This is a genomic window from Bradyrhizobium sp. CCBAU 51627 (assembly GCF_028128765.1).
Lineage (GTDB): Bacteria > Pseudomonadota > Alphaproteobacteria > Rhizobiales > Xanthobacteraceae > Bradyrhizobium.
In genome coordinates this window covers 112,906-170,576 of sequence record NZ_LBJG01000024.1, presented here as the reverse complement: position 1 = coordinate 170,576, position 57,671 = coordinate 112,906, and the positions used below count along the sequence as shown (strand labels likewise).

General features: G+C 63.3%; 49 protein-coding genes and 1 pseudogene (2 of these 50 only partly in view). 32 read left to right on the top strand and 18 right to left on the bottom strand.

What is annotated here, in order from left to right:
* On the top strand, positions 1-738 hold the 3' portion of the coding sequence (locus XH88_RS15720; protein ID WP_271669208.1) for a hypothetical protein. Its footprint begins 336 nt before the window's first position; 738 of the gene's 1,074 nt are visible here — the last part of the coding sequence; its start codon lies beyond the left edge, outside the window; its stop codon occupies positions 736-738.
* Here XH88_RS15720 and XH88_RS15715 read toward each other — a convergent pair.
* Entirely contained in the window at positions 735-2,078 is a 1,344-nt protein-coding gene (locus XH88_RS15715; protein ID WP_271669207.1) for a cytochrome-c peroxidase, read from the bottom strand. The two genes, XH88_RS15720 and XH88_RS15715, sit on opposite strands and share 4 nt — an antisense overlap.
* Positions 2,079-2,095: 17 nt before the next feature.
* Positions 2,096-3,802: a phospholipase C gene (locus XH88_RS15710; RefSeq protein WP_271669206.1), complete on the bottom strand. Its 1,707-nt coding sequence runs from the start codon at positions 3,800-3,802 to the stop codon at positions 2,096-2,098.
* 588 nt (positions 3,803-4,390) lie between these two features.
* Here XH88_RS15710 and XH88_RS15705 point away from each other — a divergent pair.
* Both XH88_RS15705 and XH88_RS15700 read left to right on the top strand, forming a co-directional pair.
* Entirely contained in the window at positions 4,391-5,584 is a 1,194-nt protein-coding gene (locus XH88_RS15705; RefSeq protein ID WP_271669205.1) for an efflux RND transporter periplasmic adaptor subunit, read from the top strand.
* Positions 5,585-5,596: 12 nt separating this feature from the next.
* Positions 5,597-8,755, top strand: coding sequence for an efflux RND transporter permease subunit (locus XH88_RS15700; protein ID WP_271669204.1), 3,159 nt, complete (start codon positions 5,597-5,599; stop codon positions 8,753-8,755).
* A 62-nt stretch (positions 8,756-8,817) separates the two neighbouring features.
* Here XH88_RS15700 and XH88_RS15695 read toward each other — a convergent pair whose 3' ends face one another.
* A complete protein-coding gene (locus XH88_RS15695) occupies positions 8,818-11,082 on the bottom strand; it encodes a cation:proton antiporter domain-containing protein (protein WP_271670358.1) in 2,265 nt (754 codons plus the stop codon).
* Between the two features lie 254 nt (positions 11,083-11,336).
* Positions 11,337-13,097 carry a methyl-accepting chemotaxis protein gene (locus XH88_RS15690; protein ID WP_271669203.1) on the bottom strand — a complete coding sequence of 587 codons (1,761 nt, stop codon included), beginning with the start codon at positions 13,095-13,097 and terminating at the stop codon, positions 11,337-11,339.
* Between the two features lie 334 nt (positions 13,098-13,431).
* Here XH88_RS15690 and XH88_RS15685 point away from each other — a divergent pair, with 334 nt between their 5' ends.
* Positions 13,432-14,280, top strand: a complete 849-nt coding sequence (locus XH88_RS15685) for an SDR family NAD(P)-dependent oxidoreductase (protein ID WP_271669202.1) — start codon at positions 13,432-13,434, stop codon at positions 14,278-14,280.
* 143 nt (positions 14,281-14,423) lie between these two features.
* On the opposite strand, the gene XH88_RS15680 is transcribed toward XH88_RS15685, so the two are convergent.
* Positions 14,424-15,749 carry a dicarboxylate/amino acid:cation symporter gene (locus XH88_RS15680; RefSeq protein WP_271669201.1) on the bottom strand — a complete coding sequence of 442 codons (1,326 nt, stop codon included), beginning with the start codon at positions 15,747-15,749 and terminating at the stop codon, positions 14,424-14,426.
* A 95-nt stretch (positions 15,750-15,844) separates the two neighbouring features.
* Entirely contained in the window at positions 15,845-17,278 is a 1,434-nt protein-coding gene (aspA, locus tag XH88_RS15675) for an aspartate ammonia-lyase (protein ID WP_271669200.1), read from the bottom strand.
* A gap of 242 nt (positions 17,279-17,520) precedes the next feature.
* Between aspA and XH88_RS15670 the strand changes: the two genes are divergently transcribed.
* A complete protein-coding gene (locus XH88_RS15670) occupies positions 17,521-18,411 on the top strand; it encodes a LysR family transcriptional regulator (RefSeq protein WP_271670357.1) in 891 nt (296 codons plus the stop codon).
* Positions 18,412-18,490: 79 nt separating this feature from the next.
* On the top strand, positions 18,491-19,204 hold the full coding sequence (locus tag XH88_RS15665; RefSeq protein ID WP_271669199.1) for an aspartate/glutamate racemase family protein: 714 nt from the start codon (positions 18,491-18,493) through the stop codon (positions 19,202-19,204).
* 4 nt (positions 19,205-19,208) lie between these two features.
* On the opposite strand, the gene XH88_RS15660 is transcribed toward XH88_RS15665, so the two are convergent.
* Positions 19,209-20,381 (bottom strand): MFS transporter, encoded by a 1,173-nt coding sequence (locus XH88_RS15660; protein WP_271669198.1) that lies wholly within the window; start codon positions 20,379-20,381, stop codon positions 19,209-19,211.
* 60 nt (positions 20,382-20,441) lie between these two features.
* On the opposite strand from XH88_RS15660, the gene XH88_RS15655 reads away from it, so the two are divergent.
* Positions 20,442-21,293 carry an AraC family transcriptional regulator gene (locus XH88_RS15655; protein ID WP_271669197.1) on the top strand — a complete coding sequence of 284 codons (852 nt, stop codon included), beginning with the start codon at positions 20,442-20,444 and terminating at the stop codon, positions 21,291-21,293.
* Between the two features lie 173 nt (positions 21,294-21,466).
* Positions 21,467-22,819 (top strand): malonyl-CoA decarboxylase, encoded by a 1,353-nt coding sequence (locus XH88_RS15650; protein ID WP_271669196.1) that lies wholly within the window; start codon positions 21,467-21,469, stop codon positions 22,817-22,819.
* A 192-nt stretch (positions 22,820-23,011) separates the two neighbouring features.
* Here the strand turns inward: XH88_RS15650 and XH88_RS15645 are convergent, their stop codons facing one another.
* From XH88_RS15645 to XH88_RS15620, 6 genes are all read right to left on the bottom strand, one after another.
* Positions 23,012-23,299: a GIY-YIG nuclease family protein gene (locus XH88_RS15645; RefSeq protein WP_271669195.1), complete on the bottom strand. Its 288-nt coding sequence runs from the start codon at positions 23,297-23,299 to the stop codon at positions 23,012-23,014.
* Between the two features lie 203 nt (positions 23,300-23,502).
* A complete protein-coding gene (gene tarD / locus XH88_RS15640; RefSeq protein WP_271669194.1) occupies positions 23,503-24,672 on the bottom strand; it encodes a D(-)-tartrate dehydratase in 1,170 nt (389 codons plus the stop codon).
* 126 nt (positions 24,673-24,798) lie between these two features.
* Positions 24,799-25,041 carry a DUF3297 family protein gene (locus XH88_RS15635; protein WP_164937929.1) on the bottom strand — a complete coding sequence of 81 codons (243 nt, stop codon included), beginning with the start codon at positions 25,039-25,041 and terminating at the stop codon, positions 24,799-24,801.
* Positions 25,042-25,052: 11 nt separating this feature from the next.
* Positions 25,053-25,529: a glutathione peroxidase gene (locus XH88_RS15630; protein ID WP_271669193.1), complete on the bottom strand. Its 477-nt coding sequence runs from the start codon at positions 25,527-25,529 to the stop codon at positions 25,053-25,055.
* Between the two features lie 2 nt (positions 25,530-25,531).
* Complete coding sequence (locus tag XH88_RS15625; RefSeq protein WP_271669192.1) at positions 25,532-26,932, bottom strand: amidase family protein; 1,401 nt, start codon at positions 26,930-26,932, stop codon at positions 25,532-25,534.
* A gap of 110 nt (positions 26,933-27,042) precedes the next feature.
* Positions 27,043-27,300, bottom strand: a complete 258-nt coding sequence (locus XH88_RS15620; RefSeq protein WP_188106791.1) for a DUF6894 family protein — start codon at positions 27,298-27,300, stop codon at positions 27,043-27,045.
* 264 nt (positions 27,301-27,564) lie between these two features.
* On the opposite strand from XH88_RS15620, the gene pqqA reads away from it, so the two are divergent.
* The 12 genes and pseudogenes from pqqA (at position 27,565) to XH88_RS15560 (ending at position 40,398) form a co-directional block, all read left to right on the top strand.
* Positions 27,565-27,645 (top strand): pyrroloquinoline quinone precursor peptide PqqA, encoded by an 81-nt coding sequence (pqqA, locus tag XH88_RS15615; protein WP_007595659.1) that lies wholly within the window; start codon positions 27,565-27,567, stop codon positions 27,643-27,645.
* 129 nt (positions 27,646-27,774) lie between these two features.
* The gene (gene pqqB, locus XH88_RS15610; RefSeq protein ID WP_271669191.1) at positions 27,775-28,704 is read left to right on the top strand and encodes a pyrroloquinoline quinone biosynthesis protein PqqB; all 930 of its coding nucleotides are present in this window, start codon (positions 27,775-27,777) and stop codon (positions 28,702-28,704) included.
* Positions 28,701-29,480, top strand: a complete 780-nt coding sequence (gene pqqC / locus XH88_RS15605; RefSeq protein WP_271669190.1) for a pyrroloquinoline-quinone synthase PqqC — start codon at positions 28,701-28,703, stop codon at positions 29,478-29,480. Before pqqB ends, pqqC begins: the two co-directional genes overlap by 4 nt.
* A gap of 11 nt (positions 29,481-29,491) precedes the next feature.
* The gene (gene pqqD / locus XH88_RS15600) at positions 29,492-29,803 is read left to right on the top strand and encodes a pyrroloquinoline quinone biosynthesis peptide chaperone PqqD (protein ID WP_271669189.1); all 312 of its coding nucleotides are present in this window, start codon (positions 29,492-29,494) and stop codon (positions 29,801-29,803) included.
* On the top strand, positions 29,800-30,990 hold the full coding sequence (pqqE, locus tag XH88_RS15595; protein WP_271669188.1) for a pyrroloquinoline quinone biosynthesis protein PqqE: 1,191 nt from the start codon (positions 29,800-29,802) through the stop codon (positions 30,988-30,990). The genes pqqD and pqqE overlap by 4 nt, the downstream gene beginning before the upstream one ends.
* On the top strand, positions 30,980-31,966 hold the full coding sequence (gene pip, locus XH88_RS15590) for a prolyl aminopeptidase (protein ID WP_271669187.1): 987 nt from the start codon (positions 30,980-30,982) through the stop codon (positions 31,964-31,966). The genes pqqE and pip overlap by 11 nt, the downstream gene beginning before the upstream one ends.
* Before the next feature lie 108 nt (positions 31,967-32,074).
* Positions 32,075-32,257, top strand: a pseudogene (locus XH88_RS15585) (hypothetical protein); the annotation flags it as partial.
* A gap of 244 nt (positions 32,258-32,501) precedes the next feature.
* The gene (locus XH88_RS15580; protein WP_271669185.1) at positions 32,502-34,301 is read left to right on the top strand and encodes an FAD-dependent oxidoreductase; all 1,800 of its coding nucleotides are present in this window, start codon (positions 32,502-32,504) and stop codon (positions 34,299-34,301) included.
* Positions 34,271-36,118 carry a 2-oxoacid:acceptor oxidoreductase subunit alpha gene (locus tag XH88_RS15575; RefSeq protein WP_271669184.1) on the top strand — a complete coding sequence of 616 codons (1,848 nt, stop codon included), beginning with the start codon at positions 34,271-34,273 and terminating at the stop codon, positions 36,116-36,118. Before XH88_RS15580 ends, XH88_RS15575 begins: the two co-directional genes overlap by 31 nt.
* The gene (locus tag XH88_RS15570; RefSeq protein WP_271669183.1) at positions 36,115-37,170 is read left to right on the top strand and encodes a 2-oxoacid:ferredoxin oxidoreductase subunit beta; all 1,056 of its coding nucleotides are present in this window, start codon (positions 36,115-36,117) and stop codon (positions 37,168-37,170) included. Before XH88_RS15575 ends, XH88_RS15570 begins: the two co-directional genes overlap by 4 nt.
* A 522-nt stretch (positions 37,171-37,692) precedes the next feature.
* The gene (locus tag XH88_RS15565) at positions 37,693-39,609 is read left to right on the top strand and encodes an adenylate/guanylate cyclase domain-containing protein (RefSeq protein WP_271669182.1); all 1,917 of its coding nucleotides are present in this window, start codon (positions 37,693-37,695) and stop codon (positions 39,607-39,609) included.
* A 126-nt stretch (positions 39,610-39,735) separates the two neighbouring features.
* The gene (locus tag XH88_RS15560) at positions 39,736-40,398 is read left to right on the top strand and encodes a phytochelatin synthase family protein (protein ID WP_271669181.1); all 663 of its coding nucleotides are present in this window, start codon (positions 39,736-39,738) and stop codon (positions 40,396-40,398) included.
* 30 nt (positions 40,399-40,428) lie between these two features.
* Here XH88_RS15560 and XH88_RS15555 read toward each other — a convergent pair whose 3' ends face one another.
* Positions 40,429-41,013 (bottom strand): STM3941 family protein, encoded by a 585-nt coding sequence (locus XH88_RS15555; RefSeq protein WP_271669180.1) that lies wholly within the window; start codon positions 41,011-41,013, stop codon positions 40,429-40,431.
* Positions 41,014-41,222: 209 nt separating this feature from the next.
* On the opposite strand from XH88_RS15555, the gene XH88_RS15550 reads away from it, so the two are divergent.
* The 6 genes from XH88_RS15550 (at position 41,223) to XH88_RS15525 (ending at position 43,975) form a co-directional block, all read left to right on the top strand.
* A complete protein-coding gene (locus tag XH88_RS15550) occupies positions 41,223-41,843 on the top strand; it encodes a hypothetical protein (RefSeq protein WP_271669179.1) in 621 nt (206 codons plus the stop codon).
* A 42-nt stretch (positions 41,844-41,885) separates the two neighbouring features.
* Positions 41,886-42,335 carry a DsrE family protein gene (locus XH88_RS15545; RefSeq protein WP_271669178.1) on the top strand — a complete coding sequence of 150 codons (450 nt, stop codon included), beginning with the start codon at positions 41,886-41,888 and terminating at the stop codon, positions 42,333-42,335.
* A 199-nt stretch (positions 42,336-42,534) separates the two neighbouring features.
* Positions 42,535-42,858: an ArsR/SmtB family transcription factor gene (locus XH88_RS15540; RefSeq protein ID WP_271669177.1), complete on the top strand. Its 324-nt coding sequence runs from the start codon at positions 42,535-42,537 to the stop codon at positions 42,856-42,858.
* Positions 42,855-43,286: an SRPBCC family protein gene (locus XH88_RS15535; RefSeq protein WP_271669176.1), complete on the top strand. Its 432-nt coding sequence runs from the start codon at positions 42,855-42,857 to the stop codon at positions 43,284-43,286. Before XH88_RS15540 ends, XH88_RS15535 begins: the two co-directional genes overlap by 4 nt.
* A 45-nt stretch (positions 43,287-43,331) precedes the next feature.
* Positions 43,332-43,544: a hypothetical protein gene (locus XH88_RS15530; protein WP_271669175.1), complete on the top strand. Its 213-nt coding sequence runs from the start codon at positions 43,332-43,334 to the stop codon at positions 43,542-43,544.
* The gene (locus XH88_RS15525; RefSeq protein WP_271669174.1) at positions 43,541-43,975 is read left to right on the top strand and encodes a DUF1801 domain-containing protein; all 435 of its coding nucleotides are present in this window, start codon (positions 43,541-43,543) and stop codon (positions 43,973-43,975) included. The genes XH88_RS15530 and XH88_RS15525 overlap by 4 nt, the downstream gene beginning before the upstream one ends.
* Before the next feature lie 137 nt (positions 43,976-44,112).
* Here XH88_RS15525 and XH88_RS15520 read toward each other — a convergent pair whose 3' ends face one another.
* From XH88_RS15520 to XH88_RS15510, 3 genes are read right to left on the bottom strand one after another with little or no spacing between them, the layout of a single operon-like run.
* A complete protein-coding gene (locus XH88_RS15520; RefSeq protein ID WP_271669173.1) occupies positions 44,113-45,651 on the bottom strand; it encodes a SpoVR family protein in 1,539 nt (512 codons plus the stop codon).
* Positions 45,648-46,925, bottom strand: a complete 1,278-nt coding sequence (locus tag XH88_RS15515; RefSeq protein ID WP_271670356.1) for a YeaH/YhbH family protein — start codon at positions 46,923-46,925, stop codon at positions 45,648-45,650. Before XH88_RS15515 ends, XH88_RS15520 begins: the two co-directional genes overlap by 4 nt.
* 19 nt (positions 46,926-46,944) lie before the next feature.
* A complete protein-coding gene (locus XH88_RS15510) occupies positions 46,945-48,888 on the bottom strand; it encodes a PrkA family serine protein kinase (protein ID WP_271669172.1) in 1,944 nt (647 codons plus the stop codon).
* Between the two features lie 888 nt (positions 48,889-49,776).
* Here XH88_RS15510 and XH88_RS15505 point away from each other — a divergent pair.
* From XH88_RS15505 to XH88_RS15480, 6 genes are read left to right on the top strand one after another with little or no spacing between them, the layout of a single operon-like run.
* The gene (locus tag XH88_RS15505) at positions 49,777-52,626 is read left to right on the top strand and encodes a bifunctional transaldolase/phosoglucose isomerase (protein WP_271669171.1); all 2,850 of its coding nucleotides are present in this window, start codon (positions 49,777-49,779) and stop codon (positions 52,624-52,626) included.
* A gap of 13 nt (positions 52,627-52,639) precedes the next feature.
* Positions 52,640-53,638, top strand: coding sequence for a phosphogluconate dehydrogenase (NAD(+)-dependent, decarboxylating) (gene gnd / locus XH88_RS15500; protein ID WP_271669170.1), 999 nt, complete (start codon positions 52,640-52,642; stop codon positions 53,636-53,638).
* A 27-nt stretch (positions 53,639-53,665) separates the two neighbouring features.
* Positions 53,666-55,177 carry a glucose-6-phosphate dehydrogenase gene (zwf, locus tag XH88_RS15495; protein WP_271669169.1) on the top strand — a complete coding sequence of 504 codons (1,512 nt, stop codon included), beginning with the start codon at positions 53,666-53,668 and terminating at the stop codon, positions 55,175-55,177.
* The gene (gene pgl / locus XH88_RS15490) at positions 55,177-55,926 is read left to right on the top strand and encodes a 6-phosphogluconolactonase (RefSeq protein ID WP_271669168.1); all 750 of its coding nucleotides are present in this window, start codon (positions 55,177-55,179) and stop codon (positions 55,924-55,926) included. Before zwf ends, pgl begins: the two co-directional genes overlap by 1 nt.
* On the top strand, positions 55,913-56,455 hold the full coding sequence (locus XH88_RS15485; protein WP_271669167.1) for a gluconokinase: 543 nt from the start codon (positions 55,913-55,915) through the stop codon (positions 56,453-56,455). Before pgl ends, XH88_RS15485 begins: the two co-directional genes overlap by 14 nt.
* Positions 56,452-57,264, top strand: a complete 813-nt coding sequence (locus tag XH88_RS15480) for an HAD family hydrolase (protein WP_271669166.1) — start codon at positions 56,452-56,454, stop codon at positions 57,262-57,264. The genes XH88_RS15485 and XH88_RS15480 overlap by 4 nt, the downstream gene beginning before the upstream one ends.
* A 91-nt stretch (positions 57,265-57,355) precedes the next feature.
* On the opposite strand, the gene XH88_RS15475 is transcribed toward XH88_RS15480, so the two are convergent.
* Positions 57,356-57,671, bottom strand: partial view of a glycoside hydrolase family 15 protein gene (locus XH88_RS15475; protein WP_271669165.1) — the 3' portion only. The gene runs 1,484 nt beyond the window's last position; 316 of the gene's 1,800 nt are visible here — the last part of the coding sequence; its start codon lies beyond the right edge, outside the window; the stop codon is at positions 57,356-57,358.

The following is a 57,671-nucleotide window of genomic DNA, read 5'->3' as shown; positions in this document are numbered from 1 at the left end:
CCGCTGGTCGACGAATATGCCGACATCTTCGAGATCATGGAGGCGCCGCCCGCGAGCGCGCAGGATTCGGCAACGCCGTTCAGGGACGTCGTCGATCTCGGCGCCGCGATTGCGCGCGCGAAAGGCCTTGCGCCGACTGACGCTGCCGCCGCAGGCCGCATCAGCCTCGGGCTGTTCTACGCCGAGACCAACGGCAAGCAGAACGTCCGCAATGCGCGCTCGAACACCTATATGGGCAGTCTCCAGACCGGCCCCTCCGAGGACCGCAACGGCCAGCGCAAATGGGAGGCCATCAAGGGTACGATCGCGACGCTGGATCCCGCATTGAACGCCCGCGACGACAAGGAGGAGGCGCGGTCGCGCGGCACCGACCGCCGCTTCAATCACTGGACCAATGTGCGCGACGGGCTCATGAACGCGCACGCCGATCTGTTCCGCGAGATCCCCGCAATCGTGAAGACGCTGCCCGATCCAATCGAGCAGATGAAGTTGTTCGAGCTGATCCAGATCATCCCGACGCCGACGCGCGCCGCGCTGAGCTCGGGCGACCTCCTGAACTACCGCGTGTCCAATCCCACCATCATGAAGCACCTGCGCAACAACAGCATCTTCGCCTTCGGCAAGACTGACCGGGCCCGAAGCTCGGCCAGCTTCCGCGAAATCCTCGGCGCGATGTGGCTGTTCAAGCGCAAGTTCGACAAGGCGATGGTGAAGTATGCGGAGATCAAAGGGCGCTAGTTCTCCACCTGGTATCCGTCGGTCAGCGTCTTCAGGAACGCGATGATGTCGGCCCCGTCCTGCTCCGTCATCGCCGGCTTGTCGCCGGGGCGACGGTTGAAGGGCGGATCGATGACATCGACATTGCCGTGATATTTTTGCGGCAGGTCGTCGTACTTCCGCACCGTGCCGTCGGCCGCGCGCGGAAACACCTTCTCCGGATTGGTGTCGCGGAAATTGTAGAACTCGAGCACCTCTTCCAGGGTCTTGAACACGCCGTTGTGGAAGAAGGCGTGACGCGTCGCGGTATTGCGCAGCGTCGGCGTCAGGAACATGCCGCAATATTGCGTCTGCTCGGAGACGTCGGTGCGATGGGGACCGCAGATGCCGAGATCGAAATAGCCGGGATCCTTGTTGCCGGCGAGCGCGGCATTCCGTGGCGCGCCGAGCGCCTCATATTGGTGGTCGGTGAACATCGGCGGCAAGCCGTCGCGGGTCGGCGCCGAAGTATGACAGCCGGCGCAATTCGCCTTGTCGGGATCGTTGAACAATCGCAGGCCGCGCAATTCGCTCTCGGACAGCCGCGCCTTGCCCTCGAGCCAATAATCGTACTTGCTGGTGTAGGGATGGAAGCCCGGCTCCTCGACCTGATAGCGCGCGACGGCGAACATCGCCTCCGCGATCAGCAGCCGCTGATTCTTCAGCACGCCGGCGCCGAACAGCTCGACGAACCGCTCGGCATAGGGCGCGTGGCGCAGCTTCTCGACGACGATCTCCGCGCTGCCGCCGTCCATCTCGTTGGGATCGAGCAACGGAAACAGCGCCTGGTCCTGAAGCGTATCGGCTCGGCCGTCCCAGAACAGGCCGCCCTGCGGTACGATATTGGCCGAGGCCTTGGTGCCGCCCGCGGTCTTGGTCGCGCGCGCGGCCTGCTGGCCGAGCGCGGCCATCTGCGCGAGGTCGATGATGTTGTCGTCGTCGCCCTTGTCGGGGCCGATGCTGAAATTCGGCTGGCGCTCCAGATAGGTCAACGATGGCACCGCACGCGCGCCCTGCCGCGTCAGGTCGGCGCCGCCGAGCATGACCGGCCCGTCATTGGGCGGGCCATAGGCATGATCCGGGCTGTGGCAGGACGCGCAGGACAGCGCGCCGGATGACGACAACGACGCGTCGAAGAAGATCGCCTTGCCGAGCTGCGCCATCGCCGAGAGCGGCGCGGCCTGTGGACGGTAGAGTTGAACCGGGTTCGGGTTGACGCCCGATTGGGTCGCCTCGGCCAGTCCTCGCGTCTCGGCCGCAAAGACGGCGCCGGCCAGCGAGAGCAGGCCGGCGCCGAGGAGCCACAAGGTGCGGCTGGGCATAGGATGTCCTTGCCGGACTAGTGGTGATGGTGCTCGTCCGGCGGACTGACGATGACCGTGCCGGCGGTCGGATCGAGGAACAGCGCGTCGGTGCGGAAATCGTGACTGTGATCGTGCTCGAAGTCGAACAGGTCCATGATCGATCCCGAGGTCGCATCGAACGAGCCTGCACCGAGACGTTTGCCGCGCAGCCAGTTGTCCTCGATGAACCGGACCACGGAAGCCTGCGAGATGTAGGTGCTGCTCACGTGGTTGGTCTTGGCGTAGGGCGAGACCACGATGAAGGGAATCCGCGTGCCCGGACCGCAACGGCCGTTGACCGGCTTGCCGCCGAGGCCGTTTGGCGCCGGCTGCTTGGTCGGACCGAGGCCGCACAGGCCGGGACCGGTGACCTGATCGGCGGTCGGATCATACGAGGCGGACTTCGGCGCGATATATTGATGGTCGTACCAGCCGTCGGAATCGTCGTAGGTGATGATGACGGCAGTCTCGCGCCATTCCGGCTGCTTCTGCAGGAAGTTGAGCACCTCGACGGTGCCGGCCTGCTCGTCGAGCGGATCGGAGTATCCAGCGTGACCGTCCTGATAGGCCGACAGCTTGACGTAGGAGACAGCCGGGAAGTTGCCGGCCTTCACCGCCGCGTAGAAGTCTTCGAGATCGTAATTGTGGTTGGCCGGATCGACCTTGCCGTTGAAGTCGTGGGTATGGCCGATCGCGCGCACCGAGTTCGGCCGGGCATGAGTCGGGTTGGCGGTCGACTTGTAGTACTGGAACCAGGCGTGGTGAGGGATGTAGTCCGCAGTGGCGGCACCCACGACGGTTGAAAAGGTGCTGCGCGCGCATCCGGTGGTGCCGTTGGCGTTCTTGAGCGTCAGGTCGAAACCGCCCATGAAGCTGCCCCAGCTGATGTGCTCGTCGTTGAGCAGATCGCCGATATTCTTGCCGTTCATCAGCACGGTGCTGGTCGTGCTCGAGCAGACATCGATGCCCGGGTCGGTGTCGCCGATCAGCGTCAGGCCGCCCTGGCCATCGGGAACGGTCTGGGTCGAGGTGCCGACGACGTTCACGGCGCCGTTGGTCTGCCCCGAGATCACCTCGAGCATACCGGGCGTCGACGGACCAAAGGTGTCGGTCCAGGCATTATCGCTCATGGCGAAGTGCTGGGCGTAGTTCCACAAGGCAGTTGTGGTGTTGCCGTCGAAATAGCCCATCACCTGACCATTGGTGCCAAACGCGCCGGCGCCGCCGGCAGTGCCGCGGCCAGTGAATTTCGGGAATAGGTCTTCCTTGCCGTTGTCGACGGCCTCCTGCTCGGGCGTGTAGGCGTGGTTCTGCGAGCGCGTGTTGGCTTGGGTGCGGTCGAGACGGAACGGATCGGTCGCGCCAGCGCCGTTGGCCGGGTTGTTGTTGGGGTTATTCACCAGCAGGTTCGCATTGGCGAGGTTGTTCACCTTCGGCGTATGCGGCTTCGGCACGAAGGGGATCGAACCGGGTGGATTGGCCGCGTGCGGATAGGTCGCGAAATAATGGTCGAACGAACGGTTCTCGTTGAAGATGATCACGAGGTGCTTGATCGGTGTTTCCGTATGAATGTCATGCGGATGACGATGATTGTCGTCGCGATCGCCGCTCCGGCCGAAGTCGTCGGCGAAAACGGGAATGCTGCACGCAAGGGTCGTCGCGGCCGCGAAAATCGCGACCGTCGTCAAATATCTGGATTTCATTTTTGTTTGCCCCGAAGGATTGACCGCGCAACCGTAGCGATCACGGGTGACAGAGCTGTGTCAGTTTAACGCAAGAGACATCTTGCGCTGTTGTTCGGACAGAAAATGTTGCAGGCCTCGGCTGCAGCAGACCTTGTCGCGGACGCTGTCGATCGAGCGAGCTGAGATACTGATCGGCTATCCGCGCCACCGCTCGATAGGGAGCCGCAGCAAATGGCCGCCGCCGGGGATGCCGCTCGCTACGGATCGGCGCATCCTTCCGGTTATTGTCCCAGGCATGGCGCAAGACGCCGGTGGTCACGGCCCCGCAACGGCGACAACGCGGCGAGCAAGAGCCGGGTGGAGGAGCCTGGACATGTCACCTTCTCCTCACCTTTCTTCTTCCGACCGCCTGGCTCCGTCACGCAGCCTTTGACACAATTCTGGTTGATCGTGCCCGCGATGAAAAGCGATTTGTCGCGACAAACCTGTCAGAGGCCACGACGCTGTTTGCAGTGCAAGGGCCGTGACTGCCATGGCTATGGTGTTTCACGACCCGGTATTTGTTGGTAGCCTGCCGCACCGACAGACAATCATCGGGGGCACCGAATGACCGCAGCGAATCCCGCCGATCTCACGCAATCTCGCGGTACGTGGAAGCGTAGCGGGTGGGCGATGGCCGCCGCAGCAGCCGTGGTTGCGCTCGCCGGTTGCGAGGACAAGAACACGTTCGTCGCGCCGCCGCCGCCGAAGGTGGATGTCGCAACGCCGGTGCAGCGTCCGATCACGCGCTACGTCGAGGCCACCGGCAACACCGCCCCGATCAAGAGCGTCGATCTGGTCGCGCGCGTGCAGGGTTTTCTGCAAACGATCGACTACACTGACGGCACCTTCGTCAAGCAGGGGACCCAGCTGTTCACGATCGAGCCCGAGACCTACAAGCTCAAGCTCGACCAGGCGCAGGCGGCCGAGACCGGCGCACAAGCCTCGCTCCGGCAGGCCGAAGCCGACTTCAAACGCCAAAGCGATCTCGTACAGCGGCAGGCCGTCTCGCAGGCGACGCTGGACACCTCCACGTCGACCCGCGACAACGCCCAGGCCAACCTCCAGCAGGCCCAGGCCAACACCAAGCTCGCCGAGGTGAACTACGGCTACACCAAGGTGACCGCGCCGTTCGACGGCATCGTCAGCGCGCACATGATCTCGATCGGCGAGCTCGTCGGCGTCTCCTCCCCGACCCAGCTCGCAACCATTGTCGCGATGGATCCGATCTACGTGAACTTCACCGTCAACGAGCAGGACGTGCTGCGCATCCGCGCCGAAGCCGCGCGTCGTGGACTGACGGCGGCCGACCTCAAGCAATTCCCAATCGAAATCGGTCTCCAGACCGAGACCGGCTATCCGCATGAGGGCAAGCTCGACTACGTCGCGCCGACGCTCAATTCATCGACCGGCACGCTTGCCGTGCGCGGCCTCGTGCCCAATGACAAGAGGGTGCTGCTCCCCGGCTATTTCGTCCGCGTCCGCGTGCCCTTCACCCAGGAGAAGGACGCCCTCCTCGTTCCTGATACGGCGCTCGGCAGCGACCAGGGCGGACGCTATCTGCTGGTCGCCAACAAGGACAACGTCGTCGAGCAGCGCAAGGTGCAGACCGGGCCCGTCGACAACGGCCTGCGCGTGATCGAAAGCGGCTTGACGCCTGGCGATCGCGTGGTCATTTCGGGGCTGCTGCGCGTGATCCCGGGCCAGAAGATCGACCCGCAGCAGACCAAGATCGAGCAACCGCAGGCCTCGAGCAAGTAGGGGCTGCCAGCCATGATCTCAAAATTCTTCATCGAGCGGCCGGTCCTCTCGAACGTCATCGCGCTGCTGATGATCCTGATCGGCGGCGTCGCGCTGTTCAACCTCGCGATCGCGCAATATCCCGATGTGGTGCCGCCGACGGTGCAGGTGACGACGCGCTATCCCGGCGCCAGCGCCAAGACCGTGATCGACACCGTGGCGCTGCCAATCGAGCAGCAGGTCAACGGCGTCGAGGACATGCTCTACATGCAGTCCTACAGCGGCTCCGACGGCACCTACACGCTGACGGTGACCTTCAAGATCGGTACCGACCTCAACTTCGCGCAGGTGCTGGTGCAAAACCGCGTCTCCAGCGCGCTGTCGCAGCTGCCGTCAGCCGTGCAGAACCAGGGCGTCACCGTGCAGAAGCGGTCGACCTCGATCCTGCTGTTCGTGACGCTGACATCGCCCGACAAGACCTTCGACAGCCTTTACTTGAGCAACTACGCCACCATCAATGTCCGCGACGAGCTCTCCCGCCTGCCCGGCGTCGGCAACGTCACCGTGTTCGGCGCGGGACAGTATTCGATGCGGGTCTGGCTCGATCCGAACAAGCTGCAGGTCCGAGGCCTCGTGCCGCAGGACGTCATCAACGCGATCCAGCAGCAGAGCCAGCAAGTCTCTGCCGGACAGGTCGGCGCGCCGCCGACGCCGCCGGGACAGGCGTTCCAGTACACGCTCAACGTCAACGGCCGGCTCGACGATGCCAGTCAGTTCGAGAACATCGTCGTCAAGACAGGCAGCAGCGGCGACGTCACGCGCGTGCGCGACGTCGGCTCGGTCGAGCTCGGCGCCCAGACCTACAGCCAGCTCTTCTCGCTCAACAAACAGCCTGCGACCGGCATCGGCGTGTTCCAGTCGCCCGGCGCCAATGCGCTTCAAGTCGAGCAGGCCGTCGAGAAGAAGATGGTGGAGCTCGCCAAGCGCTTTCCGGAAGGCATCAAGTACGACACGCCGTTCGACACCACCAAATTCGTGAACGCCTCGGTGCACGAGGTCTATATGACCCTGATCGAGGCCGGCCTCCTGGTGCTGGTCGTGATCCTGGTGTTCCTGCAGGACTGGCGCGCGATGCTGGTACCGGCGACCACCGTGCCTGTCACCATCATCGGCGCCTTCGCGGCGATGGCGGCGCTCGGCTTCACCATCAACATGTCGACGCTGTTTGCGATCGTGCTCGCCATCGGCATCGTGGTCGACGACGCCATCGTCGTGGTGGAAGGCGCCGCGCACAATATCGAGCGAGGCATGAACGGCCACGATGCCGCGATCAAGGCGATGGACCAGCTGTTCGCGCCGATCGTCGGCATCACGCTGGTGCTGATCTCGGTGTTCCTGCCGGCCTCGTTCCTCGCCGGCCTCACCGGGCGCATCTATTCGCAGTTTGCACTGGTGATCGCGGCGACCGCGCTGCTGTCCGCCATCAACGCGGCGACGCTGAAGCCGACACAGTGTGCGCTGTGGCTACGGCCGGCGGTGCCACCGGAGCAGCGCAATGTCTTCTACCGCGGCTTCAACGCAGTCTATGACCGCGTCGAGCGCGGCTATACGAGGCTGATCACGTTCCTGGTGAAGCACGCCATCGTCTCGGTCGCGTTCGCATTGCTCGTGATCGGGGCCAGCGGCTACGGCCTGTCGCGGGTGCCGACCGGCTTCCTTCCGATCGAGGACCAGGGCTATCTGATCGCGGCCGTGCAACTGCCCGACGGCGCTTCGCTGGAGCGGACCCAGGCGGTGCTCGACAGAGCGAGCGGACTGATCAAGGACACGCCCGGCGTCCAGCAGGTCATCACCATCGCCGGCATCTCCGCGCTGGATAACAGTGCCAGCCTTGCCAATGCCGGGGTCGCTTACATCATCCTGAAGGACTGGGAGGCGCGCAAGGGTCCCGGCGAGGATCTCCGCTCGCTCGTGTACGGACTGAACGACAGGCTCGCCGAGATCATGGAGGCGCGCACGATCGTCTTGCCGCCGCCGCCGATCCAGGGCATCGGCAATGCCGCCGGCTTCTCGATGCAGGTCGAGCTACGCGACGGCAACAGCGATTTCGCCAAGCTCCAGGCGATCACGGGCGCGATGGTCTCGAACGGCCAGAGCCAGAGCGCGCTCCAGCGCGTGCAGTCCTCGTTCCGCTCGTCGGTGCCGCAATTCAACGTCGAGATCGACCGCATCAAGACCCAGACGCTGCACGTGACGACCGACCAGGTGTTCGCGGCGCTGTCGACCTATCTCGGCTCGTCCTTCGTCAACCAGTTCAACAAGTTCGGGCGCGTGTTCCAGGTCTATACCCAGGCCGATCCTGCCTTCCGCGTCACCGAGCGCGACATCGCCAACATGATGGTGCGCAACTCGAACGGCGACATGATCCCGATCGGCACCGTCGCCACCATCACGCCGGCCACCGGCCCGTCGCTGATCAGCCTCTACAATCTCTATCTCTCTTCGACCGTGATCGGCCTGCCGGCGCAGGGCTATTCCTCCGGCCAGTCGCTCAAGCTGATGGAGGATATCGCAGACAAGACGCTGCCGCCGGGCACCGGCTATGAATGGACCGCGATGTCCTATCAGGAGAAGGCAGTTTCGAACCAGATCTACTGGGTGTTCGGCCTTGCCATGCTGCTGGTCTATTTGGTGCTCGCCGGCCAGTACGAGAGCTGGTACGCACCGATCTCGGTGATCCTGGCGGTGCCGCTGTCGCTGCTCGGGCCGATGCTGATCCTCTCGGGCCTCAAGATCGACAACAACCTCTATTGCCAGATCGGCCTGATCCTCCTGATCGCACTGTCGGCCAAGAACGCCATCCTGATCGTCGAGGTCGGGCTCGAGCTGCACGGCCGCGACGGCAAGCCGATCATCGACTCCGCGATCGAGGCGGCGCGCGCCCGCTTCCGCCCGATCCTGATGACCTCGTTCGCCTTCATCCTCGGCGTGGTGCCGCTGGTGTTGGCAACAGGCGCCGGCGCCAGCGCGCGCAAGTCGATCGGCATCACCGTGTTCTCGGGCATGCTGGCCTCGACCTGCCTGGCGGTGCTGTTCGTTCCGGCCTTCTTCGTAGTGGTGCAACGGTTCGAGAACTGGCGCAATTCGAAGAAGGTACCCAAGGCGCAGCCGGTCGCGGAGGTGAAGTCCTAAATCCAGGCTGCCTCCGAGGAAAGATTCTGGATTGCTTCGCTGCGCTCGCAATGACGGCAGAGCTAGGCTTTCTCCGCCGGCACGCGCCCCGTCTCGCCGCTCGACACCAGCAGCACCGACACCTTCGACTGCCTGAGCACGGCGTCGGCGACGCCGCCGAAGGAGAGGTGATCGGCCTGGATGCGGTCGACGCCCATGACGACGAGATCGACATCGGTGGTGTCGATCTCGCGCAGGATCGCGGCTTCAGGCGCCCGATCCACCCGCAAGGTCGTAGTGATGTCGACGTCGTAGCGGGCGGCAAGATCGCTGGCGTCCTTGAGGATGCCGGCTTCCCGGCTCAGGCCGCGAGAGGCACCGCGCTGCGCGCCCTTGTCGCGCGTCGTCGCGACATAGATCACGCGAAGCGAGCCTGATCCGGCCTGCGTCAGCGCGACCGCGACCTCTGCGCCGCGCTTGGAAATACCGCTGCCGGAGACCGGGACGAGGATGTTGAGCGCATCCGGCATCGGTTGCTTCAGGTGCTTGCCCTTCGCCGCCACGATCGCGAGCGGGCCCTCGAATTTTGCGGCGATGTCTTCGATCTTCCCGTCGAAGCGGTCCTTGGCGGCGACCTTGTCGATGCCGACGACGAGGAGATCAAAGCCCTTGCGCGCTTCGTCGGCGATGGCGTCTCCGAGCTCGGCGCGCCTGGCACGGGTGACGACATCGACACTGCCGGCCTCGCCGTCACCATTGGTGGAGACGGTTTCGGCCGCCTTCTTCACCACAGCTTCGTGACTCTCCTCCTCGTTGCGGCCCCTCTCCTGCTCCCTGGCGCGGTTGCCGATATGCAGCACGGTGATCGGCAGGCCGCGCATCCCGGCGATCAGGCCGATGACGTGCGAAGCGAAGGTGGCATTGACGCTCTCGTCGACTGCCAGCAGGGGACGTTCGAGATTGGCGACGAAGCCGCGCTTCTCGAACTCCTCCCGCTCCAGGCGCTCCTTCTCGTCCCTGCTCATCGGCAGCCCGGCCAGCGCCGCGCGCAGCATCGGCGGCATCGCCATCGTGGTCACGATCGCCATGGTGACGATCATCGTGAAGAGGTTCTGGCTGAGCACGCCGATCGAGAGGCCGATGGTGGCGATGATCACCTCGGTCGAGCCGCGCGCATTCATCCCGCTCGCCAGCGCCAGCGACTCCCGCGTGCTCAAGCCACCGACGGTGCCGCCGACAAAGGCGCCGCCGAACTTGCCGACGCTGGCGATCACGACCAGGAGCCCGGTGAGCATCAAGAGATTGGGATCGCGCAATACCGAGAGATCGGCGCTGAGGCCGGCAAGCCCAAAGAACACCGGCATGAAGAAGCTGGAGATCAGCCCGCGCAGGCGCTCATCGATCTGCCGCGTCAGGATCGGGGACTCGCCGACCAGGATGCCGGCCACGAAGGCCCCGAGCACGGTGTGGACGCCGATCGCATGCGTGATCAGCGCCATCACGCCCATCAACAGCAGGATCACGGTGATCACCGCCGCCGTGCTGACGAGGTTGTCATTGGCCCAGCGAATGAGCTGAAACACCAGACGGCGGCCGATGGTGAAGCTGACCGCAAGGAAGGCGAGCGTGCCCAGCACCGCCTTCGCCACCGAGCCGATGTCCAGCGTGCCTTGCGCGGCGAGGCTGAAGATGACGGCGATGATGATCCAGCCGATGGTGTCGTCGATCACGGCGGTCGCGACGATGATCTGGCCGACATTGCGGCGCATGAAGTTCATCTCGCGCACGACCACCGCGACGATCTTCACCGAGGAGATCGACAGCGCCGTGCCCATGAACAGCGATGCGACGAGGCGCTGCTCCGGCTTCGGCAGCAGCGCATCAGGCAGGAATTCGCCGAGCGCGAAGCCGCAGGCAAACGGCACCAAAATGCCGGCGATCGAGATCGCGATCGCAGCCTTGCCGATCTTCCTGACCAGCTTGAGGTCGGTCTCCATGCCGGTGAGCAGAAGCAGCAGAAGGATGCCGACTTGCGCGATGCCGTCGAGCATCGCCTTCTGCTCGGGTGCCTTGGGAAAGATCGTGGCTTGCGCCTCCGGCCAGAGCCAGCCGAACAGCGACGGCCCGAGCAGGATGCCCGCGAGCAATTCGCCGATCACCGAGGGCTGACCGATCCGCTGCATGATCTCGCCGAGACCGCGGCCCATTGCGATCAGCAGCACGATCTGCGTCACCAGCAGGAATTCGGACGGGCCGGCCGATTTGCCGCCCTCGGCGCCGGCGGCGATGGTCGTGAGGACAAGCGCCGCGGGGACAAGGCCGGCCGGTCGGAGCAGGCTCCACAGCATGCACATGCAGGTGTCTTTCCCCCTTCACCAGCCCTGGCAAGGTGCCGGGGCCGCAGGGGTAGAACCCGCAAGGGGCGAAGCGGGTTCCGTCCCTCGCGCCAGGCCGGGGAAACCAAACTCGAAAACAACCCCATGCACAGTAGAGATCGGATTGAAGGGGCGCGATAAATTTCGCTCAAACCGAAATCGCTTGCACCGTCGGGCAAAACACCGGCACAATGGCATTATGGACGCAGGCGGGGGTGGCAAAATTTCTACGCCGCCGACTGGAGGGCCTGAAGTCTGCGGACGAATCCCAACGCCGCTTCGTTCAAATCGCCGAATCTGCTTCTCAGCGCCTCTGCACGCGTGCCCGCGCCCTGGGCAATCGATTGACCCATGACAGCCTTTGAACAAACGTCCTCGACCGACTTCTGGAGATGCTCGGCCCCCTCTGCGGCGCATCTGGCCGCGCGATTGATGTCGCTCGTGGCGCCGCTCTGTTCCTGAACCTCCCTGGCAATCGTCGCGCTCTGCTCGCGAATGTCCCTGATGACATCGACGATCGCGGCGATTTCGCTTGCCGCGGCCTGTGTCGCCGACTGGATGCCGAGCACCTGGGAGGAGATGTCTTCCGTCGCTCGCGCGGTTTGGGTCGCAAGTGTCTTGACCTCCGCCGCCACGACCGCAAAGCCGCGGCCCGCTTCACCCGCCCGCGCCGCCTCGATGGTCGCATTGAGGGCCAACAGGTTGGTCTGGCCGGCGATATCGCTGATCAATTCCACGACACTTCCAATTCTTGTCGCGGCTTGCACCATGCTCTCCACCATCAATCCGGCCTGAGTTGCGCGCCCGCTTGCGATATCAGCCACCTGGCTTGCTTCCTGGGCCCGCCCGTTGATGTTGCGGGTGGAAGCATCGAGCTGCTCGACCCCGGCAGCCATGGCCTGCACGCTGCCGGCAATGCTCCCTGCGGACGCCGACGCCGTGCGGCTGCACAGCATGTTGTCCGCGTTGAACCGCTCCAGCTCCTGGATCGCATCGGCAATGTGCCTTGCCGCCGCAACGACCTCATCCACGGACCCGACGACCGATTCCTCGAAGGACGAGGTCGCCCGCGCAAGAACATCCCTCAGCTCGCTTTCCGCCTGTATCTTGAGCTTCGCCTGGGAAGCCTGAAGCGACAATCGATCGGCCGAATGATCACGCAAGACGGCAACGGCCGCGGCCATGGAACCAATCTCGTCCCGCCGGTCCAACCCCGGAATCTGCCCTTCGATCCCACCCGACACGATCTCGCGCAGGCGCTCCTCGAGCCGCCGCAGCGGCCGGGAGATCGTTCCCGCAATCAAAGCCGCAAACGCAACGCTCATGAGCACGACCAGCAAGGCGAGACCGCCGAGCCGCAGCCCCGCGGCCTTGAACGACTCGTCGAGATCGTCGACATACATTCCACTGATGACCATCAACTTGAGGTCCGGAAGCGCCCTGACGAAGGCCCTTTTGCGCAGTGGCTCCGGCTGGCCGCTGCGGGGAAAATAGTAGGTGACGGTGCCGGCACCGGCGCTGTGCGCGAGATCGACGATCTCGCGCCGGAACAAATGTCCAACGACGTCGCCCTTGTCGGTCAAGTTCTTGCCGACGTTTTCAGGCGTGCCGCCGTCGGCGAGATTGAGCCCGTCCCAACTATACACAAAGAAGTAGTTGTTACCGTCATATCGCGATTTCGCGACGATCTCCCTGATCCTCGCAATGATCTCGTCGCGGCTCATGCGGCCTGACAGCACCTCTTGCTGATAGGCCGAGATCTGCGATGCCACCACATCGACGGCGCCACGCAACGCCCGCGTTCTCTCGGCTTCCATCTGATCGCGCAGCTGGACGAGGGACACGCCAACGAGAACCATCATCGCGAGAACACTGCCAAGCGTGAGTAGGCCCAGCCGCCATGCGATCTTGATCTTCTTCATGCGAAATCCCCAGTCGTTGCAATCAATGCCGAAGCTTGCGATCGAAAGCTTGACGAGGACTTTCATTGATGGCGCCGAACGCGAGGCTATGCGCAGAATGTTATGCGTAATTTGCATCGGCTAGTCGCATCTTGCATCGGAGCGAGATGTCACGCCGGCCGGAACGAAGGGGCGCGACTACGGTCCGAGTGATAAAAAGGAAATGGGGCGCGCGCCCATGAATTGACCACGTCCGCTGCGCTCCCGGTAGTGCCACCCTTGTCGGCCCAGCAAATGACGCGAGGGGCCAGATACAGACATCCGGCAGGCTTCCAAATCGTTCGAAAGTGCGATCATATGCCGTGCGGGAACAACTTGAAGTTTAGGCGCAAGAGTCTCGGCTTGCCGGAGGAGAGTGCACGTGAAAGAACTCGCTGGAAAGACTGCGTTCGTGACCGGTGCAGCGTCAGGCATTGGCCTGGGGATCGCGACCGCTTTCGCCCAGGCAGGGGCGAAAGTGATGCTTTGCGATATCGAAGAAGAGGCTTTGTCCGCGGCGCTCAAGCATCTGAAGCTCACCAATGTCGATGTCGAGGGCGTGAAAGCCGATGTCTCGCTCAAGGCCGAACTCGTGGCAGCCGCCGAAGCCACGACTGCCCGCTACGGCAAGGTGCATATCCTCGTCAACAATGCGGGCGTCGGCGGCGGGGGGCCCTATGGCAGCTGGACCGAGGCGTCGTGGAATTGGACCCTGGGCGTCAATCTGATGGCGACCATCTGGGGAATCGGGATTTTCGGGCCGTTGATCGAGCAGCATGGCGAGGGTGGACATATCGTCTCCACAGCGTCGATCGCCGGCCTCGTTTCGGGGGGAAGCACCTCGTACAACGTTTCAAAATATGGCGTTGTTGCGCTGTCCGAGGGACTGCGGCAGGAACTCGCGCCCCGCGGGATTGGCGTATCGGTGCTGTGTCCCGGATTCATCCGCACGCAAATCATGAACTCGAGTCGCAACCTCCCCAAGCGCTTCGAGGGCGGAGTCCGAGCCCCGCCGACGTCAGGCCCGATTGCCGAGCGGATCAATCAGATTCGCGAACGCGTCTCTCAGGGCATCGATCCCCTCTATGTAGGTGAACTCGTCCGCGAAGGCGTCGAAAACGACTGGCCCTATATCTTCACCGACCTCGAATTCGAGCCGATTGTCGAAGCCCGCTTCGCCGCAATCAAGCAGGGCTTCGACCACATCCGCGGCCGCACCCCGAAACGTTGAGCGCAGCCTTTCATCAGCCTGATGATGCTCTGATGTGGCTATGCCCGCGGATATGCCGGCGCTGAGCTCAAAGGCCTCGGGGACATCTCCCGGGGCCTTAGGATCACGAGCAGGGTTTTCTCAAGAGTGGCGAACCCATCGGCTCATCCGCCCGTCGCCCCGGCGACGGCGACATCAGGCACTGCTGTCTCGGATGCCCCCTCTTCGATCAGACCTCGTTTGTCTTCCCACTTGGCCACGGCAGCCGTCGCGATGCCATTGCCGATGACGTTGGTCATGGTTCGGCCCATGTCGAGGAACTGGTCGATGCCCATGACGAGGAGCATGCCACCCAAGGGCAGGTTGAACATCGGCAGGGTCGCGGCAACGACCACGAGCCCGGCGCGCGGCACGCCGGCGATCCCCTTGCTGGTGACCATCATCACCAGCAGCATGACGAGTTGCTGCGTGAAGCTCAGCTCGATGCCGTAGGCCTGCGCGATGAATAAGGCCGCGAAGGCCTGGTACATCATCGAGCCGTCGAGGTTGAACGAATAGCCCAACGGCAGCACGAAGCCCGAGATGCGCTCGCTGATACCGAACTTCGTCAATTGCTCGATCATCTTGGGATAGGCGGCCTCGCTGCTCGCGGTGGAGAAGGCGAGCAGCATCGGCTGGCGCAGCAGGCCGATGAGATGAAGAACGGGTCGGCCGAGGGCCACGAGACCTGCGAGAACGAGGACGCTCCAGAGCACCGCGAGGCTGAAATAGAAGGTCGCGATGAACTTGCCGTAGGTCAGGAGCACGCCAAGTCCCTGCGTGGTAATCACCGCCGCAATGGCCGCGAACACGCCGAGCGGCGCGAATTGCATCACGAAGTTCGTGATCTGCAGCATGATGTGGACCAGCTCATCGACGGACGCAGCGATGGTCCTGGCATGGCTCGTCTTCAGCCTGCTGAGAGCAAGCCCGAAGAACACGGCGAACACGAGGATCTGCAGGATCTCGTTTGTCGACATGGCCTGGGCGATGCTGGTCGGAAAAACGTGGGTGATGAAGTCTTTCAGATTGAAGCCGGCGGTCTGCAAGTTGACGGAGGCATCTGCATTGGGAAGCGGCAGCTGCAAGCCGTGCCCTGGCGCGAACAGGTTCGCAAAGACCATGCCGAGGCCGAGCGAGACCAGGGAGGCCGAGACGAACCAGCCCATGGATCTGGCGGCAATGCGGCCTACCGCTCCGCCTTCGGAGCCGAGGCTGGTAATGCCTGAGACGATCGTGGCGAAGACGAGCGGCGCAATGATCATCTTGATCATGCGCAGGAACACGTCGGTGACGATCGAAAAATAGCCGGAAATGGTCTTCGCCATCTCTGGTGTCGGCGCCAGCTCATGACAAGCGTAGCCTGCCAGGATACCGAGCAGAAGGCTGACAACGAGAGCATTGGTGAGGCGGTTGGATCGCGCAGGTGAATTGTCGGCACTTATCGTCATTTATCTGTTACCTCCCTTGGCTGCGTGGGTTCACGACGGTTGGGCCACGCCCCCGCGGCCCAATTGGCGTGCTTGGCGGAGTTTCTGTGATCGCTTCAGCGGACCGGCTGTGGCTGGCGGCCGCCCCGGTCGGCAACGGCTAGACCTTGCGGCCGCGTCAGCATCTCGGGCTTGAGGATCGCCGCAAGCGTGGCCTCGGTGAGCAGTCCCCGCTCGCGCACGAGCTCGGCAACGCCGCGGCCGGAGGCATGAGCCTCCACGGCGACGGCCGTTGCGGCGGCATAGCCGATATAGGGATTGAGCGCCGTCACCAGGCCGATCGAGTTCTCGACATCGGCCCGAAGACGGTCGCGATTGGCCGTGATGCCCGCGACGCAGCTCCGCTGCAACGTCAGGCACGCCCGGCTGAGGTGGCTGATGCTCTTGAACAGGCTGTGCGCAATGATCGGCTCGAACGCATTGAGCTGCAATTGGCCGGCTTCCGCGGCCATCGTCACCGTGACGTCGTTGCCGATCACCTCAAAGGCGACCTGGTTCACAACCTCCGGGATCACCGGATTGACCTTTCCGGGCATGATCGAGGAGCCGGCCTGGACGGGGGGAAGGTTGATCTCGCCGAACCCGGCCCGCGGCCCACTCGAGAGCAGCCGGAGGTCGTTGCAGATTTTGGAGATCTTGACCGCAACGCGTTTCAGCACGCCCGAGATCTGAACGAACGCACCGCAATCCTGCGTCGCCTCGACCAGATCGGGGGCAGTCACCAGCGGCAATCGCGTGATCGCATTCAGATGACGGCAGACAAGACGCGCGTAATCCGGGTGCGCGTTGATGCCGGTGCCGATGGCAGTCGCGCCCATGTTGATCTCGTGGATCAGGCGCCCCGCTTCGCGCAAGCGTTCCTGATCCTCGCCGATCATCACGGCATAGGTGTTGAACTCCTGCCCCAGCGTCATCGGCACCGCGTCCTGCAACTGGGTCCGCCCCATTTTCAGGACGTCCTTGAACGCCTCGGCCTTGTCAGCGAAAGCGCCGCGCAGGACGTCCATCGCCATGATGAGATTCTGCAAGCCATGAGATGTCGCGATCTTCAACGCCGTGGGGTACACGTCATTGGTGCTCTGGCTCATGTTGACGTGCTCGTTCGGATGGAGCACGGCGTACTCGCCCCTGACATGGCCGAGAAGCTCCAACGCACGATTTGCGATCACCTCATTGGCATTCATATTGGTGGAGGTGCCGGCGCCGCCCTGGATGACGTCCACCACGAATTGATCGTGAAGCCGGCCAGCGCGCAATTCCTCGCAGGCCGCCACGATCGCCCGTCCGCGCCGCTCGTCGAGAAGACCGAGCTCCATGTTGGACAGGGCCGCCGCCTGTTTGATGGCGGCGAGCGCACCGATCAGTTCGGGATAGCCCGATATCGCGATGCCTGAGATCGGAAAATTCTCGACGGCGCGCATCGTGTGGACGCCGTAATAGGCTTCGGAGGGCACCTCGCGCTCGCCCAGCAGGTCATGTTCCGTCCGCACGTTTATCTCCCGCTCGTCAGCTCCGTTGTTCGGAGACAGTGTCGCCGGTCGTGAGCCTCGCGCTAATCGCGTTGAGGCTTCCGGCCGCTCGGGGATGCATGCGCTCGGGGACCGAGGCCCGTCCAATGTTATGCCGGCAAGCTCTATTCCGATTTTGCATAGATTTCCCTAGAAGATCGGGGCATCTTCCCCAGGGGCGAGCCTCTCCAATCCGAGCACTCGCGAAGACCGGAGCGGAAACGATGGAATTGAAATGGCTGGAAGATTTTCTCAGCCTCGCGCGAACCCGCAGCTTCTCACGCGCGGCGGATGAGCGGCACGTGACGCAATCTGCGTTCAGTCGCAGAATTCAGGCCCTGGAGCTGTGGCTCGGCGTCTCCCTCGTTGATCGCAGCAACTACCCGACGACGCTGACCGCCGAGGGGCGCGAGTTTCTGGAGACTGCGGAAGAAACGGTTCGGATGCTGTATGCGAGCCGTCTCGCACTTCAGGCGAGCAAACGGCCGAGCACCCAGATGGTCTCGGTCGCAGCTCTTCACACCCTGTCGCTGCATTTCTTCCCGCGATGGTTTCGGACCATCGAGAAGGACGTCGGACCCATCGGCAGCCGGTTGCTGCCCGACGATTTTCACAGCTGCCTGCAGGCCCTCGTCGAAGGCAGCTATGACTTCCTGCTCACCTTCCATCACGCCAATGTGCCGATCTTGCTCGAGCCCGAGCTCTACCCCCATATCGTCGTCGGCAGAGACAGTTTTGTCGCCGTGCGCAGCGCAAATTTGCCTGACGGGGCGGACGATACGGCTTCGCTTCCGCTGCTCAGCTACGCCTCGAACTCGTTTCTGGGCCGGGTCGCCACTTTCGCCCAGGCCCAGGCCGGCTCGCCTCTGGCGCACGCGACCCATACCAACGAGAACGCCATGGCGGAGGGACTCAAGTTCATGGCGCTGGAGGGCTATGGCTTGGCGTGGCTGCCGCGCAGTCTCGTTGCCCGGGAATTGGATGAGGGCACCCTCACCATCGTTGGACCGGAGATTCCTCTGGAAGTCCGGCTCTATCGAAGTGCACGGCGAACCCGGCCCATTGTGGAGAAAGTCTGGAACGCCGCGCAATCGGCCGCCCGCAAAACTATGTAGAAGGCGCATATGCCGTTCTGAACCGGCATTGGATTTGCCCGAAGCGACCTTGCACCATGACTCCGACAAGGAGACAACGATGCTTGGAATTCTGGGCGGCATGGGCCCGATGGCGACCGTGGATTTCATGGGCAAGATCGTCCGGAACACCCCCGCATCCTGCGACCAGGACCACATCCAGATGGTCGTCTGTTCGGCGACCAATGTGCCCGACCGTACCGCCGCCATTCTCGGCCAGGGCTCGGATCCCCTTCCCGCCATGCTGAATGCCCTGCGCCGGCTCGAGCTGTCAGGCGCGACCCGCATCGCCATTCCCTGCAACACGGCTCACCATTGGCACGGCGCGCTGCAGGCGGAGACGTCGGTACCGATCATCCACATCGTCGACGCCGTTGCTGATGCGCTCGCCGAGCAGCGGACGACCCCGACCATCGGCTTGCTTGCGACTGATGGCACTATCCAGGCCGGAATCTACCAGCAGCGTCTGGCCGAACGCGGCTATGCGTGCGTGGTGCCCGATGCGAAGGCGCAAGCCGAAATCATGCGCGCGATCCGACTGGTGAAAGCTGGACATACTGGCAGTGCCTCCGACATCCTTGGCCGGGAGGCAAAGACGCTCGCGGCCCGGGGCTGTTCGCATATCGCCATGGCCTGCACGGAAATTCCCCTGGCATTGGCCGTGCTCGACAACGATGTGGGCGCGGCATTGCTGGACCCCACCGACCTGCTGGCGCAGGCCTGCGTCAGATCATGCCTCGCCATCCCGCAGGATGTGGTGCAGCAGGTTGCATGAACCTTCACGCCGCCGCAGGCGAGCGGATCTCACGCGGCAGGATGATCGCCGCCGCGATCGCGAGCAGGCACAGCGCCGCAAAGGCGTGCAGCATGGTGACGAAACCGCCTTGTTCGTAGAGCCAGGCGACGAGGCCGACGGAGGCGCCCGCCGCGGTGAAGCCGATGAAATAGCGCACGGCATAGGCGCGCGAGCGCCATTCCTCGCTGGTGTATTTGCCGACCATGGCATCGTTCACCGTGACCTGGCCGAACGCGCCCATGACGATGCCGATTGAGACCAGGATCAGCGGCAGATTGTTCAGGCTCGCCGCCAGATAGAGGAACGGCGCCAGCATGAGGGACAGCGGCAGGGCCACCGTCTTCAGCGAATAGCGGTCGAGCAGCCGGCCGATCGTGTACTGCGTCATTGCGCCGAACACGTAGACGCAGGCCGCGATGACCCCGAGCAGCGCCGGGCTCCTGGTCAGGTCCGCGAGCCGCTCCGCGAACAGTTTTGGCAGCGCGACGGTGACGGCATTGAACGTGGTCGAGATCGCGATCACCACGATCAGCAGCGACAGCACCACGCGCCACATGTCTTGCTTGGCGACGCGCGCCTGTGCGGCCGCCTGCCGTGAGCCCTTGCGGTCCTCATGCACGACCAGCATCGCAAAGGCGATGCCGATCAGGATGGTGACGAAGCCGGGAATGATAAAGGCAAACCGCCAGCCGAGATATTGCCCGATCACGCCCGTGACCAGCGCGGACGAGGCGACGCCAAGATTGCCCCAGACGCCGTTGATGCCCATCTCGCGACCGAGCCGGTCGGCATAGGACACGATCATCGCAGTGCCGACCGGGTGATAGATCGAGGCGAACACCCCGATTGCCAGCAGCGTGGCGCCGAGCTGCAGCGGCGTCTGCACGAAACCGACCGAGATCATGGAAACGCCGATGCCGACGAAGAAGATCAGCATCATGTGGCGGCGGCTCCAGCGGTCGCCGAGCCAGCCCGTCAGCAGCGAGCCGGCGCCAAAGGCGATGAAGCCCGGGGTCGCGTAGGGAAGCAGTTCCGAATAGGCCATGCCGAGCGCCGGCCCCATGATGATCACGGCGGCGGCGAAGATCAGCATCGAATAATGGTCGATGAAATGGCCTGCGTTGACGAAACTGATGACCCTGACAGGGCTGTTCATTCGGAATCCTCTCCTGTTCCGAAATGAGTTATATGTCATGGCCATCACGGGATGCTGCCAATGACTGTCTTGGAAACGCCAATCCTGCGGGAGGTCCGGAGCAATCACCGCTCGCCGGCGGGCGTGCACCTGGTCGCGCGCGATTATCCGCGAGGCATGCGGATCGATCCGCACATGCACCGTGAGGCGCAGCTGATCTATGCGGCAAAGGGCACGATGCAGGTGACGACGCCCGGCGGGCGCTGGCTGGTGCCGCCGGACCGCGCGGTCTGGGTGCCGGCCGGGCTGGAGCATGCCATCGACCTGCTTGCCGACATCGAGATGCGCACCTTGTATTTTGATCTCGCCTGGCTGAAGCGCGAAAATCGCCATGAGGGACTGACCAGGGAATTCGTGGTGCGGGTGTCGCCGCTGCTCAACCAGGCGATCCTGGCGCTGTTCGACCCGCGCAACACCGAAGAACGCACCGCGCTCTTGGTGCGCCTGGTCATGCTGGAATTGCATCAGGCCGAGGATTCCGCGACCTTCGTGCCGCTGCCGCAGGAGCCGCGCTGCCGGCGCGCCGCGATGATCGTGCTCGATGATCCTACCGGGCTCCACGATATCGACACCCTGGCGCGGGAGGTTGGAACCTCCGCCCGGACCCTGTCGCGGCTGTTCTCGACCGAGACGCAGCTCAGCTTCAAGAGCTGGTGCCAGCGCGCCCGCATCGCGTCGGCGATCCTGCTTTTATCAACCGATAACAATTTCTCGGTGAAGCAGCTCGCGACCCAGCTCGGCTATGCCAGCGTTTCGGCGTTTTCAGCGGCCTTCCGGCAAGTGACCGGGCGGACGCCGACGGAGTTTGTCACACACTCTGGGTCATCGCCCGGCTTGACCGGGCGATCCAGTACTCCGAGACGGCGCGGCTAGAACCGTCAAGCCGCGGCGTACTGGATGCCCCGGTCAAGCCGTGGCATGACAGCGTCATCGGGGATGCACAGCCCGACTAAAGATGCCGCATTCCGCCGCTTGATTGTGATCGGCTTCCGCCTAAATCCCGTGTAAGCTTCCGCACCGCACAAACCCGGATTCGAAAAGCCCAGATGGCCAATGCCTTCTTCTCCGACCTGCTCGCCACAATTTCCGAGCGCGGCCGCACGCTGCTGCGACGGGGGGATTCCGCTGACACCAAACAGGATGCCGACGGGCTGATCGCGCTCTGCGGCGCGCTGTTGTCGGGTCGGGGCGAGGCCTCCGGCACCGCCATGGCGCGCGAGGTGCTCGACATCTACCGGGAGCTGGACGCGGCAGGACGCCGCGCCTTCTTCGAAGGGCTGGTGCGCGATTTCGGCCCGGACCGCGAGCGCCTGACCAAGGCGATCGAGGCATGGCGCACCAAGCCTGACGACGAGGACGCGAGCGCGCTGCATTTCGCCTCGGAACCGCGGCGGCAGGAGCTGATCCGCCGCCTCAACCGCGCGCCGGGCGGCACCGGCGATCTCGTCGCCATGCGCGCCGACCTGCTCGGCATGATGAACGGACACACCGATCTCGCCGCGCTCGATCGCGACATCTCGCATCTTCTCTCGTCGTGGTTCAACAGGGGGTTTCTCGTGCTGCGCCGGATTGACTGGTCGACCCCGGCCAACATCCTCGAAAAGATCATCCGCTATGAGGCCGTGCACGAGATCAGCGACTGGGACGATCTGCGCCGCCGCATCGATCCGGTCGACCGCCGCTGCTACGCGTTCTTCCACCCTGCTATGGTCGACGAACCCCTGATCTTCGTCGAGGTGGCGCTGACCGAGACGATTCCGGGCGCGATCGCGCCGCTGCTTGCGGTCGATCGCCAGTACCTTCCGACCGAGAAGGCACGCACCGCCGTGTTCTATTCGATCTCCAACACCCAGCGCGGCCTCGGCGGCATCTCCTTCGGCAGCTTCCTGATCAAGCAGGTGGTCGAGGAGCTGCGCCGCGAACTGCCCAAGCTCGACACCTTCGTGACGCTGTCGCCGGTGCCGGGCTTCATGCCATGGATCAAGCAGGACAAGGAGCTGCCGCTGTCGGACGAGGATCGCGAACTGCTGAAGCGGCTCGACGATCCCAAATGGTTCGAGAACCCCGAGACGACCGCGCAGCTGCGCGGCGTGATCGAGCCGCTCGCCGCGCACTACTTCCTGAAGGCGCGCACGCCGAAGGGCCGCCTGATCGACTCCGTCGCCCGCTTCCACCTCGGCAACGGCGCCCGCCTCGAGCGCATCAACTGGTTCGGGGACCTCTCGCCCAAGGGCCTGCGGGAATCGGCCGGCGTGATGGTCAACTATCTCTACCGCCTCGACGACATCGAGAAGAACCACGAAGCCTACGCCAACGACGGCGAGGTCGTGGCCTCGAGCGCGGTGAAGAAGCTCTTGAAGGGCGAAGGACGCAGGCTGCTGGATATGCGGTTGTCGTAAGGGGCGGACTGAGGGCTCTCTCCACCGTCATTGCGAGGAGCTCGCGACAAAATTGCGAAGCAATTTTGCGCTGATGCGACGAACTAATCCAGAGTCTTTCCGGGGGGGATTCTGGATTGCTTCGCTGCGCTCGCAATGACGGAGTGTGTGGCGCGGCCGTCGGTCGCTTGGTCATCGCGCGTATTCCGGCAGTCAGATCCGCGTCTCGTACAAATCCTTCCAGTCCGGATTGACGCTTTCGATCAGCGCGAGCTTCTTTGCGCGGCTGCCGCCCTTGATCTGTTTCTCGCGCGTGATCGCATCGGTCATGGTTGCGTGCAGTTCGTACCAGACGAGGAGTTTGCAGCCGTACTTCGAGGAGAAGCCCCTCACCAGACCTTCGCGATGCTCGAACGCGCGACGCGGAGGATTCGAGGTGACGCCGACGTAGATCGTCCCGTTGCGGCGATTGGCGAACATGTAGACGCAGGGCTGCTTCATGAATACATTCATCTTGAGCGAATTTTAATGATAGCACAACCACGGGATGATTGCGAGCAAAACACTCGACGAATGCAATAAATCGCGGGATAGTCGTCACACCGTCATTGCGAGCGTAGCGAAGCAATCCAGACTGCCTCAGAGGAAAGATTCTGGATTGCTTCGCTTCGCTCGCAATGATGGAGTACGCGTCAGCGCGCCGCCTACTCCGCCAGCGCCTTCATCTCCTTGTAGAGATCGGACTTGCCCTCGAAGCCGATGCCCGGGAGGTCGGGCATGGTGATGTGGCCGTTCTCGACGCGGACGCCGTCGGGGAAGCCGCCATAGGGCTGGAAGAGGTCGGGATAGCTTTCGTTGCCCCCCAGGCCGAGGCCGGCCGCGATGTTGAGCGACATCTGGTGGCCACCGTGCGGGATGCAGCGGCTGGGCGACCAGCCGTGGGTCTTCAGGACTTCCAGCGTGCGCTGGTATTCGCACAGGCCGTAGGACAGCGCGCAGTCGAATTGCAGCCAGTCGCGATCCGGGCGCATGCCGCCGTAGCGGATCAAATTGCGAGCGTCCTGGTGGCTGAAGAGATTCTCGCCTGTCGCCATCGCACCCGGATAGAATTCGGCGAGCGCGGCCTGCAGCGCGTAGTCGAGGGGATCGCCGACTTCCTCGTACCAGAACAGCGGGTAATCGCGCAGCATCTTGGCGTAGGCGATGCCGGTCTCGAGGTTGAAGCGACCGTTGGCGTCGACGGCGAGCTGGGCGTCCTTGCCGATCTCTTCCAGCACCGCCTCGATCCGCATGCGATCCTCGTCGATATCAGCACCGCCGATCTTCATCTTCACGACGTTGTAGCCGCGATCGAGATAGCTGCGCATCTCGCCGCGCAGCATCGAGAGCCCCTTGCCGGGATAGTAATAGCCGCCGGCGGCGTAGACGAAGACGCGCGGATTGGCTTGCCGGCCGTGACGTTCGGCGATGAGGCGGAACAGCGGCTTGCCCGCGATCTTCGCCACCGCATCCCACACCGCCATGTCGATGGTGCCAACCGCGACCGAACGCTCGCCATGGCCGCCCGGCTTCTCGTTCGTCATCATCGCGCCCCAGACCTTGTCGGGGTCGAGATTGTCGCCCACCTCGTTCAGAAGCTTCTTTTGATCGGCCTCGAGAATGCGCGAGGCGAAGCGCTCGCGGATCAGGCCGCCCTGCCCGTAGCGGCCGTTGGAGTTGAAGCCGTAGCCGATGACGCGCTTGCCGTCGCGCACCACGTCGGTGACGACGGCAACGAGGCTGGTCGTCATCTTGGTGAAGTCGATATAGGCGTTGCGGATCGGGGACGAGATCGGCTTGGTGATCTCGCGGACGTCGACGATGCGGACGGACATAAGGTGGCCTTTCACTGTCGTCATTGCGAGCGAAGCGAAGCAATCCAGTCTGTCTCCGCGGAAATCATCTGGATTGCTTCGTCGCAAGAGCTCCTCGCAATGACGAGGAGAGAGTTCACGCTGCGCCTATTTCTTATCCCTGAAATACGGCTCGACCGGGCCGTGCACCTTGATGGTCAGCGGGTTGCCGTAGCGGTCCTTGGCATTGCCGGCGGTGACGCGGACCCAGCCTTCGCTGATGCAGTATTCCTCGACATTGGTCTTCTCGATGCCCTTGAAGCGGATGCCGACGTCGCGCGACAGGATGTCCGCGTTGTAATAGGGGCTGTTCGGATCGACCGACAGGCGGTCCGGGAATTCGTCGCTCATTGATGTCTCGCTCACAACAGTGTTTCGATTTGATGCCGCAGTCCTTCGGGCCGCGCGGTCGGCGCATAGCGGGCGACCACCTTGCCGGCACGGTCCACCAGGAATTTGGTGAAATTCCATTTGATGGAGGCACCCAGCAGACCGGATTGCTGGCGTTTCAGGTACTCGTACAAGGGATGCGCGTGGGCGCCGTTGACGTCGATCTTCTCGAACAAGGGAAAGGTGACGTCGTAATTGGTCGAGCAGAACGCATGGATCTCGCTGGCCTGGCCCGGCTCCTGCGCACCGAACTGGTTGCAGGGAAAGCCGAGCACGGAAAAGCCGCGGGGCGACAGATCCCGATGCAGATCCTCGAGCCCGCGATATTGCGGCGTGAAGCCGCATTTGCTCGCGGTGTTGACGATCAAGAGCACCTGCCCCTCGAAGCGGCGCATCGACACCTCTTCGCCCGCAAGCGAATTGGCCTTGAAGTCGTAGATGTCGGACATCGCTAACCCACTGGATCGATCGGCGACGGCGGCACGCCGCCGGCCTCGATCGCCTCGCCTGCGAGCAGGCAGAGATCCTCGCGATAGCGGCCGGAGACAATGTGCACGCCGACCGGCGACTTGCCGACGAGGCCGGTGGAGACCACGAGGCCCGGCAGGCCCATGAAGGGAATCGCGATCTGCGGCAGCTGGGCTTCCCAGACGCGCTTGAAGGAGGCATCGTCCTTGCGATCGAGATGATCTGGGAACGGCAACTCGCCGGAAACCGGCGTCAGCAGCACGGCGTAGGTCTCGAAGAACAGCATCCACTCGCGCGTCAGCGTGGCGCGGCTCGTCAGCGCCCTGGCGTAAGTCGGCTGGTCCATCGGCGTGACCCTGGCGCGGTTGCCGCGCAGGCAGGCCAGCGCGCCGGGGTCGCCCTCGCGCTCCGCCGCCTCCAACTGTGCCTCATAGCCGTCGCCGAGCCAAAGCTTGATCTGCCACTCGACAGCCTCGCGCATCGGCGGGGTGTTCTCGATGACATCGACGGTCCAGCCGGCACGCTCGAGCCGCTTGCCGGCGTCGCTCACCGCTGCCTTCACCTCCGGCGTGGTGGCGAGGCCGTCCGGATCGAGGCAGAGCGCGGCGTGCTTCTGACGCGCGGGGCCTTGCAGCGGCACTGGTGCGAACCAGGGATCGCGGATGTCGCGAGCCGCCATCGCTTCGAGCGCGATCCTGAGATCGTTGACCGTACGTGCCAGCGGGCCCGAGACCGCCATGATCTGCGGCCCGATCGGACGCTCCGGCAGCGCCGGATTGAAGGCGGGGATGCGGCCCAAGGTCGGGCGCAGGCCGTGCACGCCGCAGGCATAGGCGGGATAGCGGATCGAGCCGGCGATGTCGGTGCCGTGAGCGATGTGGCCGATGCCGGCGGCGACCGCCGAGCCGGCGCCGCCGGACGAGCCGCCTGGCGTCAGCGAGGCATCGCGCGGGTTTTTGGTGTCGCCATGCACGAGGTTGGTGGTGAACCAGCGATAGGAGAAGGCCGGGCAATTGGTGCGCCCGAGGAGAACCGCGCCGGCTTTGCGGAAATTGGCGACGACGGGATTGTCCTCGCGTGCGATCAAATCGCGCTGCAGCTTGAGGCCGTTGGTGGTGGCAAAGCCCGCCTGGTCGACATTGGCCTTGATGGTGACGGGCACGCCGGCGAGCACGCCGGGATCCTCGCCCCTTGCGATGACGGCATCGACGGCGTCGGCCTGCTTGAGCACGTCCTCGGGCCGGTGGTCGATCACGGCGTTGAGCCTGGGATTGACGGCGTCCAGGCGGTCGAGGCCGGCCTTGGCGGCCTCCCGGGCGGACACTTTCCTGGTCTTGACGAGGGTGGCGAGGTCGGCGGCCGACAGGCGCCAGAGATCTTGCATGACGTGCTCCGTGTGACTGGCGTCTTTTAGCGCCGGGAACGCGTCAAAGCCATGCGGATTTCGCAGGCGTCATTGCCGTGGAGAGAGCGGGGCCGCGTCCGCGGTCCGGCTCAATGCCTCGTCGCGGACTGGTCCGGCATGTCCAGCAGCGCTTCGCTGAAGGGAAACTCCAGCACGATCTCGCCGGCGACGTCGGTGACCTCGATGACCGCCTCGAGCAGGGCCGGCTGGGCGCCCTCGGATTTCACCACCTCCAGGATCATCTGGCGGGCGACCTCCCAGGCACGATCGGGGTTGCGCAGATCCTCGCCGTCAGGATCCACGATCAATTCGTCGCCGATGCGGGTGTTGAAGAAATATCTGGGCATGCCTGATCCAATGGGGTCGCCTGCAGGCGATTGAAAGCCGTTCTATGCTCACAACTGGTTTATCCCGGCAGAGAGCACGACCTATCAACGCTTTTGCGCATGGCATTCGTTCATCTTTACGGCGGTGATACGCTCTCCTTGCAGTGCAGCAATTCCGACGGCCTACTACCTATGTCCGGGAAAATTTCACTAGCGAACTTTTCCGCCCGCACTAATTTAGCGGTCGGGCGGATACGTCCGAGTTCGCAACGATGGAGAGCCAAAATGGCCTGGAAAGCCCCGAAGATCGTCGAAGTGCCGTGCGGCATGGAAATCAACATGTATGTGAGCGCCACCCGCAAGTAAGCGGCCGGCGATCTCGCGCTCTGCGCCGGTGGATTTTTCGGTCACGACGCGTTTCCGAAAGAAAGGATCTATGTCGGCAGCTGCGTCGGCTTGAGATCCACCGCGCGTGTTCCTTCCAGGAGACGGATCATGCTTCGCGTCGTCGTCCTGGGTGCCGCAGCCGGCGGCGGAGTTCCCCAGTGGAATTGCGGCTGCGACGGCTGCCGGGCGGCCCGCAGCCACGGACATGAGCTTTATCGCACCCAAGCCTCGGTTGCCTTCAGCAGCGACGGCGTGCACTGGTTCCTGATCAACGCCTCCCCCGACCTGCGCCAGCAATTGAACGCCACGCCGCAGCTGCATCCCAAGGAAGGCGCGCTGCGCCATACGCCGGTTGCAGGCGTGATCCTGACCAACAGCGAAGTCGACGCGGTCGCAGGCCTGCTCTCGATGCGCGAGAGCTCGCCCTTCACGGTCTATGCGCATGAGAAGGTGCTGGCGATCCTGGCCAGCAACAGCATCTTCAATGTGCTGAACGAGAAGCACGTCAAGCGCCAGCCCATCGGCATTGGCGAGCCGTTCGAGCCGCGATTGCCCGATGGCGCGCGCTCGGGGATCGAGGTGCTGCCGTTTGCGGTGCCCGGCAAGTCGGCCTGGTACCTGGAAGGCAAGGTGCATCCCGGCGGCGAGAGCGGCGACGGCGATACGCTCGGCCTGAAGATCACCGATAAGTCGAGCGGCAAGTGCTTCTACTTCATCGCTGCCTGCGCCGAGGTGACCGACGCGCTCAAGGCCGAGATCGACGGCGCCGCGCTGGTGTTCTTCGACGGCACGGTCTGGCAGGACGACGAGATGATCAGGGCCGGCCTCGGCCACAAAACCGGCAAGAGCATGGGGCATGTCGCGATGGCCGGCGAGGACGGCGCGATCGCGCGGCTCGCCGATCTCAAGATCGACAGGAAGATCTTTCTGCATATCAACAATTCGAACCCGGCGCTGCTGCCAGCCTCGCCTGAACGCAAGACTGCTGAACAAGCGGGATGGCAGATTCCCGCCGACGGAACGGAGATCGTGCTGTGAATGCCGCATCCATCACTGGAATGACCGCGCTCTCGATCGGCAAGGATATCAGGCTCAACTCGGCCGAGGAGCTCGAGGCGACGCTGCGCCACATCGGCGCGACGCGCTATCACAGCCTGCATCCGTTTCATAAGCTGCTGCACGGCGGCAAGCTCAATAAAGGCCAGGTGCAGGCCTGGGCGCTGAACCGCTATTATTACCAGAGCACGATCCCGATCAAGGACGCGATCGTGATCTCGCGCTTCCGCGACCGCGCCACGCGGCTGGAATGGCGCCACCGCATCGAGGACCATGACGGTAATGTCGGCTCCGAGGGCGGCATCGAGCGCTGGATCAAGCTGACGGAAGGCCTCGGGCTCGACACCGCCTATGTGGAATCGACCGAAGGCATCCTGCCGGCGACCCGCTTCGCGGTGGAGGCCTACGTTCACTATTGCCGCGAGAAGAGCCCGCTGGAGGCGATCGCCTCCTCGCTCACCGAGCTGTTCGCGCCGAGCATCCATGAAGAGCGCATCGCCGGCATGCTGCAGCATTACGACTTCGTCAATCCTGACATCATGAGCTACTTCAAGCGGCGGCTGACGCAGGCGCCGCGCGATGCCAATTTCGCGCTCGACTATGTCAGGACGCATGCACGGACGCCGGAGGAGCGCGCCTCGGTCTGCAATGCGCTGATCTTCAAGACCAACGTGTTGTGGGTGCAGCTCGACGCGCTCTATTACGCCTATGTCGAGGGCAACATTCCACCGGGCGCGTTCGTGCCCAAAGCGAGTTAAAGGATAGCGCAATGGCCGGGCCGCGTCACATCAGCGTCAGCGAGGCAAGCCGCCCGGTGCTGCCGCGGCATGCCAAGCTGAAATATGACGAGACGCGCAAGGTCTGGGTGATCCTCGCGCCGGAGCGCGTGCTGGCGCCCGACGAGATCGCGGTCGAGGTCCTGCAGCTCTGCAACGGCGAGCGCAGCGTCGGCGACGTCTCCGATCAACTCGCGGCGAAATACACCGCGCCGCGCGAGGCGATCCTCACCGACGTCATCGCCATGCTGCAGGATCTCGCCGACAAGGGCTTTCTCACCGAAGCGCGGGAGAAGACGTCATGACCGACGTGCTCGGCAATCCACCCCCGCCCAGCGACAGCCTTGCGGTGCTGGAGAAGCAGCGCTCGACGGCGGAGACCTTCGGCATTCCGCTCGCGGTGCTGCTCGAGATCACCCACCGGTGCCCGCTGCAATGTCCCTATTGCTCCAACCCGGTCGAGCTCGATCGCTCCACCAAGGAGCTGACCACCGACGAATGGAAGAAGGTGCTCGGCGAGCTTGCCGAGATCGGCGTGCTCCAGGTGCATTTCTCCGGCGGCGAGCCGACCGCGCGCAAGGACCTCGTCGAGCTGGTCAGGCATGCGAGCGACGTCGGGCTCTACACCAACCTCATCACCTCGGCCGTGCTGCTGACCCGCGCGAAGCTGGGCGAGCTCGCCGATGCCGGGCTCTGCCACGTGCAGATCTCGTTCCAGGGTATCGAGGAAGGCCTCACCGATCGCGTCGCCGGCTACAAGGGCGGCCATCGCAAGAAGCTCGAAGTCGCGAAATGGACGCGCGAGCTGGACTTGCCGCTCACCGTGAATGCGGTGATGCACCGCCAGAATTTGCATCAGCTCCCCGAGATCATCCAGATGGCGGTCGATCTCGACGCCGACCGGCTCGAGGTCGCCAACGTGCAATATTACGGCTGGGCGCTGAAGAACCGCGCCGCGCTGATGCCGACGGTGGCGCAGCTCGACGAATGCACCCGCCTCGTCGAGGAAGCGCGCGAGCGGCTCAAGGGCACGCTCGCCATCGACTATGTCGTCCCTGACTATTATGCGCTGCGGCCGAAGAAGTGTATGGGCGGCTGGGGCCGGCAGTTCTTCAACATTTCGCCCGCCGGCAAGGTGCTGCCCTGCCACGCCGCCGAGAGCATCACCGGGCTCGAGTTCGAATCGGTGCGCTCGAACCATTCGATCGCATGGATCTGGCAGAACTCCGAGGCCTTCAACCGCTATCGCGGCACCGGCTGGATGAAGGAGCCGTGCAAATCCTGCGAATTCCGCGAGATCGATTTCGGCGGCTGCCGCTGCCAGGCCTATGCGCTGACGGGCGATGCCGCCAACACCGATCCGGCCTGCGCGCTGTCGCCGCTGCACGAGACCATCTTCAAGCAGGCGGAAGCCGAGGCCGAGGGCGAGACCAACCGCTTCCTCTATCGCAACTTCGCCGGCGGCACCCTGGAATCCGAGAATGGGGCCTGACGCCGAGGCTGGGACAGCGGCGAGGCGCGCCGATCCCTTTGCGCCGCTGACCTCCGACATGCTCGATGTCGGCGACGGCCATGAGCTCTATGTCGAGAGCGTCGGCCGCGCCGACGGGATCCCCGCGATCTACCTGCATGGCGGGCCCGGCAGCGGCTGCCAGCCCGATCATCGCCGGCTGTTCGACCCCGAGCGCATGCACGCGGTGCTGTTCGACCAGCGCGGCTGCGGCCGCAGCCGGCCCAAGGGCTCGCGCGCGCACAACACGACGGCGCACCTGGTCGCGGACATGGAGACAATCCGCGAAAAGTACGGCTTCGACCGCTGGATGGTGGTCGGCGGCTCCTGGGGCGCGACACTGGCGCTGGCTTATGCAGAGGCGCATCCCGAGCGCGTCTCCGCTATCGCGCTGCGAGCGACCTTTCTGGGCACGCGAGCCGAGGTCGAGACCGCCTTCACCACGCGCCTGGCGCAATTCTACCCGGCGCTGCACGAGGATTTTCTGAGCGTGCTGCCGCCGGAGGAGCGGGCGCGACCGGTGGAGGCCTATTATCGCCGCATCCTCGATGCCGATCCCGCCGTCCACGGCCCCGCCTCGCGCGCCTGGCACGACACGGAGCGCGCTCTGTCGGAGCATAAGGCGGCCAAGACACGCCTCGACCTCGCGTCGCTGAATGTTTGGCGCACGCTGCCGGCGACGCCGTTTATGGAGGCGCATTATTTCGCCAACAATTCCTTCATGAGCGAAGACCAGTTGCTGCAAAACGCGGGGCAGCTCGCCGGCATTCCCGGCATTATCGTGCAAGGCCGCTACGATCTGCTGTGCCCTCCCGAGACATCCCACGCGCTCGCGAAAGTTTGGTCGGGTTCCGAGGTCAGGATCGTGGAAGAAGCCGGGCATTCGCTCTATGACGCCGGCGTACGGGATGCGGTGATGAAGTCGATCGCCGACCTCGCGTCGAAGATCGGGCGATAAGAGGTCACAAGAAATACCGCTCGCCGGGAAAGGCATGCTGCTGACGTCGGTGAACATCGACGCTTCAGATGAAGCGGACTTCAATCTCTGCCTGTATTCGACCGAGATCGCGAAGGCATCATCTCGATGCACCTGCTCGAAAGCGAGCCGGAATTGCCGGGTGCGACGCCTGAAATTCCGGCAGTGCGCAAAGAAGGCGCACGCGACTGGTTCGTGCTGATCGACGGCACAAGGGTCAGCGCCGTCTCGACCGCGATCGCAGAACGCTTCACCGGTCCCGCGGCATCGCCGTCGCACGGGCTCCTCGCAATGCATGATGCTGCACTGCCGCAATGATTGATCGCGGCTATTAATGCCGTGCGCGCTTGGCTCCCATGAAAGAGGGGATGCGCGCAAATTTGCCGTTGTACTCCGGGATGGTTCTAATAAGCTAACCTGATGACGTCATTCAGAAACCAGATCGGCGCACATTAAGCGTCCGCCAAGCTCAAGAAGAGGCCGCCGGGTCTTTGAGCCTGCGCGGACGAGGGTAGGAATGAAACCGACCGATATCGCGGCCCCCGACTACTTTCACAAAGTGGTCGATTGCCAGTGGGCCTGTCCTGCGCACACCCCGGTTCCCGAATACATCCGACTGATCGCACAAGGCCGCTACAGCGACGCCTACATGATCAATTGGAAATCAAACGTGTTTCCCGGAATCCTGGGACGCACCTGCGATCGTCCGTGCGAACCGGCCTGTCGCCGCGGACGCGTCGAGGAAACGCCGGTTGCGATCTGCCGCCTCAAGCGCGTCGCCGCCGACTTCAAGGACGACATCAAGCAGCGCCTGCCGAAGCCAACGCCGAGGAACGGCAAGCGCGTCGCATTCGTCGGCGGCGGTCCGGCCTCCCTGACGGTGGCGCGCGATCTCGCCCCGCTCGGCTATCACTGCACCGTGTTCGACGGCGATCCCGAAGCCGGCGGCATGATGCGGACGCAGATCCCGAAATTCCGCCTGCCCAATTCCGTCATCGACGAAGAGACCGGCTACATCCTGGGTCTCGGCGTCGACTTCAAGGGCGGTCATCGCATCGAGAGCATGAAGGCGCTGCTCGCGGAGAAATACGATGCGATCTTCGTCGGCTCCGGCGCACCGCGCGGCCGCGAGCTCGACATTCCCGGCCGCAAAGAGGCTGCCGCCAACATTCATATCGGCATCGATTGGCTCTCCTCGGTGTCCTTCGGCCACACCGACAAGATCGGCAAGCGCGTCATCGTGCTCGGCGGCGGCAACACCGCGATGGATTGCTGCCGCACCGCGCGCCGTCTGGGCGGCGAGAAGGTCACGGTGGTCGTGCGTTCCGGCTTCGAGGAGATGAAGGCCTCGCCCTGGGAGAAGGAGGACGCAATCCACGAGGACATCCCGATCCTCAACTACATGGTGCCGGTGGCATTCAAGCATGTCGCCGGCAAGCTGATCGGCGTCACCTTCCAGCACGTCAAGGCCGAATACGACGCCAAGGGCCGCCGCAATCTGGTGCCTTCGGGCGATCCCGATCAGACCATTCCCTGCGACGACGTGCTGGTCGCGGTCGGCCAGGAGAACGCCTTCCCCTGGATCGAGCAGGATTGCGGCATCGAGTTCGACAAATGGCATATGCCGAAGGTCGATCCGAAGACTTTCGTCTCGACCAACCCGAAAGTATACTTCGGCGGCGATGCCGCGTTCGGTCCCAAGAACATCATCTGGGCGGTGGCGCACGGCCATGACGCCGCGCTGTCGATCCACAAGATGCTGTCGGGCGAGGACATCACCGAGCGGCCGCTGCCCGATGTGCAGGTCTCCTCGCAGAAGATGGGCATCCACGAATGGAGCTATGACAACGACATCTCCATCGACAAGCGCTTCAAGGTGCCGCATCGCGACAAGGTGGTCGCGCTGAAGGACATCAAGACCGAGGTCGAGCTCGGCTACGACGTCAAGCTCGCGCTCGGCGAAGCGCATCGCTGCCTGAATTGCGACGTCCAAACCGTATTCTCGACCTCGCTCTGCATCGAGTGCGATGCCTGCGCCGACATCTGCCCGATGGATTGCATCACCTTCACTGCCAATGGCGAGGAAGATGATCTGCGCCATCGCCTGAAGGCGCCCTCGGCCCATCCGGACCAGGATCTCTACGTCTCCTCCGATCTCAAGACCGGGCGCGTCATGGTCAAGGACGAGGACGTCTGCCTGCATTGCGGGCTGTGCGCCGAGCGTTGTCCCACCGGCGCCTGGGACATGCAGAAATATTTCATCGAGATGACCCACGCAGGTTCGACATGTCCGACAAAAAGCCGATCAGCAGCGTAAACGACTTCGTCGTCCGCTTCGCCAACGTCAACGGCTCGGGCTCGGCCAGCGCCAACGAGATGTTCGCGCGCGCGATCCTGCGTCATGGCGTGCCGGTGAGCCCTCGCAACATCTTCCCCTCAAACATCCAGGGCCTTCCGACCTGGTACGAGGTGCGCGTGACCGAAGCCGGCCATCTCGGCGCCCGCGGCGGCGTCGACATGATGGTGGCGATGAACCCGCAGACCTGGGACAAGGACGTCGCCGGCATCGAACCCGGCGGCTATCTGTTCTACGATTCGACCAAGCCGATGCCGTCGACCAAATTCCGCGACGACATCACCGTGATCGGCGTGCCGCTCACCGCCATCACCAACTCGACCTACACCGATCCGCGACAGCGCCAGCTGTTCAAGAACATCATCTATCTCGGCGCACTCTCGGCGCTGCTCGATATGGATCCGAAGCTGATCGAGCAGCTGATCGGCGAGCAGTACAAGGGCAAGGAAAAGCTGCTCTCCTCCAACGTCCACGCGCTGCATCTGGGCCGCGACTGGGCGCTGCAGAATTTGAAATGCCCGATTGGTCTCCAGGTGAAGAAATCCGACAAGGTCGGCGACCGCATCTTCATCGAGGGCAACAGCGCCGCCGCGCTCGGCGCCGTCTATGGCGGCGCGACCGTATGCGCCTGGTATCCGATCACGCCGTCCTCCTCGGTGGCGGAAGCCTTCACCGCCCATTGCAAGAAGTACCGGCACGATCCCGAGACCGGGAAGGCAAAGTATGCCATCGTCCAGGGCGAGGACGAGCTGGCCTCCATCGGCATCGTCATTGGCGCCTCCTGGAACGGCGCGCGCGCCTTCACCGCGACCTCAGGCCCCGGCATCTCGCTGATGACGGAGTTCATCGGCCTCTCCTACTTCGCCGAGATCCCGGCCGTGATCATGAACATCCAGCGCGCCGGTCCCTCCACGGGCATGCCGACGCGCACCCAGCAATGCGACATCATCGCCTGCGCCTATGCTTCGCATGGCGACACCAAGCATGTGCTGCTGTTCCCGGAAGATCCCGCCGAGGCGTTCGAGTTCGCGGCGGCCGCCTTCGACCTCGCCGAGCGGCTGCAGACCACGATCTTCCTGATGCTCGATCTCGACATCGGCATGAACCACCGGCTCTGCCGGCCCCTGAAATGGGACGACGCAAGGCAATACGACCGCGGCAAGGTGATGACCGCGGAGATGCTGGAAGAGGGGCGCGACTTCGGCCGCTATCTCGACGTCGATGGCGACGGCATCCCCTACCGCACCTATCCCGGCACGCATCCGACCAAGGGCTCCTATTTCACCCGCGGCACCTCGCGTGACCGTTATGCCCGCTACTCCGAGGAAGGCACTGTTTATGCCGACAACATGCAGCGGCTGGTGCGCAAGTTCGAGACCGCGCAGGACCTCGTGCCGCGGCCGCTCCAGGCCAATGCGGAACGGCCGACCAAATATGGCGTGATCTATTTCGGCTCGACCTCACCGGCGATGGACGAGGCGATCGGACTATTGGAGGCGCGCGGGCATCAGCTTGATCGCCTGCGCATTCGCGCCTTCCCGTTCCACTCGAGCGTGGCGAGCTTCCTCGCCGAGCACGACTTCGTCTACGTGGTCGAGCAGAACCGCGACAGCCAGCTCCGGCAGCTCGTCGTCAACGAGAACGGCATCGATCCGGTCCGCCTCGTGCCGATCGTGCATTATGACGGCACTCCCATCACCGCCCGCTTCATCGCAAAAGCCATCGGCGACCACCAGGATCAGCTCAAGGTGACCCCGCTCCGGAAGGCCGTATCATGACCTACATCGCCAAACCGAAGTTCCATCATCCGGGTCTGAAGAAGAACGATCTCGGCTACACGCATCGCGACTACGAGGGCAAGATCTCGACGCTGTGCGCCGGCTGCGGCCATGACTCGATCACGGCCTCGATCATCGAGGCCTGCTTCGAGCTGTCGATCGAGCCGCACCGGGTGGCGAAAATCTCGGGCATCGGCTGCTCGTCGAAGACGCCGGACTATTTCCTCGGCAATTCGCACGGCTTCAACTCCGTGCATGGCCGCATGCCGTCAGTGCTGACAGGCGCCAATCTCGCCAACCGCGATCTGATCTATCTCGGCGTCTCCGGCGACGGCGATTCCGCCTCGATCGGCTTCGGCCAGTTCGCGCATTCGATCCGGCGCGGCGTCAACATGACCTATATCGTCGAGAACAACGGCGTCTATGGCCTGACCAAGGGCCAGTTCTCGGCGACCGCCGATCGCGGCTCGAAGAGCAAGAAGGGCGTGACCAACACCGACAACGCGATCGACCTCGTCGCGATCGCGCTGCAGCTTGGCGCCACCTTCGTGGCGCGCTCGTTCTCCGGCGACAAGACCCAGCTGGTGCCGCTGATCGCGGCCGCGATCCGCCACAAGGGCGCGTCCTTCATCGACGTCATCAGCCCCTGCATCGCCTTCAACAACCACGCCGGTTCGACCAAGAGCTTCGACTATGTCCGCGAGCACAACGACGCGGTGAACCGGCTCGACGTGCTGGTCGGCCGCGATCCGATCGCGGTGGACTACGCGCCAGGCACGGTGCAGGTCGTCGAGCAGCACGACGGCAGCAAGATCGCGCTGCGCAAGATCGACGCCGATTACGATCCGCATGACCGGCTGGGCGCCCAGACCTTCCTCGCCAGGCACGCTGCCAAGGGCCAGATCGTCACCGGGCTCCTGTACGTCGATCCCGACGCGGAAGACCTGCACGCCCATCTCAACACGGTCGAGACGCCGCTCAACACGCTGGAAGCGGATACGCTGTGTCCGGGCTCGGCCGTGCTGGACAGGATCAACGCCAGTTTGCGGTGAGAATCCGTAAGGTGGGCAAAGCGAAGCGTGCCCACCAATTCTATCGATTGCACAGGAGATCGTGGGGGCGCGCTGCGCCTTTGCCCACCTCACGGCACTCGGGTCTGGGCCCGCGCCGAACCTGAACCTCCTCCGAATGAGTGGACACCTGTAGCAGGCTCAATGAGCCCGGAGGTGTCGAATGGAACGTCAACGTCGGTCGTTTACCGAAGAGTACAAGCGCCAGGCCGTCGAGCTGGTGGTGCGGATCGAAGTCGATTTGGGTGCTGGGCAAAGGTTTCGCCGGCACGCCCCCAGACGACTTCGTACATCTTCAAACCGTACTGAAATTGCACCGACGTTACAGGCGCAGCTGAGGGCCAATCGGCGACATGGGCATTCTCAAAGGTCGTGGCTAACGGTCGGTCATCTAAGCTGACGTTTCGCTTCGCGACGACCGGCAGCAGACCTGAATGGATGCACGATTGGCTCTGCGCTGTGATCCATCGTACAGTACAAATGAGCCAGGTTGGAGTACTAGCCATGGTGCATGAGCGCGCCGCCCGAGTGGAGCGCAGGCTATCGGCGATATTGGCCGCGGATGTGGCCGGCTATTCGCGGCTCATGCACGATGACGAAGAGGTTACACATGCCAAACTGACTGCACTCCTGGCGGATGCCGTCGCCCCGGCAATTGCCGAACACGGAGGCCGTATTGTCAAGAACACCGGCGACGGATTCCTGGCTGAATTTCCGAGTGCGGTCGAAGCCGTTCGAGCTGCGATACAATTCCAGAACCGCGTCAAGGAACTTACATGCGATGATCCGGAAGCAAGCCGCATTGCCTTCCGTGCGGGGATTAACATCGGCGACGTAATTGTCGAGCCGAATGACATATTTGGCGACGGCGTGAATGTTGCGGCGCGGCTTGAGGGCATCTCAGAGCCTGGCAGTATCTGCATATCTTCCGCCGCCTACGATCAAGTCCGAGGCAAGGTCGGGATTGAGTTCGCGGATCTCGGCGAGCAGAACCTCAAGAATATCGCTCTCCCAGTCCGAGCCTATGCTCCGCAGCTCTCCGATACACCGTCGACCGCTTCGTTCTTGAATATTATTAGTCGCTTCTCGTTTGGTCTGAGGTCGCTGGGTCGAGTGCGACGAAATCGGATGGGCCTAAAGATGGCCTTTCTCCTGCTCATGATGGGTAGTGGTCTGGGTTATTGGTACATCCGTTGGAACGAGCCGCAGCTGTTGAACCATCGGCTCTCGATCGTCGTACTGCCTTTCACGAATTTGAGCAACGAACCCGAGCAAGAATACTTTGCGGAAGGTGTTGCCGACGATCTAAGCGCGGATCTCTCACGCATTGAGGATAGCTTTGTGATCGCACCGAGCACAGCCCGTGCCTACAAGAATGTTGACCTCAAGCGCATTCGCCGAGAACTCGGCGTGCGCTATATCCTCGACGGGAGCTTGCGCAGAACGCAATCAATTGTTCGGATCAATGCCCGGCTGATTGATGCGCGGACCGGCGCACAGATCTGGTCGGAGGGCGTCGACGGTGAGTGGTCCAAATCGTTGCAGCTTCAAGATGTCATAACGGGTGGACTGGCGCGGCGTCTTGATCTCGAACTGACCAACCACGAAAGCCGCGATGCCGAGGTTGCACGGCCCAACAACCCTGACGCGGTCGATCTTACAATGCAGGGCTGGGCCATGCTTAATCGGCCCTATTCGCGTCAACAGTTGGCCCAGTCGCGTGCCCTCTTCGAACATGCACTGCAGATCGACCCGGCCTACCCCAAGGCCCTCGTGGGTTTGGCAGATACGCTGGCGATAGAAGCGAACTATCGTTGGACTGATGCCCCCGCCGAAAAGCTGCGGCGCGCAGAGAGTGCGGTGGATCAGGTGCTGTCCCAGTTTCCCAGTGACGCAATGGCACATTTTGTAAAGGGCGAGATTCAACGAGCGAAGGGCAGGAATCTCGACACTGCGGTCGGCGAGTACATGGCGGCAATTGCGATAAATCCCAGTCTCGCGCCGGCTCATGGCGCGCTAGGCGCTGCCAAGATACGCGTCGGCCGCTCCGCGGAGGCGTTCGCACCTCTCCAAATGGCGATCCAGCTCAGCCCCCGCGATCCGCTCCTAAGCACGTGGTACTTCTACGTCTGCCATGCGCACAGCCATCTCGCTCAATATGATGAAGCGATCGACTGGTGCAGCCGCTCCACCGCGGTCAATCCCTTTTGGATTGCCTATGCAGATCTCGCCGCCGCTAACGCATTGACGGGACATGAGCGTGAAGCTCACGCCGCCGTCGCCGAGCTTCGTCGGCTCAGGCCCAATTACACCGTTGCCCTTTGGTTGCAGGATGGGTCTGCGTGGTCCGATAACGTCGTTTTTCTTGCCGAGTTTCAGCGCATCGCCGAGGGGTTGCGCAAGGCGGGTCTTCCGGAGTGAAGGGGGAAGAACTGGCAAAGGACCGACCCGATCCTCCTGGTCGCTGCGTGCTGGAGATAGGTTCCTGGCGGATGCATCTTGGTGTGATAGCGTTGTGGCCTCTACCGGGCTCTAAGGAGCGCTACCATGAAACGCATTGGACGTTTCGGTGCAGTAGTCGGCTTCGTTCTGCTTAGCGGCTCTACCTATTTCATCGCTAGTTGGCCGAGTGTGCCGTCAGAGGCGATCCAGTCTTCGGTCATTCACAGACCAGAACTGATCGATCGTGCATGGCGACTTCCGGTCGCGACTACGTTTAACACGGAAATCATGTGGCAATCGAATAGCTCGCGCTGTGGCCCAGCCAGCGTCGCGAACACGTTGCGCTCACTGGGCGAGCGGACGACAACCGAGAACCAAGTACTCGAAGGAACGGGTAAGTGTTGGACAGGTATTTGCTTTATGGGACTTACACTTGATGAGCTTGCAGACGTAGCGCGAGCCAAAGCCGGTCGAAGGATCACCGTACTTCGGAATCTCACGGGCGAGGAATTCCGCGAGCATATGAAGCGAACCAACGACCCCGGCCGGCGCTATATTATCAATTTTGCTCGAGAGAACATTTTTGGCGCCGGCGTCGGCCACTTTTCCCCGATCGGAGGGTATTTGGAAGCCGAGGATTTGGTGTTCGTCCTTGACGTGAATGAACGTTACAAGCCTTGGCTGATCCAGCGCGAGCGGCTGTTCTCTGCGATGGACACCCTCGACGGCGACAAAAAACGCGGTCTGCTCCTAATCGAAGATAACTAGCGCAATGTCCGCGTAAGATTGACTCCAAATCTAGCTGACAGGCTCCGGCTTGGCTTCAGGCTGGGGCTCGGTGTTCTCCGCCTGCGCCGGTCGTCCGGCACCCCAATATTGCTTGCAGGTCTCGAGCAATGTTCCGGTGTCCATGGTCAGGCCACCCGCATTGACGATCACACTGTCAGTGCCAAGCGCCTTGTTCAACAGCGTCAGGGCCTGCGTCGCAAACCCCCTCGAGAATCGCTGGGCGATGAGGGGATCGACCTTGAGCACCACGAACTTCTGTCCGCGCTGCTCCCATGGAAAAATCTTGCGCACGGCGCTCCAGGCGATGGTCTCGCCGGCAAGCCTGGTGTCGCGAATGCCGACACGGCTGATGAAGACCAGCGGCTGCTTCGCGGTGACCAGCCGCCAGAGCATCCTGCAGGTGGCGAGGCCGAAAAACACCGCGCCGACATAGCAGATGGCGACCAGGAATTTGGTGACGTCATTTCCCTCCTGCCAAAGGAATACGAGGGCGGCGCAGAGCAGCGTCAGCAGCAGGCTGCCGCCGAATAACGTGAGCAGCCGGGCTCGGGAATAGCCGATCGCGAGGTTGGGCAAGGTCTGACTTTCGGACATTTTCAATCGCCTCCAGCCATTTGCAACAACCTGGGCGCTATCCGCGCGCCCCTCCATCTCGGGGGTAAGCTTGGAACCTTGCGCGAGGCTGCCCATGGGAGTGCGAGGCATTCGCAGTTGAACGCGCGGGGATCGGCCTGCGACTAACCGCCAGTTGGCCCCGCCGCGCGCGATACGGGCCGTCAATGGCTGAGTACCCGGATGCGACCATGAAGCTTGCCCTTACCCTTCCGCTTGCCCTTGTGGCCTTTGTCAGCGTTGCCCGGGCCGAGGAGGCCGACGACATCCGCGAGGCGAGCAAGACCGAAGCCGAGACCTTCAACGCGCGCATGTATGCGGGCACGCCTGGCAAGACCGCCTTTGCCTGCTTCGTTCGCCGCTACGATGCCGAGCATCTGGCGCGGCATCCGAAGCAGAAGGTCGCCTCGATGAAGCTGCTGGTCTCGGCCGAGACCGACGGCGAGGACAAGCAGTTCCACAATTCCTTCCGGCTCGGCTTCCGCTATCGCCACCGCAGCGGCGATTTCGACTCCAGCGGCTCGTGCCACCACACGGTGCTCACCAAGGAGGGCAACGAGGTGCGGCTCGGCTGCGGCGTCGATTGCGAGGGCGGCGGCATCGGTATTGCGCTGTCGAAGGACGACAAGTCGGCCATCGTGCGGCTCGATAGCGTCAGGGTCTGGCTGCACAACAAGCCCGATGACGAGGCCGAGCGATCGCTGGTCGCCGGCAGCGACGACGCGATTTTCCGCCTCGACCGGGCCGACAACAGCGAGTGCGCCGCCCTCGTGACCGACCGCAAGGAACTCGCCGCGCTCCGCCACAAGTGATATGTCTCCGGCGAAATCGGGCTTAGTCGCAAGGAGATCGCCATGAACCGCCGGAACATCTTGTGGAGCATCGTCTCGACGCTGGGCGCTGCCTTTGCCGCCTCGCGCGCCAAGGCTGCGACCGAGGCCGCGCCTTCGCCCAAGCTCAAGGTCGTCTATCATCTCAGCGACGCCGAGAAGGTCAATTTCGTGCTCGGCAACATCCAGAACCACATCGACGGCGTCGGCGGCCCCGACCATGTCACGCTCGCGCTGGTGATCCACGGGCCGGCGCTGAAAGCATTCCATTCGGCGCAGGCCAATCCCGACGTCGGCAAACGGATCGGCGACTTCTCCAAGGATGGAGTCGAGCTCGCCGCCTGCGACAACACGATGAAGGCGCAGAACATCACGCTGAAGGATCTGCTGCCGGGGTTCGTGAGTGCGGAAAAAGGCGGCGTGGTGCGTTTGGCCGAGTTGCAGTCGCAGGGGTATCTGTATTTGCGGCCGTAGGAGCGCCGCCAGACCATCTCGTGCTCCATCATTGCGAGTTTAGCACCGGCAATCCAGAAACCCTCCGGGGGAGGCGGTCTGGATTGCTTCGTCGCAAGAGCTCCTCGCAAGCAATGACGACGGAGGGGATATCCCGCTTGACTTACCCATAACTCCACGGTTATGAATTTATCTATAACTTCCGAGTTATGGATTTCGCATGTCCGCGGCGCACGACCTTCTGTTCAGGACACTCGCCGACCCGACGCGGCGGTCGATCTTCGAGCGGCTGTGCCGCGAGGGCGAGCAGACGGTCGGGGCCCTGACGGCGCGATCGGGCGTTTCCCAGCCGGCGGTGTCAAAACATCTCGGCGCGCTCAAGCAGGCGGGCCTGGTGCGCGACCGCCACGAAGGACGCCAGACGCACTACAGCGCGCAACCCGGCGCGCTCAATCCGCTGACCGACTGGACCGGCCAGATGGCGGGCTTCTGGCAGAACCGGCTCGATGCGCTCGACGATCTCCTGAAGAGGATGGACCAATGACTGAGGCTGCGACCGAAACGCGTTCCGTGGTCATCGAGCGCGAATTTGCCTATCCGCCTGACAGGCTGTGGCGCGCGCTGACGCAGCCGCATCTGATCGAGGAATGGCTGATGAAGAACGACTTCAAGCCTGAGGTCGGCCATCACTTCAACTTACGTGGCGAATGGGGCGGCGTGCTGGATTGCGAGGTGCTCGCCATCGAGCCGCAGCGTACCCTCGCCTACACCTGGAATTTCACGCATGAGGATGCGGCCTTTGACCTCAAGAGCATCGTGACCTTCACGCTCACCCCGCAAGGAGCGGGCACGCATCTGCGCGTCGAACAAGCGGGCTTCCGCCCCACGCAGAAGCAGGCCTATGGCGGCGCGCATGCCGGCTGGAAGCAGTTCTTCACCAAGCTGGACGAGCTGCTGGCACGGACGGAATAGCCCGACCAGGCATATCCATTCCCACTATTTTCACAGGAGACCCAGATGAGCTCGAACATGTGGATCAGGCAAATCCATCGCTGGCTGTCGATTGCTTTCACACTTGCCGTGATCGCCAACATCGTTGCGCTGACCATGCAGATTCAAGCCATGTGGATCGGCCTGATGGCCTTCATGCCGCTGATACCGCTGCTCGCGACCGGCCTCTATCTGTTCGCGCTGCCATATCTCGGCCGTCGCAGCGAGGCGCGGTCATGAAGAAAGCCGTGACTGCAAAGACGGGCGCCGCAAAGAATGCGGACGGGCTGTCGCCCTCAAAGCTGATCGACGGCCGGATCAGGGAGCTCGGCGACTGGCGCGGCGAGACGCTGAAGCGCGTCCGCGAGCTGATCAGGGAGGCCCAACCTGAGGTGATCGAGGAATGGAAGTGGCGCGGCGTTCCCGTTTGGGAGCACGACGGCATCATCTGCACCGGCGAGACCTACAAGCAAGTGGTGAAGCTGACATTTGCCAAGGGCGCGGCGCTGGACGACCCGGCCGGGCTGTTCAATTCCAGCCTCGAGGGCAATGTGCGGCGCGCGATCGATATCAGGGAAGGCGAGAAGATGAACGAGAAGGCGTTGAAGGCGCTGATCCGCGCGGCTGTGGAGCTGAATGTGGCGAAGAGGAAGCCTGCCAAGAAAGCCTGACGAGCCGAAGATGGAGTTCGGCTAGCAGCAACACTCTCTCGGCTCCCTCCCCCCTTGTGGGACCACAAGGGGGGAGGGAACACACCTTCATCGGAGTTCTAGGTGGGGCTCATCGTCAAGCGCTTCGCGTAGCCGCCCTACGCCACTGCCGCCGGGATCGGACGCGGGCTGACGACGTATTCGCGCAGCACTTTGTCGTTGCCATCGACCTCGATCAGCGCGACATCGTAGGTCCAGAGATCGGCGAGATGCTGCAGCACGCGCTTGGCATCGGTCTCGTTGAGTTGCGAGCCCTTGATCACGTGATGGTGCAGGATCAGCCGACGATCGCCTGAGAGATCGACGTCGACCACCTCGATGTTGGCGTCGATGAAGCCGACATCGTGTTGCCGCGCCAGCTCGCGGCGGACGCGGCGGAAGCCGCGCTCGTCGTGGATGGCGTCGACCCGGATGCCGGCGCGCTCCTCGGGATCGTCGTGGAGGTGGAACATGCGGAAATGCCGCATCAGCTTCGGGCTGAGGAACTGGCCGATGAAGCTCTCGTCGCGGTAATTGGCCCAGACATCGCGCAGCACGCCCATCACGTCGCCCTTGCCGGCGATGTCAGGGAACCACTCGCGATCTTCATCTTCCGGATTGGCGACGATGCGCTCGATGTCCTGCATCACGGCAAAGCCCAGCGCATATGGATTGAAGCCCGAAAAGCGCTGGTCGTCGAATTCGGGCTGGAACACCACATTGGTGTGCGACCCCAGGAATTCGAGGAAATTGCCGTCGGTGATGCGGCCCTGCTGATGCAGCCTGGTCATGATCCGATAGTGGACGTAGGTCGCCGTCCCCTCGTTCATCACCTTGGTCTGGCTCTGCGGATAGAAATATTGCGCGATGTGGCGGACGATGCGCAAGAGCTCGCGCTGCCAGGGCGCCAGCCGCGGCGCGCTCTTCTCCAGGAAATAGAGCAGGTTTTCCTGGGGCAGGCCGAGCAGCTTGCGGCGGCGCTCGATGCTAAGGGTCGAACGGCTCTTGCTCTTGCCCGCCGGCACGGTGCGCCAGAGGTCGTTGAAGACTTCCTCCTCGTGCTGGCGGCGACGCCCTGCCCGCTTCTCTTCCGCGCGCAGGTCCAGCTTCTTCTTGCCGGGATAGCGATCGATGCCGTGCGACATCAGTGCATGCGCCGCGTCGAGCGTGCGCTCGACCTCGATGCGGCCGTAGCGCTCCTCGCACTGCATGACGTAGTTCTTGGCGAAATCGAGATAGTCGAGGATGCCTTCGGCATCGGTCCACTGCTTGAACAGGTAATTGTTCTTGAAGAAGTGGTTGTGGCCGAAGGCGGCGTGCGCGATCACCAGCGTCTGCATCGTCGCCGTATTCTCCTCCATGAGGTAGGAGATGCAGGGCGAGGAGTTGATCACGATCTCATAGGCAAGCCCCATCAGGCCCTTGCGGTAGGAGGCCTCGTGAAACGCGAAATGCTTGCCGAAGGACCAGTGCTTGTAGAACAGGGGCATGCCGACCGACGAGTAGGCATCCAGCATCTGCTCGGCGGTGATGACCTCGATCTGGTTCGGATAGACGTCGAGCCCGAGATCCTTCAACGCCACCTCCTCGCAGGCATCGGTAATGCGCTGCAAGGTGCGAAAATCCCAATCCGCGCCTTCGAACAAACGTTCCGTCATGGAGCGGCTTTCTCCTGAGCAGTTTCGCGGCGCTGGAACAGGTCATGGAACACCGGGAAGATCTCGCTGCGCTCGGAGACCTTGCGCATCGAGAGCGGTGCGCCGCCGTTGCGCAAGCGCTCGTAGAGGGTCCATAGCGAGGAATCGGACAGATCGAAGGCGCTGCCGCCTGACTCACCGACCTCGAGATAGGCGAAGAACTGGCAGACCGGCAGGATCTTCTCGGTCAGCAGGAGGCCGGTGAGTTCGCCGTCGGAATAGGAATTGTCGCCGTCGGACGCTTGCGCGGCGTAGATATTCCAGTCCGACGGATTGAAGCGCTCGCGCACGATCTCGTGCATCGCCTGCAGCGCGCTGGAGACCAGCGTGCCGCCGGAGGCCGGACCGTAGAAGAAGGTCTGCTCATCGACCTCCTCGGCGCGATCGGTGTGGCGGATGAAGACGATCTCGACATGCTTGTAGCGGCGCTTCAGGAACACGTAGAGCAGCATGTAGAAACGCTTGGCGAGGTCCTTCATGTGCTCGGACATCGAGCCGGAGACGTCCATCAGGCAGAACATTACGGCCTGCGCGACGGGCTTCGGCACCATCTCGAAGCGGCGGTAGCGGATGTCGAGCGGATCGATGAAGGGAATGCGCTTGGACTTGGCCTTCAGCCTTTCAAGCTCGGCGACCAGCTCTGCCCGTTCATCCTCGTCGGTGCAAGCGGCAATCGCCGCTTCCAGCTCCTCGATCTCCTCCTTGCGGGGACGCTTGAGCGCGATGCGGCGCGCCAGCGCGAGCTTCACCGTGCGGCTCACCGAGATGTTGGCGGGCGAGCCCGACGTGGTGTAGCCGGCGCGCTGGATGCCCTCGCTCTCAGTCTGCGCGATCTTGCGCTTGGCGAGATCCGGCAGCTCGAGGTCGTCGAGGAAGAGATCGACGAACTCGTCGCGGGAAAGTACGAAGCGGAAGGCGTCCTCGCTGTCGCCCTCGCCGGGGCCGGAATCCTTGGCGCTGCCCTGGCCTTGGCGCTGCAGATAGTCGCCCTCGATGAACTTCTTGTTGCCGGGCAGCACCATGTCGCGCGTCCCGCCTTCACGGCGGAAACGCGGCTCGTGCATGCCGTCGAGCGGAATCGTGACCTCACCACCCTCCAGGACGTCCTTGATGTCGCGTTCCTGCGAGGTCTTCTTGACGGCGCCCTGCACCAGGGATTTGGCCCGACGCAAGAACCGCTGCCGGTTCTCAAGACTCTTGCCGCCTGGATTCAGGCGCCTGTCAATAATGTGAATGGCCACTTTCCCATCCGCCTCAACCGGCCTGCTTCACGCGCATGTACCATTCGACGAGCCGGCGAACCTGACGCTCGGTGTAGCCGCGCTCCACCATGCGTGCGACGAACTCGCCGTGCTTCTTCTCCGTCTCGCCGTCCTTCTTCGACCCGAAGGAGATGACCGGAAGCAGGTCCTCGACCTGGGAGAATATCCGCTTTTCGATCACGTCGCGAATCTTCTCGTAGGAGGTCCAGGTCGGATTCTTGCCGGCGTTCTGCGCTCTGGCCCGTAACGAGAACTTGACCACCTCGTTTCGGAAATCCTTCGGATTGGCAATGCCGGCCGGCTTTTCGATCTTGGTCAACTCCTGGTTCAACAGTTCGCGATCGAGCAACTGGCCGGTGTCCGGATCCTTGAAATCCTGGTCCTCGATCCAGGCATCGGCGTAATCCACGTAGCGGTCGAACAGATTCTGGCCGTAATCCGAGTAGGATTCCAGATAGGCCTTCTGGATCTCGTTGCCGATGAACTCGGCATAGCGCGGTGCCAGCTCCGCCTTGATGAACTCCAGGTAACGTTTCTCGGTTTCCTCCGGCAGCTGCTCGCGGCGGATCGACTGCTCCAGCGCATACATCAAGTGCACGGCATCGGCGGCGACCTCCTGCGGATCGTGGTTGAAGGTCGCAGCCAGGATCTTGAAGGCAAAGCGCGTGGACACGCCATCCATGCCCTCGTCGACGCCGGCGGCATCCCGGTATTCCTGGACGCTGCGTGCCTTGGGATCGGATTCCTTCAGGCTTTCGCCGTCGTAGACCCGCATCTTGGCGAACAGCGTGGAATTCTCGTGCTTGCGCAGGCGCGACATCACGGAGAATCGAGCCATCGTTTCCAGCGTCGAGGGCGCGCACGGCGCAGACGCGAGCTCGGAACCCTGGATCAGCTTCTCGTAGATCTTCTGCTCCTCGGTGACCCGCAGGCAGTAAGGCACCTTGATCACGCAGATGCGGTCGATGAAGGCCTCGTTGTTCTTGTTGGCTTTGAAGCTCGCCCATTCCGCCTCGTTGGAGTGCGCGAGGATGACGCCGGTGAAGGGGATCGCACCGATGTTCTCGGTGCCAATGTAGTTGCCCTCCTGCGTTGCCGTGAGCAGCGGGTGCAGCATCTTGATCGGCGCCTTGAACATCTCGACGAATTCGAGGATGCCCTGGTTGGCGCGGTTGAGGCCGCCCGAATAGCTGTAGGCATCGGGATCGTTCTGCGCGTAGGTCTCGAGCTTGCGGATGTCGACCTTGCCGACCAGCGAGGAGATGTCCTGGTTGTTCTCGTCGCCCGGCTCGGTCTTGGAGACCGCGATCTGGCGCAGCCGCGAAGGCTGGATCTTGGCGACGCGGAATTGCGAGATGTCGCCGCCGAAGGCTTCCAGCCGCTTGTAGCACCACGGACTCATCAAACCGGTGAGACGGCGGCGCGGAATGCCGTATTTCTCCTCCAGCATCGGCCCGAGATTATCGGGATCGAACAGGCTGAGCGGGCTTTCGAACACCGGCGAGAGTTCATCGCCGGCCTTGAGCACGTAGATCGGCTGCACTTCCATCAGCGACTTGAGCCGCTCGGCGAGCGAGGATTTGCCGCCGCCGACCGGACCGAGCAGATAGAGGATCTGCTTGCGCTCTTCGAGGCCCTGCGCCGCGTGGCGGAAGAAACCGACGATGCGCTCGATGGTTTCTTCCATGCCGTAGAAGCCGGCGAAGGCCGGATAGGTGCGGATGGTGCGGTTCAAAAAAATACGGCCAAGGCGTGGGTCCTTGGCCGTGTCAATCGTCTGCGGATCGCCGATCGCTGCTAGCAGTCGCTCGGCCGCATTTGCGTATTTCATGGGATCGCTTCGACACGATTCCAGGTATTCCGCCATCGACATGTCGTGCTGGCTTCTCGCCTCGAACGACCGAGCGAAAGCGTTGAATAGAGAATCGTTATACATGATCCCTCTCCGCGTGAGTTCCGCTACAAGCTGAAACGAAAGCAGTTACCGGACCGTTCCTCAGGCCGTTTCGAATCAGCGTGAGCACATGACGATCATTGGACACCCGCCTGCCGACACCACGCAACGCACAAGGTAGGCACTCCGTGAATTACGAACAGGCAGTTGCCCTTAATTTGTGCGAATCTCCGTCCATCTTGGCTTATTTCCAGAAATTGTCACTGGCTCGCCACATCCGGGCAAATACCGAGGCAAAGCCCTCCGGCACTGCAACATGACAACCCGCGAGGGCAAACTTATGACGCTGGCAGCGCGACGCCCTAGCGTGCCGCGTTCATCTTCCTGCTGCAATGCGATGAGCTTGGCTGCTTGCAGCAGCTTGGCCAGCTTGCAGCATGATGATCGCGGCAAGCGCGCAGCAATGTATCAAAATCGGTCGGCAACCCCTCCGAACGGATGAGAACCGGTCGGCAGTATCGAGATCGCCCGGCGGCGATGCGCAACACGCAACACCGAGATAGCCCATCGTCGCGTCGTAACTGCTGACGTCGCCCACGGTCGAAGAAGGCCTGATTCAAGAACAAAGCTTGATTTGAAAACAAGCTTGCGCGCAACAGCGCCGTCACAAAGGCTACTGCGACAGACCTATCTGAACCTCAAGCGACAAAGCTTCGCGCAACAATGCTTGGGCCGAACAAGCCGACCAAATTATTATTACGCATAAGAGCGGCTGCCGCCTGGATCGCCATGATCGCGACGGAGTTAGACTGAGACTATGACGCTCGTACCCTTGATTGGTTCCCTCCCGGGAGCATGTCGGCTAAAGAATAGTCCGTCAGGACCGGCGCGAAAACCCCTCGCCCGAAGGCTTGGAGATAAATAATCATCATGAATCCCGTCAAAGAACTGGAAAAGCACGGACAAGCCGTCTGGCTGGACTTCCTGGCCCGTGGCTTCATCGCCAAGGGCGACCTGAAGCGGCTGATCGACAGCGACGGCGTCAAGGGCGTCACCTCCAACCCCTCGATCTTCGAGAAGGCGATCGGCAGCTCGGACGAATACGACGCTTCGATCGGCAAGGCGCTGAAGCGCGGCGACCGGACCGTGGCCGATTTGTTCGAGACCGTGGCGGTCGAGGACATCCAGGCTGCCGCCGACGTGCTGCGCCCGGTCTATGACCACCTCAAGGGTGGGGACGGCTATGTCAGCCTCGAGGTCTCGCCTTATCTGGCAATGGACACAGCAGGCTCGGTCGCCGAAGCGCGGCGCCTGTGGAAGGACGTTGGTCGCAAGAACCTGATGGTGAAGGTGCCGGCAACGCCGGAGGGCCTGCCGGCGATCGAAACGCTGATCGGAGACGGCATCAGCATCAACATTACGCTGCTGTTCTCCAGGGCAGTCTACCTCCAGGTCGCCGAAGCCTATCTGGCGGGGCTCGAAAAATACGTCGCCGGCGGCGGCGATCCCTCGCATGTCGCGAGTGTGGCCAGTTTCTTCGTCAGCCGCATCGACACCATGGTCGACAAGCAGCTCGACGAGAAGATCGCCCGTGCCAACGATCCGTCCGAAAAGGAGCGGCTCGCCGCGCTGAAGGGCAAGATCGCGATCGCCAACGCCAAGCTCGCCTACCAGGATTACAAGCGGCTGTTCTCGGGTCCCCGCTGGGAGAAGCTCGCTGCAAAAGGCGCCAGGCCGCAGCGCATGCTGTGGGCCTCCACCGGCACCAAGAACAAGGACTACAGCGACGTCCTCTACGTCGAGGAGCTGATAGGCCCCGACACCATCAACACCATGCCGCCGGCAACGCTGGATGCCTTCCGCGACCACGGCAGGTTGCGTGACAGCCTGGAAGATAACCTCGACGAGGCGAAGCGCGTGCTGGACGAGCTGGAGCGCTCCGGCATCTCGCTCGATGCGATCACCGAGGAGCTGGTCAAGGACGGCGTCAAGCTGTTCGCGGACGCCGCCGACAAGCTCTACGGCGCCGTCGCCCACAAGCGCGCCACTGTGCTCGGGCCGGCGATCGACAGCCAGCGGCTTTCGCTTGGCGACGGGCTCGGCAAGGCGGTGGCCAAGAGCACCGAGGAATGGCGCGCCTCGGCCAAGATCCGCAGGCTGTGGCAGCGCGACAAATCGGTCTGGACCGGGACGGACGAGGACAAATGGCTCGGCTGGCTCGACAGCGCGGCGAAAGCCGACGTCGCCGACTATGAGGACTATGCGAACCGCGTGAAGAGCCAGAAATTCTCCGACGCCGTCGTGCTCGGCATGGGCGGATCGAGCCTCGGGCCAGAGGTGCTGGCCGAGACCTTTGCCCGGAAGCCGGGCTTCCCGAAGCTGCACGTGCTCGACTCCACCGACCCGGCCGAGGTGCGAGCGATGGAGGCCAGGATCGACCTCGCCAACACCGTGTTCATCGTGTCGAGCAAGTCCGGCGGCACCACCGAGCCGAACGCAATGAAGGACTATTTCCACGAACGCGTCGCAAAGGCGCTCGGCCCGAAAGCCAAGACCGGCTTCCGCTTCATCGCGGTGACCGACCCCGGATCGTCGCTGGAGAAGGCGGCCAAAAAGCTGAACTACGCCCGCATCTTCCATGGCGAGCCGTCGATCGGCGGACGCTATTCGGTGCTGTCGCCGTTCGGCCTGGTGCCGGCGGCGACCGCCGGCATCGACGTCAGGACCTTCATCAAGCATGCGCTCTCGATGGTCCGCTCCTGCGGACCGGACGTGCCGCCGAGCGAAAACCCGGGCGTGCAGCTCGGCCTGGCCATGGGCCTTGCCGGCCTCGAAGGCCGCGACAAGGTGACGATCCTGTCGTCGAAGAAGATCGCCGATTTCGGCGCCTGGGCCGAGCAACTCATCGCGGAATCGACCGGCAAGGAAGGCAAGGGCCTGATCCCGATTGCCGGCGAGCCGCTTGGCGACTCCGCGGCTTACGGCAACGACCGCTTCTTCATCGACATCCGTACCGAGGGCGAAACGGATGCCGCCCATGACTCGGCGCTTGCCGGGATCGAGGCGGCCGGCCACCCGGTCGTGCGCATTGTCATGAAGTCGATCGACCATCTCGGCCAGGAGTTCTTCCGCTTCGAGATGGCAACCGCTGTTGCGGGCGCGATCCTCGGCATCAACCCGTTCGACCAGCCGGACGTGGAAGCGGCCAAGATCAAGACGCGCGAGCTGACGTCGGCGTATGAGAAGACCGGCGCGCTGCCGGCCGAACAGCCTGTTGTCAGCACTAAAGAGGCCGACCTCTACACCGACGAGGCCAATGCCGCGGCGCTCCGCGCAGCGGGCGCCAATGGCGACCTCACCTCCTGGCTGAAGGCGCATCTGTCGCGCTCCAGCCATGGCGATTACGTCGCCCTGCTCGGTTACATCGCACGCGACAAGGCCAATATCGACGCGCTTCAGGCGATGCGCCTTGACGTGCGCGAGAAGCGGCATGTCGCGACCTGCGCCGAGTTCGGTCCGCGCTTCCTGCACTCCACAGGTCAGGCCTACAAGGGTGGGCCCGACAGCGGCGTGTTCCTCCAGATCACCGCCGACGATGCCAAGGACCTTGCCGTGCCGGGTCAGAAGGCGAGCTTCGGCGTGATCAAGGCGGCGCAGGCGCGCGGCGATTTCGACGTGCTCACCGAGCGCGGCCGGCGCGCGCTTCGCGTCCACCTCAAGGGCGGGCTCAAGAAAGGTCTGGCAGCGCTCAATGCAGCGCTGAACGACGCGCTGAACTAAAGGGAACTTCGCAATGCAACTCGGCATGATCGGCCTCGGCCGGATGGGCGGCAACATCGTTCGCCGGCTGATGCGCCACGGACATTCGACCGTGGTCTATGACAAGGACGCCAAGGCCGTCGCCGGCCTTGCCGCGGACGGCGCGGTCGGCTCGGCGAGCCTGGAGGAGTTCATCTCGAAACTGGAGCGGCCGCGCACGGCCTGGGTGATGCTGCCGGCCGGCCATATCACCGAGACCACCATCGACACGATCGCGGGCGTGATGCAGGAGGGCGACGTCATCATCGACGGCGGCAACACCTTCTGGCAGGACGACGTTCGCCGCGGCAAGGCGCTCAAGGCGCGCGGCATCCACTATGTCGACGTCGGCACCTCAGGCGGCGTCTGGGGTCTCGAGCGCGGCTATTGCATGATGATCGGCGGCGAGAAAGCGGTCGTCGACCGGCTCGATCCGATCTTCGCCGTGCTGGCCCCCGGCGCCGGCGACATTCCGCGCACCGAGGGACGTCAAGGGCGCGATCGCCGCATCGAGCAAGGCTACATCCATGCCGGCCCCGTCGGCGCCGGCCATTTCGTCAAGATGATCCACAACGGCATCGAATACGGCCTGATGCAGGCCTATGCCGAAGGGTTCGATATTCTCAAGAACGCCAATATCGAAGCTTTGCCGGCCGATCACCGCTATGATTTCGACCTCGCCGACATCGCCGAAGTGTGGCGGCGCGGCAGCGTGATCCCGTCCTGGCTGCTCGACCTCACCTCGACCGCGCTCGCCGACAGCCCGGCTTTGGCGGAATATTCCGGCTTCGTGGAGGATTCCGGCGAGGGACGCTGGACCGTGAACGCCGCGATCGACGAGGCCGTGCCGGCCGAGGTGCTGACCGCGGCGCTCTACGCACGTTTCCGTTCCCGCAAGGAACACACCTTCGCCGAAAAAATTCTCTCCGCGATGCGCGCGGGTTTCGGCGGCCACAAGGAGCCGAAGCAGCCGGGCGCTTCGAAATCGAAATAAGAGCAACAACGCGAAGGCCACTCGTTCGTGACAAAAGACCCGCAAGCCAAGCGCAAGCCGGAAAACTGCGCCTTCGTCATTTTCGGTGTCACCGGCGATCTCACCCATCGCCTCGTGATGCCCTCGCTCTATAATCTCGCCGCCGAGCACCTGCTGCCGGAGAAATTCTGTGTCGTCGGCGTAGCCCGGCGGAGCCAGTCCGATGACGAACTGCGGGACGGTCTGTTGAAGGGCTTGCGTCAGTTCGCGACGCGGCCCATTGACGACGATATCGCCAAGAAGCTGCTGGAATGCGTGACTTTCGTCGAAGCCGATGCGAAGGACCCGCCGTCGTTCGACCGTCTGCGCGAGCATCTCGATGGACTGGAATGCTCGCAAGGCACCGGCGGCAACCGCCTGTTCTATCTCGCGACCCCACCGGCCGCCTTCGCACCGACTGCGCGCGAGCTTGGCCGTACCGGCATGATGAAGGAGAACGGCGCCTGGCGACGGCTGGTGATCGAAAAGCCTTTTGGCACCGATCTCGCCTCGGCCAAGGCGCTGAACGCCGAGTTGCTGAAGATCATGCAGGAACACCAGATCTACCGGATCGATCACTATCTCGGCAAGGAGACGGTGCAGAACATCCTGGTGCTGCGCTTTGCCAACGGCATGTTCGAGCCGATCTGGAATCGCAACCATATCGATCACATCCAGATCACGGTCGAGGAGAAGCTCGGCGTCGGCCATCGCGGCGGCTTCTACGATGCCACCGGCGCGCTGCGCGACATGGTGCCGAACCACCTGTTCCAGCTGATGTCACTGGTCGCGATGGAGCCGCCCGCGCGTTTCGATGCTCATTCCGTGCGCTCGGAGAAGGCCGAGGTGCTCACCTCGATCCAGCAGCCGAGCCTGGAGGAAGCGCTGAGGAATTCGGTGCGCGCACAATATCTCTCGGGGCGGATCGGCGACGAGGACATTCCTGATTACCGCAAGACCGAGGACGTCAAGCCTGGCAGCACCACCGAGACCTTCGTCGCGCTGAAGCTGATGATCGACAATTGGCGCTGGGCCGGCGTGCCCTTCTATTTGCGCACGGGCAAGGCGCTCGGTCACAAGCGCACCGAGGTGGCGATCAAGTTCAAGCAGGCGCCGCTGTCGATGTTCTCGGGCACGACGGTCGACCGTCTCTCGCAGAACTTCCTCACCATTGGCATCGCGCCGACCGAGACCATCGAGCTGCAGTTCAACGCCAAGATCCCGGGGCCGAGCATCACCATCGACGGCGTCGAGATGAAATTCCGCTACGGCGATTATTTCCGGGCCGATCCGTCGACCGGCTACGAGACGCTGATCTACGACTGCATGATCGGCGACAACATCCTGTTCCAGCGCGCCGACGGCATCGAGGCCGGCTGGCAGGCGGTGCAACCGTTCCTGGACGCCTGGAAGACGGCCGGCAGCAACGGCATCGAGACCTACGAGGCCGGCAGCGATGGCCCCAGATGCGCCGACGAGCTGCTGCGGCGCGACGGCCGCAGCTGGCGGAAGTTCTCGTGATGGCGGCGGCCGCAGAGCCGAAGCTGATCGTCGTCGCCGACGCCGAGGCCCTGGCGCAAGCGGCAGCGGAACGGGTGATGGCGCGGATGTCAGCCAATCCCGGCCGCATCGCGATCTGCCTCACCGGCGGCTCGAGCCCGAAGAAGCTCTACCAGTTGCTCGGCGGCGACGCCTGGCGCGGCAAAATCCCCTGGGCGCGCGTGCACTGGTTCATCGGTGATGAGCGGTTTGTCCTCGCGAGCGATCCCCTCAACAACATGGCGGTCGCGCGCGCCGCGTTTCTCGATGGTAACGCTCCGCCCGGACACATCCATCCGATCCCGACGACGCTGGAAAATCCCGATCTGGCCGCTGACGCCTATGCACGCGGGCTAAAGGCCTTCTACGGTTCTGAAAGTCTCGATCCGGCGCGTCCGCTGTTCGATCTCGCCCTGATGGGCGCGGGCCCGGACGGCCACACCGCCTCGCTCTTTCCAGGCTATCCTGCCGTCGAGGAGATCACGCGCTGGGTCGTCGGTGTCCCCAAGGCCAACGTCGCGCCCTTCGTGCCGCGGGTCTCGCTCACCCTGCCCGCCCTGGCCTCCTGCCGCGAGATGCTGTTCGAGATCGCAGGCCACGACAAGCAGCCGATCTTGACGCGCCTGCTCAATGGCGAGAATCTGCCGGCATTACGCGCGCGCTCGAATGGTGAGACCGTCTGGCTGGTTGACAGGGCCGCGCTTCCGGAGGGAATTCGTGGCGGGCGTTAAAGCACCTTGTGCCTTGATCGTGATGGGCGTGTCGGGCTCGGGAAAGAGTACAGTTGCAGCGGCGCTCGGCGAGCGCCTCGGTTGGCGGTTCGAGGACGGCGACAGCTTTCACCCCGCCAGTAACGTGGAGAAGATGCGGGCCGGCCATCCGCTCACCGACGAGGACCGTTGGCCCTGGCTCAATGCCATCGCTGACGAGATCGCGCGGGTCTGCAACAAGGGTGAGCACGTCATCATCGCCTGTTCCGCACTCAAGCACACCTATCGCAACGTGCTGCTGCGCGGACGCGACGACGTCCGCTTCATTTTCCTGAAGGGGACGCAGGAGCTGATCGCCGATCGCCTCGCCCACCGCAAGGGCCATTTCATGCCGTCCGGCCTCCTTACCAGCCAGTTCAATACGCTCGAGCCGCCGGAAGCGGGCGAGCATGTGATCACCGCGTCGATCGACGAAACCGTCGAGGCGATCGTGGACGGCATCGTGCGGCAGCTGAAAATCGACAGCGGGACAAGCAGGGCCATCACATGACGAAAATCTCACTCGTGGTCTCGGACGTCGACGGCACGCTGCTGACCAAGGACAAGACGCTGACGGAACGCGCGCGGGGCGCGGTGCAGCGGCTGCACCAGGCCGGCATCGGCTTCACCATCACCTCCAGCCGCCCCGCGATCGGCATGCGCTTCTTGATCGACCCGCTGACGCTCTGGTTGCCGGTCGGTCCGTTCAACGGCTCATCGATCATCGACCCCGAGATGAGGCCGGTCGAACAGCACCTCATCCCGGCAAATGCCGCGCAACGATCGCTGCAGATCCTCAGGGATTTCCGCGCCGATATCTGGTTGTTCACGGCGGACAAATGGCTGATCGACAACCCTCGCGGCAGCTACGTCGCCCACGAGCAGCACACGATCCGCGCCGACCCCACCATCGTCACGGATTTCTCGCCATACCTTTCGAGCGCCTGCAAGATCGTCGGCGCCAGCGCCGATGCGGCAGGTCTGGAACGTTGCGAGAAGGCGATGCAGCAGGCGCTCGGCAGCGAGGCGACCGCGGTGCGCTCGCAGACCTATTATCTCGATATCACCCCACCCGGCTTCAACAAGGGTACCTTCGTTCAGGCCATGGCCAAGCGCCTCGGCATTTCCCTGGATGCGGTCGCCACCATCGGTGACATGCAGAACGACCTCGCCATGTTCAGCGTCAGCGGCACCTCGATCGCCATGGGCAATGCCGCTGATAACGTCAAGGATCAAGCCACGCACGTCACCGCCAGCAACGAGCAGGACGGTTTTGCCGAGGCGATGGAGATGATCTTGAAGCGCAACGGGGTGGGTTGAGGATCGATAAGACGAGACTCAACGGGTGCCGCGATCACAGTACGTTTCCTCCCCCACAAGGGAGGGAGGGAACGGATAGAATCTACCGTCCCTATTTCGACCGCTGCATCGCCGGCTTCTCGCTCTTATGCCGTGCAGCCGACAGATTGTGCGCGGTGTTGATCAGCGCGATATGGGTCAGCGCCTGCGGGAAATTGCCGGTCTGGCGGCGGGCCACGGTGTCGTATTCTTCGGCCAGCAACCCGACATCGTTCGCGATCCCGACCACGCGGTCGAACAAGGCCTGCGCCTTGTCGGGATCGCCCGACAACACATAGGCGTCGGCGAGCCACAGGCTGCAGGCCAGGAACGCGCCTTCGAGCGGCGGCTGGCCCGCAGCCAGCTCGCGCGGATCATGCCGCAGCACG

Coding starts and splice junctions, on each gene's coding strand:
- XH88_RS15715 (WP_271669207.1), bottom strand. CDS start 2,078: ATGCCCAGCCGCACCTTGTGGCTCCTCGGCGCCGGCCTGCTCTCGCTG.
- XH88_RS15710 (WP_271669206.1), bottom strand. CDS start 3,802: ATGAAATCCAGATATTTGACGACGGTCGCGATTTTCGCGGCCGCGACG.
- XH88_RS15705 (WP_271669205.1), top strand. CDS start 4,391: ATGACCGCAGCGAATCCCGCCGATCTCACGCAATCTCGCGGTACGTGG.
- XH88_RS15700 (WP_271669204.1), top strand. CDS start 5,597: ATGATCTCAAAATTCTTCATCGAGCGGCCGGTCCTCTCGAACGTCATC.
- XH88_RS15695 (WP_271670358.1), bottom strand. CDS start 11,082: ATGCTGTGGAGCCTGCTCCGACCGGCCGGCCTTGTCCCCGCGGCGCTT.
- XH88_RS15690 (WP_271669203.1), bottom strand. CDS start 13,097: ATGAAAGTCCTCGTCAAGCTTTCGATCGCAAGCTTCGGCATTGATTGC.
- XH88_RS15680 (WP_271669201.1), bottom strand. CDS start 15,749: ATGACGATAAGTGCCGACAATTCACCTGCGCGATCCAACCGCCTCACC.
- XH88_RS15670 (WP_271670357.1), top strand. CDS start 17,521: ATGGAATTGAAATGGCTGGAAGATTTTCTCAGCCTCGCGCGAACCCGC.
- XH88_RS15665 (WP_271669199.1), top strand. CDS start 18,491: ATGCTTGGAATTCTGGGCGGCATGGGCCCGATGGCGACCGTGGATTTC.
- XH88_RS15660 (WP_271669198.1), bottom strand. CDS start 20,381: ATGAACAGCCCTGTCAGGGTCATCAGTTTCGTCAACGCAGGCCATTTC.
- XH88_RS15655 (WP_271669197.1), top strand. CDS start 20,442: ATGACTGTCTTGGAAACGCCAATCCTGCGGGAGGTCCGGAGCAATCAC.
- XH88_RS15650 (WP_271669196.1), top strand. CDS start 21,467: ATGGCCAATGCCTTCTTCTCCGACCTGCTCGCCACAATTTCCGAGCGC.
- XH88_RS15645 (WP_271669195.1), bottom strand. CDS start 23,299: ATGAAGCAGCCCTGCGTCTACATGTTCGCCAATCGCCGCAACGGGACG.
- tarD (WP_271669194.1), bottom strand. CDS start 24,672: ATGTCCGTCCGCATCGTCGACGTCCGCGAGATCACCAAGCCGATCTCG.
- XH88_RS15635 (WP_164937929.1), bottom strand. CDS start 25,041: ATGAGCGACGAATTCCCGGACCGCCTGTCGGTCGATCCGAACAGCCCC.
- XH88_RS15630 (WP_271669193.1), bottom strand. CDS start 25,529: ATGTCCGACATCTACGACTTCAAGGCCAATTCGCTTGCGGGCGAAGAG.
- XH88_RS15625 (WP_271669192.1), bottom strand. CDS start 26,932: ATGCAAGATCTCTGGCGCCTGTCGGCCGCCGACCTCGCCACCCTCGTC.
- XH88_RS15620 (WP_188106791.1), bottom strand. CDS start 27,300: ATGCCCAGATATTTCTTCAACACCCGCATCGGCGACGAATTGATCGTG.
- pqqA (WP_007595659.1), top strand. CDS start 27,565: ATGGCCTGGAAAGCCCCGAAGATCGTCGAAGTGCCGTGCGGCATGGAA.
- pqqB (WP_271669191.1), top strand. CDS start 27,775: ATGCTTCGCGTCGTCGTCCTGGGTGCCGCAGCCGGCGGCGGAGTTCCC.
- pqqD (WP_271669189.1), top strand. CDS start 29,492: ATGGCCGGGCCGCGTCACATCAGCGTCAGCGAGGCAAGCCGCCCGGTG.
- pqqE (WP_271669188.1), top strand. CDS start 29,800: ATGACCGACGTGCTCGGCAATCCACCCCCGCCCAGCGACAGCCTTGCG.
- pip (WP_271669187.1), top strand. CDS start 30,980: ATGGGGCCTGACGCCGAGGCTGGGACAGCGGCGAGGCGCGCCGATCCC.
- XH88_RS15580 (WP_271669185.1), top strand. CDS start 32,502: ATGAAACCGACCGATATCGCGGCCCCCGACTACTTTCACAAAGTGGTC.
- XH88_RS15575 (WP_271669184.1), top strand. CDS start 34,271: ATGTCCGACAAAAAGCCGATCAGCAGCGTAAACGACTTCGTCGTCCGC.
- XH88_RS15570 (WP_271669183.1), top strand. CDS start 36,115: ATGACCTACATCGCCAAACCGAAGTTCCATCATCCGGGTCTGAAGAAG.
- XH88_RS15565 (WP_271669182.1), top strand. CDS start 37,693: ATGGTGCATGAGCGCGCCGCCCGAGTGGAGCGCAGGCTATCGGCGATA.
- XH88_RS15560 (WP_271669181.1), top strand. CDS start 39,736: ATGAAACGCATTGGACGTTTCGGTGCAGTAGTCGGCTTCGTTCTGCTT.
- XH88_RS15555 (WP_271669180.1), bottom strand. CDS start 41,013: ATGTCCGAAAGTCAGACCTTGCCCAACCTCGCGATCGGCTATTCCCGA.
- XH88_RS15550 (WP_271669179.1), top strand. CDS start 41,223: ATGAAGCTTGCCCTTACCCTTCCGCTTGCCCTTGTGGCCTTTGTCAGC.
- XH88_RS15545 (WP_271669178.1), top strand. CDS start 41,886: ATGAACCGCCGGAACATCTTGTGGAGCATCGTCTCGACGCTGGGCGCT.
- XH88_RS15540 (WP_271669177.1), top strand. CDS start 42,535: ATGTCCGCGGCGCACGACCTTCTGTTCAGGACACTCGCCGACCCGACG.
- XH88_RS15535 (WP_271669176.1), top strand. CDS start 42,855: ATGACTGAGGCTGCGACCGAAACGCGTTCCGTGGTCATCGAGCGCGAA.
- XH88_RS15530 (WP_271669175.1), top strand. CDS start 43,332: ATGAGCTCGAACATGTGGATCAGGCAAATCCATCGCTGGCTGTCGATT.
- XH88_RS15525 (WP_271669174.1), top strand. CDS start 43,541: ATGAAGAAAGCCGTGACTGCAAAGACGGGCGCCGCAAAGAATGCGGAC.
- XH88_RS15520 (WP_271669173.1), bottom strand. CDS start 45,651: ATGACGGAACGTTTGTTCGAAGGCGCGGATTGGGATTTTCGCACCTTG.
- XH88_RS15510 (WP_271669172.1), bottom strand. CDS start 48,888: ATGTATAACGATTCTCTATTCAACGCTTTCGCTCGGTCGTTCGAGGCG.
- XH88_RS15505 (WP_271669171.1), top strand. CDS start 49,777: ATGAATCCCGTCAAAGAACTGGAAAAGCACGGACAAGCCGTCTGGCTG.
- gnd (WP_271669170.1), top strand. CDS start 52,640: ATGCAACTCGGCATGATCGGCCTCGGCCGGATGGGCGGCAACATCGTT.
- pgl (WP_271669168.1), top strand. CDS start 55,177: ATGGCGGCGGCCGCAGAGCCGAAGCTGATCGTCGTCGCCGACGCCGAG.
- XH88_RS15480 (WP_271669166.1), top strand. CDS start 56,452: ATGACGAAAATCTCACTCGTGGTCTCGGACGTCGACGGCACGCTGCTG.